Source organism: Pseudaeromonas sp. HNCC25DJ180, assembly GCF_055413345.1.
Window position 1 is genome coordinate 57,672 of record NZ_JBVAYF010000010.1, and the last position, 57,671, is coordinate 115,342.

General features: G+C 58.9%; 48 protein-coding genes and 1 riboswitch (2 of these 49 cut by a window edge). Of the genes, 23 read left to right on the forward strand and 25 right to left on the reverse strand.

The genetic code is table 11. From position 1 onward, the window contains the following. Positions 1-5,939: the end of an Ig-like domain-containing protein gene (locus tag ACZYTD_RS10565; protein WP_463891881.1), read on the forward strand. The gene continues 7,858 nt to the left of window position 1, outside the view; only the last 5,939 of its 13,797 coding nucleotides appear in the window; the start codon falls outside the window, past its left edge; the stop codon is at positions 5,937-5,939. Between the two features lie 61 nt (positions 5,940-6,000). Here the strand turns inward: ACZYTD_RS10565 and tolC are convergent, their stop codons facing one another. Further along, the gene (tolC, locus tag ACZYTD_RS10570; protein WP_463891883.1) at positions 6,001-7,317 is read right to left on the reverse strand and encodes an outer membrane channel protein TolC; all 1,317 of its coding nucleotides are present in this window, start codon (positions 7,315-7,317) and stop codon (positions 6,001-6,003) included. 257 nt (positions 7,318-7,574) lie between these two features. Between tolC and nudF the strand changes: the two genes are divergently transcribed. Genes nudF through parE form a run of 5 tightly spaced genes read left to right on the forward strand, consistent with a single transcriptional unit; the run spans position 7,575 to position 11,994 of the window. Further along, positions 7,575-8,213 (forward strand): ADP-ribose diphosphatase, encoded by a 639-nt coding sequence (gene nudF, locus ACZYTD_RS10575; protein WP_463891884.1) that lies wholly within the window; start codon positions 7,575-7,577, stop codon positions 8,211-8,213. A gap of 2 nt (positions 8,214-8,215) precedes the next feature. After that, positions 8,216-8,659, forward strand: coding sequence for a DUF1249 domain-containing protein (locus ACZYTD_RS10580; RefSeq protein WP_463892076.1), 444 nt, complete (start codon positions 8,216-8,218; stop codon positions 8,657-8,659). 21 nt (positions 8,660-8,680) lie between these two features. Next, a complete protein-coding gene (cpdA, locus tag ACZYTD_RS10585; RefSeq protein WP_463891885.1) occupies positions 8,681-9,505 on the forward strand; it encodes a 3',5'-cyclic-AMP phosphodiesterase in 825 nt (274 codons plus the stop codon). Continuing rightward, positions 9,505-10,083: a YqiA/YcfP family alpha/beta fold hydrolase gene (locus tag ACZYTD_RS10590; RefSeq protein ID WP_463891887.1), complete on the forward strand. Its 579-nt coding sequence runs from the start codon at positions 9,505-9,507 to the stop codon at positions 10,081-10,083. Before cpdA ends, ACZYTD_RS10590 begins: the two co-directional genes overlap by 1 nt. A gap of 18 nt (positions 10,084-10,101) precedes the next feature. Further along, positions 10,102-11,994, forward strand: a complete 1,893-nt coding sequence (parE, locus tag ACZYTD_RS10595) for a DNA topoisomerase IV subunit B (protein WP_463891888.1) — start codon at positions 10,102-10,104, stop codon at positions 11,992-11,994. A gap of 72 nt (positions 11,995-12,066) precedes the next feature. Here the strand turns inward: parE and ACZYTD_RS10600 are convergent, their stop codons facing one another. Both ACZYTD_RS10600 and ACZYTD_RS10605 read right to left on the reverse strand, forming a co-directional pair. Beyond that, the gene (locus tag ACZYTD_RS10600) at positions 12,067-12,696 is read right to left on the reverse strand and encodes an SGNH/GDSL hydrolase family protein (RefSeq protein WP_463891890.1); all 630 of its coding nucleotides are present in this window, start codon (positions 12,694-12,696) and stop codon (positions 12,067-12,069) included. Continuing rightward, positions 12,696-13,394, reverse strand: a complete 699-nt coding sequence (locus ACZYTD_RS10605) for a fumarylacetoacetate hydrolase family protein (protein ID WP_463891892.1) — start codon at positions 13,392-13,394, stop codon at positions 12,696-12,698. Before ACZYTD_RS10605 ends, ACZYTD_RS10600 begins: the two co-directional genes overlap by 1 nt. A 173-nt stretch (positions 13,395-13,567) precedes the next feature. Between ACZYTD_RS10605 and tpx the strand changes: the two genes are divergently transcribed. From tpx to ACZYTD_RS10635, 6 genes are all read left to right on the forward strand, one after another. Continuing rightward, positions 13,568-14,077 carry a thiol peroxidase gene (gene tpx / locus ACZYTD_RS10610; protein WP_463891894.1) on the forward strand — a complete coding sequence of 170 codons (510 nt, stop codon included), beginning with the start codon at positions 13,568-13,570 and terminating at the stop codon, positions 14,075-14,077. A 175-nt stretch (positions 14,078-14,252) separates the two neighbouring features. Further along, positions 14,253-15,473: an HD-GYP domain-containing protein gene (locus ACZYTD_RS10615; RefSeq protein WP_463891896.1), complete on the forward strand. Its 1,221-nt coding sequence runs from the start codon at positions 14,253-14,255 to the stop codon at positions 15,471-15,473. 164 nt (positions 15,474-15,637) lie between these two features. Then, positions 15,638-16,138, forward strand: coding sequence for a L,D-transpeptidase family protein (locus ACZYTD_RS10620; RefSeq protein ID WP_463891898.1), 501 nt, complete (start codon positions 15,638-15,640; stop codon positions 16,136-16,138). Positions 16,139-16,241: 103 nt separating this feature from the next. Then, positions 16,242-18,803 carry a bifunctional lysylphosphatidylglycerol flippase/synthetase MprF gene (mprF, locus tag ACZYTD_RS10625; RefSeq protein WP_463891900.1) on the forward strand — a complete coding sequence of 854 codons (2,562 nt, stop codon included), beginning with the start codon at positions 16,242-16,244 and terminating at the stop codon, positions 18,801-18,803. 40 nt (positions 18,804-18,843) lie between these two features. After that, positions 18,844-19,563: an AcvB/VirJ family lysyl-phosphatidylglycerol hydrolase gene (locus ACZYTD_RS10630; protein ID WP_463891902.1), complete on the forward strand. Its 720-nt coding sequence runs from the start codon at positions 18,844-18,846 to the stop codon at positions 19,561-19,563. A gap of 95 nt (positions 19,564-19,658) precedes the next feature. Beyond that, positions 19,659-20,204 carry an EF-hand domain-containing protein gene (locus ACZYTD_RS10635; protein WP_463891904.1) on the forward strand — a complete coding sequence of 182 codons (546 nt, stop codon included), beginning with the start codon at positions 19,659-19,661 and terminating at the stop codon, positions 20,202-20,204. Positions 20,205-20,280: 76 nt separating this feature from the next. On the opposite strand, the gene ACZYTD_RS10640 is transcribed toward ACZYTD_RS10635, so the two are convergent. The 6 genes from ACZYTD_RS10640 to ACZYTD_RS10665 form a co-directional block, all read right to left on the reverse strand. After that, entirely contained in the window at positions 20,281-20,685 is a 405-nt protein-coding gene (locus ACZYTD_RS10640) for a bacteriohemerythrin (RefSeq protein ID WP_463891905.1), read from the reverse strand. A gap of 89 nt (positions 20,686-20,774) precedes the next feature. Continuing rightward, positions 20,775-21,557, reverse strand: coding sequence for a trypsin-like serine peptidase (locus ACZYTD_RS10645; protein WP_463891907.1), 783 nt, complete (start codon positions 21,555-21,557; stop codon positions 20,775-20,777). Positions 21,558-21,676: 119 nt separating this feature from the next. Beyond that, positions 21,677-22,255, reverse strand: coding sequence for an acid resistance repetitive basic protein Asr (gene asr, locus ACZYTD_RS10650; protein ID WP_463891909.1), 579 nt, complete (start codon positions 22,253-22,255; stop codon positions 21,677-21,679). 151 nt (positions 22,256-22,406) lie between these two features. Beyond that, positions 22,407-23,690 (reverse strand): two-component system sensor histidine kinase RstB, encoded by a 1,284-nt coding sequence (rstB, locus tag ACZYTD_RS10655; RefSeq protein ID WP_463891911.1) that lies wholly within the window; start codon positions 23,688-23,690, stop codon positions 22,407-22,409. A gap of 19 nt (positions 23,691-23,709) precedes the next feature. Next, positions 23,710-24,435: a two-component system response regulator RstA gene (rstA, locus tag ACZYTD_RS10660; protein ID WP_463891913.1), complete on the reverse strand. Its 726-nt coding sequence runs from the start codon at positions 24,433-24,435 to the stop codon at positions 23,710-23,712. 150 nt (positions 24,436-24,585) lie between these two features. After that, positions 24,586-24,909: an HI1450 family dsDNA-mimic protein gene (locus tag ACZYTD_RS10665; protein ID WP_463891914.1), complete on the reverse strand. Its 324-nt coding sequence runs from the start codon at positions 24,907-24,909 to the stop codon at positions 24,586-24,588. Between the two features lie 169 nt (positions 24,910-25,078). On the opposite strand from ACZYTD_RS10665, the gene ACZYTD_RS10670 reads away from it, so the two are divergent. Beyond that, a complete protein-coding gene (locus tag ACZYTD_RS10670; RefSeq protein WP_463891916.1) occupies positions 25,079-25,486 on the forward strand; it encodes a bacteriohemerythrin in 408 nt (135 codons plus the stop codon). 18 nt (positions 25,487-25,504) lie between these two features. Here ACZYTD_RS10670 and ACZYTD_RS10675 read toward each other — a convergent pair whose 3' ends face one another. Then, a complete protein-coding gene (locus ACZYTD_RS10675) occupies positions 25,505-26,977 on the reverse strand; it encodes a protein adenylyltransferase SelO (protein WP_463891917.1) in 1,473 nt (490 codons plus the stop codon). 169 nt (positions 26,978-27,146) lie between these two features. Between ACZYTD_RS10675 and ACZYTD_RS10680 the strand changes: the two genes are divergently transcribed. The 6 genes from ACZYTD_RS10680 (at position 27,147) to ACZYTD_RS10705 (ending at position 36,905) form a co-directional block, all read left to right on the forward strand. Next, the gene (locus tag ACZYTD_RS10680) at positions 27,147-27,845 is read left to right on the forward strand and encodes a pirin family protein (RefSeq protein WP_463891918.1); all 699 of its coding nucleotides are present in this window, start codon (positions 27,147-27,149) and stop codon (positions 27,843-27,845) included. Between the two features lie 122 nt (positions 27,846-27,967). Further along, on the forward strand, positions 27,968-28,771 hold the full coding sequence (locus ACZYTD_RS10685) for a hypothetical protein (protein ID WP_463891920.1): 804 nt from the start codon (positions 27,968-27,970) through the stop codon (positions 28,769-28,771). Positions 28,772-29,025: 254 nt separating this feature from the next. Next, the gene (parC, locus tag ACZYTD_RS10690) at positions 29,026-31,293 is read left to right on the forward strand and encodes a DNA topoisomerase IV subunit A (RefSeq protein WP_463891921.1); all 2,268 of its coding nucleotides are present in this window, start codon (positions 29,026-29,028) and stop codon (positions 31,291-31,293) included. A gap of 166 nt (positions 31,294-31,459) precedes the next feature. Next, positions 31,460-33,136, forward strand: coding sequence for a DUF4139 domain-containing protein (locus ACZYTD_RS10695; protein ID WP_463891923.1), 1,677 nt, complete (start codon positions 31,460-31,462; stop codon positions 33,134-33,136). Positions 33,137-33,261: 125 nt separating this feature from the next. Continuing rightward, positions 33,262-33,759: a hypothetical protein gene (locus ACZYTD_RS10700; protein ID WP_463891925.1), complete on the forward strand. Its 498-nt coding sequence runs from the start codon at positions 33,262-33,264 to the stop codon at positions 33,757-33,759. Positions 33,760-34,223: 464 nt separating this feature from the next. Then, the gene (locus ACZYTD_RS10705) at positions 34,224-36,905 is read left to right on the forward strand and encodes an alpha amylase C-terminal domain-containing protein (RefSeq protein ID WP_463891926.1); all 2,682 of its coding nucleotides are present in this window, start codon (positions 34,224-34,226) and stop codon (positions 36,903-36,905) included. A gap of 71 nt (positions 36,906-36,976) precedes the next feature. On the opposite strand, the gene ACZYTD_RS10710 is transcribed toward ACZYTD_RS10705, so the two are convergent. From ACZYTD_RS10710 to ACZYTD_RS10750, 9 genes are all read right to left on the reverse strand, one after another. Next, complete coding sequence (locus ACZYTD_RS10710; RefSeq protein WP_463891928.1) at positions 36,977-37,930, reverse strand: TerC family protein; 954 nt, start codon at positions 37,928-37,930, stop codon at positions 36,977-36,979. 218 nt (positions 37,931-38,148) lie between these two features. After that, positions 38,149-38,565, reverse strand: coding sequence for a 4-amino-4-deoxy-L-arabinose-phosphoundecaprenol flippase subunit ArnF (arnF, locus tag ACZYTD_RS10715; protein ID WP_463891929.1), 417 nt, complete (start codon positions 38,563-38,565; stop codon positions 38,149-38,151). Continuing rightward, the gene (gene arnE / locus ACZYTD_RS10720; RefSeq protein WP_463891930.1) at positions 38,562-38,900 is read right to left on the reverse strand and encodes a 4-amino-4-deoxy-L-arabinose-phosphoundecaprenol flippase subunit ArnE; all 339 of its coding nucleotides are present in this window, start codon (positions 38,898-38,900) and stop codon (positions 38,562-38,564) included. The genes arnF and arnE overlap by 4 nt, the downstream gene beginning before the upstream one ends. Continuing rightward, a complete protein-coding gene (gene arnT, locus ACZYTD_RS10725) occupies positions 38,897-40,585 on the reverse strand; it encodes a lipid IV(A) 4-amino-4-deoxy-L-arabinosyltransferase (protein ID WP_463892078.1) in 1,689 nt (562 codons plus the stop codon). The genes arnE and arnT overlap by 4 nt, the downstream gene beginning before the upstream one ends. Further along, positions 40,578-41,534: a 4-deoxy-4-formamido-L-arabinose-phosphoundecaprenol deformylase gene (gene arnD / locus ACZYTD_RS10730; RefSeq protein ID WP_463891932.1), complete on the reverse strand. Its 957-nt coding sequence runs from the start codon at positions 41,532-41,534 to the stop codon at positions 40,578-40,580. Before arnD ends, arnT begins: the two co-directional genes overlap by 8 nt. Further along, a complete protein-coding gene (gene arnA / locus ACZYTD_RS10735) occupies positions 41,531-43,537 on the reverse strand; it encodes a bifunctional UDP-4-amino-4-deoxy-L-arabinose formyltransferase/UDP-glucuronic acid oxidase ArnA (protein WP_463891933.1) in 2,007 nt (668 codons plus the stop codon). The genes arnD and arnA overlap by 4 nt, the downstream gene beginning before the upstream one ends. 24 nt (positions 43,538-43,561) lie before the next feature. Beyond that, positions 43,562-44,566, reverse strand: a complete 1,005-nt coding sequence (gene arnC / locus ACZYTD_RS10740) for an undecaprenyl-phosphate 4-deoxy-4-formamido-L-arabinose transferase (protein WP_463891935.1) — start codon at positions 44,564-44,566, stop codon at positions 43,562-43,564. Continuing rightward, positions 44,559-45,707 (reverse strand): UDP-4-amino-4-deoxy-L-arabinose aminotransferase, encoded by a 1,149-nt coding sequence (gene arnB, locus ACZYTD_RS10745; RefSeq protein ID WP_463891937.1) that lies wholly within the window; start codon positions 45,705-45,707, stop codon positions 44,559-44,561. Before arnB ends, arnC begins: the two co-directional genes overlap by 8 nt. Before the next feature lie 356 nt (positions 45,708-46,063). Continuing rightward, entirely contained in the window at positions 46,064-46,639 is a 576-nt protein-coding gene (locus ACZYTD_RS10750; protein ID WP_463891938.1) for a TMEM165/GDT1 family protein, read from the reverse strand. 5 nt (positions 46,640-46,644) lie between these two features. Next, positions 46,645-46,820, reverse strand: a riboswitch (yybP-ykoY riboswitch). A 236-nt stretch (positions 46,821-47,056) separates the two neighbouring features. On the opposite strand from ACZYTD_RS10750, the gene ACZYTD_RS10755 reads away from it, so the two are divergent. Then, on the forward strand, positions 47,057-48,664 hold the full coding sequence (locus ACZYTD_RS10755; RefSeq protein ID WP_463891939.1) for a serine hydrolase domain-containing protein: 1,608 nt from the start codon (positions 47,057-47,059) through the stop codon (positions 48,662-48,664). A 96-nt stretch (positions 48,665-48,760) separates the two neighbouring features. Here the strand turns inward: ACZYTD_RS10755 and ACZYTD_RS10760 are convergent, their stop codons facing one another. Beyond that, positions 48,761-50,722, reverse strand: coding sequence for a putative bifunctional diguanylate cyclase/phosphodiesterase (locus ACZYTD_RS10760; RefSeq protein ID WP_463891941.1), 1,962 nt, complete (start codon positions 50,720-50,722; stop codon positions 48,761-48,763). A gap of 312 nt (positions 50,723-51,034) precedes the next feature. Here ACZYTD_RS10760 and ACZYTD_RS10765 point away from each other — a divergent pair, with 312 nt between their 5' ends. Continuing rightward, positions 51,035-52,393: a (Fe-S)-binding protein gene (locus ACZYTD_RS10765; protein WP_463891943.1), complete on the forward strand. Its 1,359-nt coding sequence runs from the start codon at positions 51,035-51,037 to the stop codon at positions 52,391-52,393. A gap of 89 nt (positions 52,394-52,482) precedes the next feature. On the opposite strand, the gene cowN is transcribed toward ACZYTD_RS10765, so the two are convergent. The 3 genes from cowN to ACZYTD_RS10780 form a co-directional block, all read right to left on the reverse strand. Further along, positions 52,483-52,818 carry a N(2)-fixation sustaining protein CowN gene (gene cowN, locus ACZYTD_RS10770; RefSeq protein ID WP_463891944.1) on the reverse strand — a complete coding sequence of 112 codons (336 nt, stop codon included), beginning with the start codon at positions 52,816-52,818 and terminating at the stop codon, positions 52,483-52,485. 441 nt (positions 52,819-53,259) lie between these two features. After that, on the reverse strand, positions 53,260-53,448 hold the full coding sequence (locus ACZYTD_RS10775) for a hypothetical protein (protein ID WP_463891945.1): 189 nt from the start codon (positions 53,446-53,448) through the stop codon (positions 53,260-53,262). 98 nt (positions 53,449-53,546) lie between these two features. Beyond that, complete coding sequence (locus ACZYTD_RS10780; RefSeq protein WP_463891947.1) at positions 53,547-54,107, reverse strand: flavin reductase family protein; 561 nt, start codon at positions 54,105-54,107, stop codon at positions 53,547-53,549. 166 nt (positions 54,108-54,273) lie between these two features. Here ACZYTD_RS10780 and ACZYTD_RS10785 point away from each other — a divergent pair, with 166 nt between their 5' ends. Further along, positions 54,274-55,377, forward strand: a complete 1,104-nt coding sequence (locus ACZYTD_RS10785) for a polysaccharide deacetylase family protein (protein WP_463891948.1) — start codon at positions 54,274-54,276, stop codon at positions 55,375-55,377. Positions 55,378-55,400: 23 nt separating this feature from the next. Here ACZYTD_RS10785 and ACZYTD_RS10790 read toward each other — a convergent pair whose 3' ends face one another. Beyond that, positions 55,401-56,216, reverse strand: coding sequence for an NAD(+)--dinitrogen-reductase ADP-D-ribosyltransferase (locus ACZYTD_RS10790; RefSeq protein WP_463891949.1), 816 nt, complete (start codon positions 56,214-56,216; stop codon positions 55,401-55,403). Next, positions 56,213-57,139 carry an ADP-ribosylglycohydrolase family protein gene (locus ACZYTD_RS10795; RefSeq protein WP_463891951.1) on the reverse strand — a complete coding sequence of 309 codons (927 nt, stop codon included), beginning with the start codon at positions 57,137-57,139 and terminating at the stop codon, positions 56,213-56,215. The genes ACZYTD_RS10790 and ACZYTD_RS10795 overlap by 4 nt, the downstream gene beginning before the upstream one ends. Before the next feature lie 234 nt (positions 57,140-57,373). On the opposite strand from ACZYTD_RS10795, the gene ACZYTD_RS10800 reads away from it, so the two are divergent. Next, on the forward strand, positions 57,374-57,671 hold the 5' end (the start) of the coding sequence (locus ACZYTD_RS10800) for an FMN-dependent NADH-azoreductase (protein ID WP_463891953.1). Its footprint extends 311 nt past the window's final position; only the first 298 of its 609 coding nucleotides appear in the window; it begins with the start codon at positions 57,374-57,376; the stop codon falls past the right edge of the window.

Here is a 57,671-nt window from a genome sequence, read left to right on the forward strand (position 1 = left end):
CTGTGGGTAGCTTCAGCTACACGGTCAACGATGGCGCGGGTCAGGCTAACAGCGTGGTGACGGGCACAGTGAGCCTCACCGTATTAGCCATCAATGATGCTCCCGTGGCCCAAAGCAAGAGCCTGACGGTCAACGAGGCGAGTCAGGGGACCGATATTGGACTAGCGGCGCCGACCGATGCCGATGGCAACCCGCTCACCATTTCCGTTTCCGGCTTGCCAACACTGGGTGTGGTGACGCTGGCCAATGGTTCGATATTGACAAATGGCCAGTCGTTGACGACCGCTCAGTTAACCGGCCTTAAATACACGGCGCCTGCGGATTACAACGGCACGGATGCGGTGGGCAGTTTCAGCTACACGGTGAATGATGGTCAGGGTCAACTGAATAGCCAAGTGACGGGCTCTGTCACCCTCACAGTGCTGGCCATCAACGACGCCCCTGTGGTGCAGAGCAAGAGCCTGACGGTGAACGAGGCGAGCACGGGCACGGCATTGGGCTTATCAGCGCCGACCGATGTGGACAGTGCGCCCTTGACCATCACAGTCGCGACTCTGCCCGTGCTGGGGGTTATCACCTTGGCCGATGGTTCAGCCGTCAGCCTGGGGCAGGCCCTGAGCAACAGCCAGCTGCAAGGGCTTAAATACAACGCCCCCGCTGATTACAACGGCAGCGACGCTGTCGGCAGCTTCAGCTACCGGGTCAACGATGGCGCTGGCCAGGCCAACAGTGTGGTGATCGGCACTGTCACGCTGAATGTGCAGCCCATCAATGATGCGCCCGTGGCCCAGAGCAAGAGTTTGACGGTGAATGAAGAGAGTGTGGGCACAAATTTGAGCCTGGCGGCGCCCACGGATGCCGATGGCAACCCGCTGACCATTACGGTTGCGGGTTTGCCCACTCTGGGGCTGGTGACGTTGGCCAATGGGTCGGCTTTGGCCAATGGCCAGACGCTGACTAGCAGTGAGCTGACCGGTCTCAAGTATAACGCGCCCAGCGATTATAACGGCACCGCGCCTGTGGGTAGCTTCAGCTATACGGTCAATGATGGCGCCGGTCAGGCCAATAGCCAGGTGACAGGCACGGTCACCCTCACTGTGCTGGCAATCAACGATGCTCCTGTGGCCCAGAGCAAGAGCCTGACGGTGAACGAGGAGAGTGTGGGCACAGGCTTGGGGTTGAATGCGCCCAGTGATGTGGACAGTGCACCCTTGACCATCACTGTCTCGACCCTGCCCGTGCTGGGAGCCATCACCTTGGCCGATGGTTCAGCCGTCAGCCAGGGGCAGATTCTGAGCAACAGCCAGCTGCAAGGGCTTAAATACAACGCCCCCACGGATTACAACGGCACCGACCCGGTGGGCAACTTCAGCTACAGGGTCGACGATGGCGCCGGTCAGGTGAATAGTGTGGTGATCGGAACCGTCACGCTGAGTGTGCTGCCCATCAATGATGCGCCAGTGGCCCAGAGCAAGAGTCTGACGGTAAACGAGGAGAGTGTAGGGACGGCGCTTGGGCTGGCGGCCCCCACGGATGCCGATGGCAACCCGCTGACCATTACGGTTGCGGGTTTGCCGACGCTGGGGCAGGTGACGCTGGCCAGTGGGGCGCTGGTCACCAATGGCCAGAGTCTGAGCAGTGGCGATCTCATCGGGCTCAAGTACAACGCGCCCAGCGATTACAACGGTACAGCCACAGTGGGTAGCTTCAGCTACACGGTCAATGATGGTCAGGGGCAGCCGAACAGCATAGTAACGGGCAGCGTCACCTTGGGGGTGACGGCGATCAACGATGCGCCTGTGGTCCAGAGCAAGAGCCTGACGGTGAATGAGGCGAGCACGGGTACGGCATTGGGCTTGTCAGCGCCGACCGATGTAGACAGCGCGCCCTTGATCATCACTGTCTCGACTCTGCCCGTGCTGGGGGTCATAACCTTGGCCGATGGTTCAGTCGTCAGCCTGGGGCAGACGCTGAGCAACAGCCAACTGCAAGGGCTTAAATACAACGCCCCCGCGGATTACAACGGCACCGACGCTGTGGGAAGTTTCAGCTACAGGGTCGACGATGGCGCCGGTCAGGTCAACAGTGTGGTGATCGGCACTGTCACTCTGAGTGTGCTGCCCATCAATGATGCCCCGGTAGCCCAGAGCAAGAGTCTGATGGTAAACGAGGAGAGTGTAGGGACGGCGCTTGGGCTGGCGGCCCCCACGGATGCCGATGGCAACCCGCTGACCATTACCGTCTCTGGCTTGCCGAGCCTGGGCGCTATAACCCTGAGCAATGGCAGCTTGCTCAGCAATGGCCAGACGCTCACCTCGGCCCAGCTCATCGGCTTGAAATACAATGCGCCGGCTGACTATAACGGCACCGATACTGTGGGTAGTTTCAGCTACACGGTGAATGATGGTCAGGGGCAGGCCAATAGTCAGGTGACCGGCACAGTCAGCCTCACTGTGCTGGCCATCAATGATGCGCCTGTGGTGGCCAGTAGCACTCTCACGGTAAATGAGGAGAGTGTGGGCAGCAGTCTGGGGCTCACCGCCCCCACGGATGTCGACGGTAACCCGCTGACCATTACCGTCTCTGGCTTGCCAAGCCTGGGCGCTATCACCCTGAGCAATGGCAGCTTACTCAGCAATGGCCAGACGCTCACCTCGGCCCAGCTCATTGGCTTGAAATACAATGCGCCGGCCGACTATAACGGCACAGATACTGTGGGCAGTTTCAGCTATTCGGTCAACGATGGTCAGGGGCAGGCCAACAGTGTGGTGACCGGCTCTGTCTCTCTGAGTGTGTTGCCCATCAACGATGCGCCTGTGGCCGCCAGCACCAGTCTGACAGTGAATGAGGAGAGTGTGGGTACCAGCTTGGGGCTCACCGCGCCAACCGATGCCGATGGCAATAGTCTGACCATTACCGTCTCTGGCTTGCCGAGCCTGGGTGCGATTACCCTGAGCAATGGCAGCTTGCTCAGCAATGGCCAGACGCTCACCTCGGCCCAGCTCACTGGTTTGAAATACAATGCGCCAGCTGACTATAACGGCACAGATGTCGTCGGCAGTTTCAGCTACACGGTCAATGATGGTCAGGGGCAGGCTAACAGTCAGGTAACAGGCAGTGTGAGCCTCACTGTGCTGCCCATAAACGATGCGCCTGTGGCCCAGAGTAAGAGCCTGACGGTCAACGAACAGAGCATAGGCACGGCCCTGGCCCTCGCGGCTCCCACGGATGCCGATGGTAATCCCCTTACCATCAAGGTGACTTCACTGCCGCTTCTGGGCTTGCTGACCCTGGCTAATGATGTGGCGGTGAGTGTGGGTCAGACCCTGACCTCAACCCAACTGACGGGGCTAAAATACAGCGCGCCAGCCGACTATAACGGTACTGACTCGGTAGGGAGTTTCACCTATACGGTGAATGACAATCAGGGGCAGGCCAACAGCCAGGTGACGGGCAGTGTCTCTCTGATAGTGCTGCCCATCAACGATGCGCCTGTGGCCCAGAGCAAGAGCCTGACGGTGGCCGAGGAGAGCGTCGGGACCAATATTGGCCTGGCGGCGCCTACGGATGTGGATGGCAATCCGCTTACCATCACAGTCTCGGGTTTGCCGAGTCTGGGTGCCGTCACGCTGGCCAATGGTACCCTGCTTACCAATGGTCAGAGCCTGAGCAGCAGTGAGCTGACCGGCCTTAAATACAATGGTCCCGCCGATTACAACGGCTCGGCGACAGTGGGTAGCTTCACTTATACGGTCAATGATGGTCAGGGCCAGGCCAACAGCCAGGTGACCGGGACCGTCTCGCTAACGGTAACCCCGATCAATGACGCGCCTGAGGCCCAGAGCAAGAGTCTGACGGTGAACGAGGAGAGCGTGGGCACCAGCATAGGGTTAGCGGCACCCACGGATGCGGATGGCAATAGCCTGACCATCACAGTCAGCAGTCTGCCGACTCTGGGGGCCATTACGCTGGCCGATGGCAGCGCCATCGCCTTGGGACAGAGCCTCACCGCGGCCCAGTTGACCGGGCTTAAATACACGGCCCCCGCCGACTATAACGGCACGGATGCGGTCGGCAATTTCGGTTACACGGTGAATGACAATCAGGGGCAGGCCAACAGTGTGGTCAGTGGTTTGGTCACCCTGGCGGTCACCCCCATCAACGATGCGCCGGTTGCCGCTAGCCGCAGCATCACGGTGGACGAAGGGAGCAGCGGAACCGCGCTTGGCCTGAGCGCCCCCTATGATGTGGATGGCAACGCCCTGACCATACGGGTCACGGCCTTGCCAACTCTGGGCAGCATCACGCTAAGCAGTGGCGCCCTGGTCAGCAATGGCCAACTGCTGACAGCCGTTGACTTGACGGGCCTAAAATATACGGCGCCTGCGGATTACAACGGCACGGATGCGGTGGGGAGCTTCACCTACTCGGTGAATGATGGTCAGGGACAGGCCAATAGTCAGGTCACTGGCAGTGTGGGCTTGACGGTTGTGGCCCTGGATACCTTGACCAGCAGCAATCAAGTGCTGGTGGCCAATGGGTTACGTGGCGAATATTACGGTTATAACGACAGCGTTCTGAGCTGGTTCCGGCACAGCGACGACAATACAGTCGGCAAGAATCATGACTACAGCAGCAGCTCTAACTACCCGACTGGTAATCTGGAGTCTCTAAATGATCTGGTGAAGATCATCAATGGCCGTGAAGGTGCCACCCTGGTGGGCACAGATTCAGCGGCCAAGGCCACCACCACGGATGCCAGCTTCAGCATCAAGGATATTGACTATCTCTTTAGCGGTAACATGAATGGGCTGGGTGAAACCTTCAGTGGCTACTTCAGCCCGGGCAGTACGGTCACCAAAGGTAACCTCTATGACTTTCTGCGCAACAGTGGCACCAATAGCGACTACCTGACCCTGAAGGCTACCACGGGCAATGGCGTGACCACGGGTGGGGTACATGGCGGTATGGGGGATACTACGGATGCCATCATCCGCGGTATCGGCAAGATCTTCATGAGTGGCGGCCTCTACGATTTTCGCATCACGGCCGATGATGGTTTCAGCCTGCGCATCGGTTCCCAGACGGTGGCGCAGTTCAGCAGCGTGCAGGACTCCACAGTGCGTACCTACAGCAATGTGCAGATCAGCGAAGGGCTGCAGGTGATGGAGCTGCTCTACTGGGATCAGGCGTTCGAGGCCGGGCTCAAGATGGAGATCAAGCTGAGTGGCCAGGCCGACGTTAGCTACAAGCCGCTGGGCTCTGGCGAATATGCGCTCTTCTCCCCCGATACCACCTTAACCTTGAGCGAATTGCAGGATGTGGTGCTGGTGGGCACAGACTGGACTGTTCGCACCGGTGAGCACTTCGTCGGCACCTCGGGTATGGAGAATATTACCGGCAGTGCCGGTCGGGATGTGATCGAGGGGATGGGGGCAAACGATACCCTGAGCGGCAGCGGCGGTTCGGATCGCCTGGATGGTGGGCTGGGCAATGATATCCTCATCGGCGGCGATGGCGATGACCTTCTGATCGGTGGGGCCGGGGAGGATAACCTGAGTGGCGGTGTGGGGGCGGATACCTTCATGTGGAAAACGGCCGACTTAGCCTCAGCGGCGCAACCAGCCCTAGACACGGTCAGCGACTTTACCCCGAAGGAGGTTGCGGTGCGCGGTGATGTGCTGGATCTGCGCGACATGCTCGATAGCGATGGCAGCCGCTCTCTGGCAACCCTGCTCAATGCCGTTAGCGTGGATGGCGCGGATCGCAATAACGTGACCCTCTTGATAGCGGATCCGGCGCACCTGGGTGATGGCGTCAGCAACCGGATTGTGTTGCAGGGGGTCAGTTATCAGGACGTGACCGGGCTCAGCAGCTCGACCGCCAACGATGTACTGCAGCTCTTGCTGACCAACCAACAACTGCTGATCGACAAATAAGTGCATGGATGACAGATAGATCAAGGGCGCCATCAGGCGCCCTTGTTGTCACTGCTGGTGTTTAAGAGCCGCTCTTGTTCAGGCCCTGGTTCACTTCAACCAGATCCTGCTCCTTCAAGGTGCCGGCGGTCAGTTTCAACTGCAGGGTCTTGAGGATGTAGTTGTAACGGGCGGCAGAGAGCTGTTGCTTGGCCGAGTAGAGTTTTTTGGTGGAGTCCAGCAGGTCGACTATGGTGCGGGTACCCACCTCATAGCCTGCGCGGGTGGCGGTCAGGGCACTCTCGGCGGAGATGACGGACTGCTGATAGGCGCGTACCGAGCCAATGGCGGCATTGACATCGTTATAGTTGCGGTAGAGGTCCGCTTGCACGCTGCGATGACTCTTCTCCAGGGCTTCGCTGGCGGCGACAAAATTGAATTGGGACTGCTTGACCTGGGAGTCTACGGCGCCACCGGTATAGAGCGGCAGGTTGAACTTGAAGCCTATGTTCCCTGAGTTCAGGGTGCCATCATCGTAGCTGGGGCCATCGTTCTTGTAGTTGGTGTAGTTGCTGCCCAGGTTGGCGCCCAGATCCAGCGTCGGTTCATTGCCGGTTTGTGCAAGGTCGATCTGCTGCTTGGCGATATCCTTGGCGATGCGCTGTTGATGCAGTTGCAGGTTGTTCTCTTCCGCCTGCTTCATCCAATTATCCGAGCTCTCGCCGATGGCGGCAGGGCTGAAGCGCTGGGTATCCAACAACTCCAACTGTTTGTGGTCGGTGCCCGTCAGTTGGCGTAGCCCTTCGTAGCTATTGGCCAAGTTGTTTTCCGCCGTGATCACATCGGCGGTGGCCAGGTCATAGGCTGCCTTGGCTTCATGCACATCCGTAATGGCGGTCATGCCCACGTTGTAGCGTTGTTGGGTCTCGTCCAACTGGCGCTTCAAGGCCTCCTGGTTGGCGTTGACATATTCAAGCGTATCTTTGGCTGACAATACGGAGAAGTAGGCGTTGGCGGTGTTCACCATCAGGTTCTGCTTCTCCAGGTTGTAGGCTACATCGCTCTGGGTGGCGGCCTTGGAGGTGATGTCACTGTTGATCCAGTTACTACGACGGTAGATGGATTGGGTCAGCCCCAGTGTGGCACCGGCTGTGCCTGCGGTTTGCTTGTCATCCTGATTGGTCTTTTGGTAGTTGGCATCGGCGCCCAAATTGATCTGTGGCAGTTGCGCGGCATCAGTCTCATTGATCTTCTCGAATGCGGCATCGCGTTGCGCCTTGGCTTCTAGCAACTGCGGATTTTTTTCTTGGGCCTGATGGTAGATGTCGAGCAGGTTTTCTGCGTGGCTCACTCCGCTGAGGCTCATCAGTATGAGGGCTGATAGTATCCGTTTGTTCATAGCTGGTTGTTCTCCATGTTCCCGTTGGGGAGGCGGCTGACGATGGGATGCGCGTCGCGAGAAGATGGGTGGACGACGCTGACTCAGATGAGTGTAAGGAAAAAAAGGTGCAAAGACATTAATATAGCGGCTTTAGTATGAAAAAAACTAGGTTACCTCTTACCATTGACGCTGGGTTAAGGTTAACCTGCCAGCCTTGCTCCATGACGCCCCCCTTTCATCTTTCTAGCCAATTTATGGCTCTGTTGGAGTCTACAATGCCTACCCAACCGTTAGCACAGCACGAGCACTTTACCGCCGCCGATGTGGAGATACTGCAGCAGGAGTCCTGCTATCGCGGCTTTTTTCGCATGAACCGCTATACCCTGCGGCACAAACTGTTTGCCGGGGGGTGGAGCGCGCCCCTGACCCGGGAGCTGTTCGAGCGGGGTCATGCCGCGGCCATGTTGCCCTATGATCCCAAGCGCGATGAGGTGGTCCTGCTGGAGCAGTTTCGTATCGGTGCCATCGAGGGTCAGCGCAACCCCTGGTTGCTGGAGATGGTGGCTGGCATGATAGAGCCGGGGGAAGAAGCCGGTGGTGTCATTGCGCGGGAGTCCATCGAAGAGGCGGGTCTGACCCTGGGTCGCAGTCACTTTGCCTTGAGCTATCTGGTGAGCCCGGGCGGCACCACGGAGCGGATCGATGTGTTTATCGGTGAAGTAGATAGCCAACTGGCGAGCGGGCTGCATGGCCTGGCTCATGAGGGGGAAGATATTCGCCTGCATGTGGTGAGTCGGGAGCAGGCCTATCGTTGGGTAGAAGAGGGGCGTATCGATAATGCGGCTACCGTCATTGCCCTGCAGTGGTTGCAGCTACACCTGGCGCAGATTAAGACGCAATGGGGTGCTGAGTGAGCATGGTTTTGCAGCGTCGGCGTCATGTGCCGGATCTGGCAAACTTTCATAGAGTTTGCGAAACCAACTACATGAGCTTGATGAAGTTGATGCCGTTGGCTGCGTTCGAACGAGAGGGTTATGCCTTCTCAGCCGCCAATGGCCTGGAGTTTCATCTGCGGGTGCTGGAGGAGAGCCGTTTTACTAGCTTGCTTGAAGTGGCTCAAAATAATGAAAGTTTACCACATTATTTAAGGGCGTATTTACAGGTGCGTCTGTATCATGATGCACGGATGGCCGAAGTGTGTGTCAGTCAGCAGATTTCCCGCCTGCGGCCCAGCTATGATTATCCTAACCCAAAAATGCATCATAGGGATGAGAAGGAGCAGTGCAATCATTTCCTGGCGGAGTGGCTGCATTTCTGTCTGACTCAAGGCTATGGTGTGTTTGAATTCATACCGGACTGATTAAGCGAGAAGCTAGCCTACTTGGATACCGTCAACCTTGCCATTAGCGCCGGCGACGAGCCGATCCGCTTGCTCCAAATCACCGACACCCACCTGTTTGCGCAGGCGGAGGGGCAGCTGCTGGGCATTCGCACCGCAGAGAGCTTCGGTGCCGTGCTGGCGGCTATCCAGGCCCAGCAGCAACCCTTTGATTTGGTGCTGGCCACCGGTGATCTCTCCCAAGACTTCACCGTTGCCTCCTACCAGCGCTTTGTGGAGATGGTGCGCCCGCTGGCGCGCCCTCTCTTCTGGTTGCCCGGCAATCACGACGACGGCCCCCTGATGCGGCGGGTGATGCCCGATTTTGGCATCAGCGACGCCCGCCAACTGTTATTGCCCAACTGGCAGATCCTCTTGCTGGATACCCAGGTCTACAGTGTGCCTCATGGCTGGTTGAAACCGGATCAGATGAGCTTCCTGGAGCGCTGTCTGAGCTCAGAGCCCGATCGCTACACTCTCATCTGTCTGCACCACAATACCTTCCCGGTCGGCAGCACCTGGCTGGATCAGCATGATCTGAAGAACGCGCCCGATCTGCTAGGGCTGCTGGCTCACTACCATAATGTCCGGGTGGTGCTCTGTGGCCATGTGCATCAGGAGACAGATGTGGAACACAACGGGGTGCGCTTCATCTCATCCCCCTCTACCTGCATTCAATTTGAACCCTTGAGCCGCGACTTTGGTCTCGATAGTAAGGGGCCGGGCTGGCGTTATCTGCAACTCCATGCCGATGGCCACATCGAAACCCAGGTTCATCGTTTGCCGCCGGGTTGCTTCATTCCCGATGGGGCCGCTGGCGGTTATTGATGCAATCCAGCCTGGTCTATCTGCATGGTTTTAACTCCTCGGCCGCCTCGGCCAAGGCCTGCCAACTGGGTGCCTATCTGGCCGTGGCGCGGCCCGACATCCAGTATCGGGTGCCCACCCTGCCGGATACACCGACGGCGGCTTGGCATATGATCTGCTCCCTGCTGGAGACGCTCACCGCTCAGGGGCCTTGTGGTCTCATCGGCAGCTCGTTGGGGGGCTTCTGGGCCACCTGTGCGGCCGAACGGTTCCACTTGCCCGCTGTGCTGGTCAACCCGGCGGTTCATCCACAACATCTGTTGCAACACTACCTGGGTGAGCAGATCAACCCCTATACCGGGGTGCGCTATCTGTTGGCGCCCCAGCATATGGCCGAACTGGCCGCGCTGGATAGTGAGGCGCCAAGCGTGCCTGAGCGGCTGTGGTTATTGCAGCAAGCGGGTGATGAAGTTCTCGATTACCGTCAGGCAGTGGACTACTATCGAGCCTGCCCCACCACCCTCGAGGCGGGAGGCTGTCACGCCTTCAACGGATTTGAGCGTTACTGTCCCGAGATTGTAAGATTCCTCCAACTCTAAGCAGCAGAATCCCTCTTCATGACTAGCAGCAACTATCAGGCAGATGCCATTGAGGTCCTGAAGGGCCTCGAACCCGTTCGTCGTCGTCCCGGCATGTATACGGATACCAGCCGGCCCAATCATTTGGGGCAGGAGGTGATCGACAACAGCGTGGACGAAGCGCTGGCGGGCCATGCCCGCTCCATCCAGGTGATACTCCATGAGGATCAATCCCTGGAGGTGATCGATGATGGCCGCGGCATGCCGGTGGACATCCACCCGGAGGAGGGGGTGCCCGCCATTGAGCTCATCTTCTGCAAATTGCACGCCGGGGGTAAATTTTCGGGCAAGAACTACCAATTCTCCGGTGGTCTGCACGGGGTGGGTATCTCTGTGGTCAATGCCCTCTCGACTCGGGTCGAGGTCACCGTCAAGCGTGATGGTCAGGTCTATGAGATGGCGTTTGCCAATGGCGATAAGGCCATCGAGCTGGCCATCACAGGCACCTGTGGCCGCCGGGTCAGTGGGACTCGTGTGCGCTTCTGGCCAGATGTCAGCTATTTCGACTCCCCCAAGTTTTCCGTCTCCCGTCTGGTGCACCTGCTCAAAGCCAAGGCGGTACTCTGCCCTGGTCTCACCATCAGCTTCGAGGATAAGCAGAGCGGTGAGCGTCACGAGTGGTGTTACCAGGATGGCTTGCGCGATTACCTGATCGATACCGTCAAAGAGTCTATCTGCCTGCCTGAGCAGCCTTTTACCGGCAGTCTCAGCACCGACCAGTCGGCCATCGACTGGGCGCTCTGCTGGTTACCCGAGGGGGGCGAGAGCCTGGCCGAGTCTTACGTCAACCTGATCCCGACCGTACAGGGCGGCACCCACGTCAATGGCTTGCGTCAGGGCTTGCTGGATGCCATGCGCGACTTCTGCGAACTGCGCAGCCTGTTGCCGCGAGGCATCAAGCTGACAGCGGAAGATATCTGGGATCGCTGCGCCTACATCTTGTCGGTCAAGATCCAGGATCCGCAGTTTGCCGGTCAGACCAAGGAGCGGCTCTCCTCCCGGCAATGCGTGGCGTTTGTCTCCGGTGTGGTTAAGGATGCCTTCAGCCTCTGGCTCAACGTCAATATCGAACTGGGTAGCCAGATCGCCGAGATGTGCATCACCAGTGCGCAAAAGCGTCTGCGCGCGGCCAAGACTGTGGTGCGCAAGAAGGTAACCCAGGGGCCGGCTCTGCCCGGCAAACTCACCGATTGTTCCTGTACGGATCCCATGCGCGGCGAGCTGTTTCTGGTGGAAGGGGACTCCGCCGGTGGCAGTGCCAAACAGGCGCGGGATCGGGAGTTCCAGGCCATCATGCCGCTGCGCGGCAAGATACTGAATACCTGGGAGGTGGATGCCTCCGAGGTACTGGCTTCAGATGAGGTACACAACATCTCCATCGCCATCGGCCTGGATCCGGACTCGGAGGATCTCTCCGAGTTGCGTTATGGCAAGGTGTGTATTCTGGCTGATGCGGATTCAGACGGTCTGCATATCGCCACCCTGCTCTGTGCCCTGTTCGTCAAACATTTCCGTACTCTGGTGCTGCAGGGGCACGTCTATGTGGCCATGCCGCCTCTGTATCGTATCGACCTGGGCAAGGAGGTCTACTACGCCCTGGATGAGAGCGAGAAGGAGGGGGTGATGGAGCGTCTCAAAGCCGAGAAGAAGCGCGGCACCCCCCAGGTGACCCGTTTCAAAGGGTTGGGTGAGATGAACCCCAAGCAGCTGCGCGAAACCACCATGGATCCCAATACCCGTCGGCTGGTGCAGCTCACGCTGGAAGAGGGGGATGACACCATGCAACTGATGGACATGCTCCTGGCCAAGAAGCGCGCCCCGGATCGCCGGGAGTGGCTGGAGGAGAAGGGCAACCTGGCCCAGGTGAGTTGATTTTTTTTATCCCTGGTTGAATAGACGCCCCCGCCATAACAGCGGGGGTTTCTTTTATGCAGGTCAGCACCTTTAGGGCCAGATCTCGCGCCTGAGGTACTCTGCCAGTACCCGGGCCAGGGTGTGGTGACTCTCGATGGAGAGGTGGACGCCATCTCTGGGGTCGGCACTCACATGTTGCCCCGCATCGAGAAAGCGACAACCCGTTGTCTCGGCCACCTGACGATAGTAGTGCGCCAGTTGCTGCCCCTTGGCCACGCCGCCCGCCAGCTTCTCGCGGGTGGCCTCGATATCCAGTATGGGGGCGGGGGCCACCAGCAGTACCTCGGGGGCGAGACCCGAGCCAAATTGGGGCTGCTGGCAGAGCTCGACCAATTTTTGCACCCCCTGGGCTATGTCGAAGGCGCTCTGATTGAAGCGCGCCTTCAGATCGTTGGTGCCCAGCATCAGGATCACGCCGGCCAAGGGTTTGTGGCTCTGCTGCACCATCTCCAGATAGCGCAGGCCATTCTTGATCTTGCCTTCTATGGGATCATCAAAGCAGGTGGTGCGGCCATTGAGCCCTTCGACCAGCAGCGAAAAGTCGGCGCCCAAGTGGTTGGCCAACTGGCTGGTCCAGCGCAGAGGGTAGGGGTAGCGCTCGCGATTTTCCGGGTTGAAGCCCCAGGTGTTGGAGTCGCCGAAGCAGAGCAGTGGGCGCATCACAGCGATCCTTCTGGTTGCTCGCGAGTGGCTTCGGCTCTGACCCGGCTGAGCAGCGGGGCATAGTCGGCCAGTTGCAGTTGCAGGGTATCGCCTGGTGCCAGAGGGCCCACCCCGGCCGGTGTGCCGGTGAGAATGAGATCACCGGGTAACAGGGTGAAGTGCTGGGAGATATAGGCGGTCAGGCTCAGCATATCCCAGATCATTTGACCGGAGTCGCCGCTCTGGCGCCGCTCGCCGTTGCGATCCAGGGTGAAGCGGATGGCTTGCAGATCGGCAAATTCGCTGATAGGCCAGAAGGGGGAGAGCGGCGCGCTGTCGTCGAAGGCTTTGGCCTTCTCCCAGGGGTGGCTCAGGCTCTTGAGTTCGTTCTGCCGATCCCGCAGGGTGAGATCCAGGGCCAGGCCTATGCCCAACAGCGCCTCTCGTGCCTCGGCTATGGTGGCTCGGCGCAGGGGGTGGCCTATCAGCAGGGCCAGCTCGGTTTCATGATGCACCACGCCACTATGGGTCGGTATGGTAAAACTTGGGCTTAAGGGGGTCAGAGCGGTATTGGGTTTGATAAAGAGCAGGGGTTCATCGGGTACCGCGTTGCCCAGTTCGTCGGCGTGCGCCACATAATTGCGGCCGACACAGACCAGCTTGCCAGGAGGCAGGGGAATCGTCTCTCCCGTGTGCCAGGAAAATGAGTTCAGCATGGTGACGCTACTCCAGAGGGGGTTCCCCCCATGCTTGCCGACTGGCGCCGGGAAGGCAAGCCCATAACCCTACAAACTCCCGGTCAATGTTTTGGCTAGTTTGGGCCTATACTGGCAACAGAGTATTAACAATTGATACTCCCCTTCCCTTTTTTCTGCTCGAGGAGTTCAAAATGAGTCAAGTTACCCTGGCTGGCAACCCTGTCGACGTCGCTGGCCTGTTCCCTGCCGTGGGCGAAATGGCCCAACCCTTTAGTCTGGTGGCCAAGGATCTGGCCGACGTGGCGCTAGAGGATTTTGCCGGGCAGCGCAAGGTGCTCAACATCTTCCCCAGCGTGGATACCGCTGTTTGCGCCACCTCGGTGCGCACCTTCAATGTTGAGGCCAGCAAGCTGGAAAATTGCGCTGTGCTCTGCATCTCGGCCGATCTGCCCTTTGCTCAGGCCCGTTTTTGTGGGGCCGAGGGGCTGGATAAGGTGGTGACCCTCTCCACCCTGCGCGGTCGCGAGTTTTTAGAAAATTACGGCGTGGCCATAGTCTCGGGTCCACTGGCCGGCTTGGCGGCTCGGGCCGTGGTGGTGCTCGATGAAAATGATCGCGTACTGCACAGCGAACTGGTCTCCGAGATCACCCATGAGCCCGACTATGCGGCCGCCCTGGCTGCCCTGGCTGCCCTGGCGTAAGGGATAATTTGCTGCGGCGATAGCGTCAGGTTATCGCCGCTGTCTCCTACTTTTTTTCCAGCCAATTTCTCTTCATTTTCCTGTGGATTTCACTTCGTTTCCCTCCGCGCGAGCCGCATTTTTGCTCAGTTCTGGCCTATAGTTGGATCATGGCGGGCTAAATAAGGGAATAGCGGTGAGCTACGCTATCGTTCTGCATGAGGTGATCCTGGCGCTGGCCTCGGCCCTGGATTATGTGGGCATAGATGATGTGAGCCATGGTAAACGGGTGGCCCGCATGGCAGCCGAGTGCGCACGGGTGGCGGGCTGGTCGCAGGCGGAGCAAGATCAACTGATCCTGCTCGGCCTGCTCCATGATTGTGGGGTCTCCAGCACTCAGGTGCATCGCCACTTGGTGGAGGAGTGGGAGTGGGCTGATTCGGAACACCACGCCCGACACGGCAGCGAGTTGCTGCAACAGACGGGGCTGTTGGCGCACTTGGCGCTGCCTATCCGCTATCACCACACCCATTGGGCTCTATTACACACTCTGGGGTTAGCCGAGAGTGTGATGAGGCAGGCCAATCTCCTGTTTCTGGTGGATAGAGTGGATGCCCTGCGCACCCAGAGCGGCGACGGCTATGAGCCTGAGCGGTGGCGGCGGGTGATCACCGACCATGCCGGTACCCAGTTTGCCCCCGAGTTGTGCCAGCTCTTCCTACAAGCCTCAGACAATGACGGTTTCTGGTTTTCCCTTGGGGCGGAGGCGCTCGATGGCTTCTTTGTCGACTGGCTGCGTCATGCCGAATCACAACCCATAGCGTATCCCGCCTTGCTGGAGCTGGCGCTGATGTTTGCCAGCATAGTGGATGGCAAGAGTCGCTTTACCTATCGTCACTCCCTGGGTGTCAAGGGCGTGGCCCAGCTATTGGCCCAGGTGGCCAGGCTGAGCCAGGCCGAGCAGGAGTGTGTGGTGCTGGCCGCCCTGCTCCATGACTTGGGCAAACTCAGGGTGGCAGATTCCATCTTGGATAAGCAGGGGCCATTCGATGAGCATGAGCGCAGGGTGATGAATCATCACAGCTTCGATACTGAGCAGATCCTCAACCGTATCGGCGGTTTTGGTGAGATAGCCCATATTGCCGCCATGCACCATGAGACCCTGGATGGTTTGGGCTATCCCAGGCGGGTGAAGGGGGAGGAGATCCCCATAGCCGCCCGGATCATAGCCGTGGCCGATGTGTTTCAGGCCCTGGTACAGAATCGGCCCTATCGGCCGCCCCTGGCCTTGGCGGCGGCCCGCGAGGTGCTGACCCAGATGGTGGCCCGAGGCAAACTGGATCCCGAGCTGGTGGGGCTCTTGTTGTTGCATGCAGATGAGGCCTATCGGCTGGCTCGACAGCATGAGCCGGCGTAATATGAGGCCGATGTAAAAAAATAACGGCGGAACCGGCATGACAGCAGTTGTGTGCTGGGCAGAAATCCATAAGATGTGACCGCCAATGCCAGAGTCCACCAGGGAGTGGTCGTCATTTTGGCTCGCGCCAAGGCGTGAATAACTGTGGTTAGATAGAGGGAATTATGAAGAGTCATGTTGCGTGGTGGGTGGCCTTATTCTTGTGTTTTGGGCTTTCCGCGGCTCACGCCTCACTGCCCAAGGCTGATTTGGTCGTGGTCAAGAAATCACAATATAGCTTGGAGCTACTCAAAGATGGCAAACCCATCAAACGCTTCTGGATTGCACTGGGGCAGAATCCCAAGGGCGCCAAGCTGCGCAAGGGCGATCTGAAAACCCCGGAAGGGCGTTATCTGCTGGATTACAAGAAAGACAGCTCGGGTTATTACAAGGCGATCCACATCTCCTACCCCAACTTGAATGATCTGCGGCGGGCTCGGGAGTACGGAGTAGAGGATCCAGGCAGCATGGTGATGATCCACGGTCAGCCCAACCGCCTGCCGGAAGATGAACCCGCGGTACAAAACTCCAACTGGACCAATGGTTGCATTGCCCTGCTGAACCACGAGATGGATGAGCTGTGGCAGATGGTAGACCCGGGAACGCCCATCGAAATACGCCCCTGATTTTTAGCCCTTTAATTCTTTGGATTGAGGGCTTGTCTGGCCCTCTCCCCTGCTTCATCATGCCTGCCGTTGCTCTTTTCTGACTGTAAACGGGAGTGTAAGGATGGGGCGGTGGCGTGTTTGGCTGGGGATCAGCATCAGCCTGTTGCTATTTGTGCTGGCGCTGGTGGTGCTATACCACATCGATCATCAATATCACTGGCATGATGTGATGGCCGAGGTGGCACAATACCCTACCTCGCGTCTGGTGTTGGCCGGCTTGTTTACCCTGGGTAGTTACCTGTTACTGACCCTCTATGACTATCTGGCGGTCAAACAGGTAGGGGCCGATCTCCCCTATGGCAAGGTGGCGCTCACCTCCTTCATTGCCTATACCTTCTCCAACACCTTGGGTTTTGCCCTGTTGACCGGCACCTCGGTTCGCTATCGCTTCTATACCGCCTTGGGACTCAGTACCGGCCAGGTCACTCGCGTGGTCTTCTTCTGTTCCGTCACCTTCTTCCTGGGGCTGTTTTTGGTGGGCGGTATCGCTCTGGGGCCCTTGCTCAAGGATCTCCCCGTGACCCTGGCGTTGCCCTTCTGGCTGCGTCCCCTGCTGCACTCTGTGGGTTACCTTGCGACGGGTCTGGCCTTGAGCTATCTGCTGCTCCCTTTGCTGCGGCAGAGCCCGCTCCATTTTCGGGGTTACAGCCTGCCCATCCCTAGGTTTCGCGATACCGTGGCTCAGATGGCGGTGGCGATTGCCGATTGGATGGCCGCAGCGGCTGTCTTCTATGTGTTGCTGCCTGCCAGCGATAGCCTGAGTTATGGCCATGTGCTGGGGGTGTTTGTGGTGGCCAATCTGCTGGGGGTGATGGCTCATGTGCCCGGTGGCATTGGGGTCTTTGAGTCCGTGGTGACCCTGTTGTTGGCTCCCCAGTTGCCCCCTTCTCAGATCCTCGGTGCCCTGATCCTCTACCGCGTATTCTACTATGTGGTGCCCTTCTTCTCGGCGCTGGGACTGTTTGCTGGCATGGAGTGTTTCCTGCATAACAAGCGATGGCAGGCGGTGCAATCCCTGTTGAGTGGCGTGCAGCAGCTCTTGCCGTCACTGATCAGTTTAGGCACCTTTGCGGCCGGAACCCTGCTGCTCTTTTCAGGTTTTACGCCGGGGATCGAAAGCCGGCTGAACTGGCTACACGAGGTGTTGCCTCTTTCGCTGTTGGAACTCTCCCACCTGATGGGCAGTATCAGTGGGGTATTGTTGCTGCTGCTGGCCCGCAGTCTCTATCGTCGGTATGACTCGGCGTTCCGGGTGACGCAGCTGCTGCTGCTGTGTGGCATTCTCTTCTCCCTGCTCAAGGGGTTGGATTGGGAAGAGGCCTCCCTGCTCAGCGTGTTGTTTGTGCTCTTCTGGCCCTGTCGCTCCCTCTTCTACCGCCGTGGTTCTCTCATCAATGCGCCCTTCTCCGTGGGGTGGTGTGTGGCCTTTCTGGCGGTCCTGTTGGGCGGCGGCTGGCTGTTACTCTTCTCCTTCCGTCAGGTGGATTACAGCCATCAATTATGGCTGGATTTTTCGCCTGAGGGCGATGTCTCCCGGGCCTTGCGGGCCTTGGGCTCGGTCATAGGGGTGACGGCTGCCGCTGGCGTGGCTTATCTGCTCAATGGCAGCCGCCAGCGCCCGGCACTACCCGATGAGGCGCAGTTAGCTCAGGCGCAGACGCTCATCCAGCAGGCTCCCGACTCCCATGGTCATTTGGCCCTGCTGGGCGATAAGTTCCTGCTGTTTCATGACAGCGGCGAGGCTTTCATCATGTATGCCATCGCCGGCCGTAGCTGGGTGGTGATGGGGGATCCGGTCGGCGAGGTTTCCCGCTTCGATGAGTTGCTGTGGCAATTCCGCGAGCTTTGCGACCTCTATGATGGTTGGCCTGTCTTCTATCAGGTGAAACCCGAGCGTTTACCCACCTATTTGGAGTTGGGGCTGACGCCGTTCCGCTTGGGGGAGGAGGCCATAGTCGATCTGGCTAGCTTTAGCCTGATGGGTAGCACGTTGCGCACCTTGCGGCAGAGCCATTCCAAAGCCGTGCGTGAAGGACTCAGCTTCAGCGTGTTGCCGGCGGATCAGGTGGTTGAGCTGTTGCCTGAGCTGCGAGAGATCTCCGATAGCTGGCTGGCGGCCAAACAGGGGCGGGAGAAGGGTTTCTCCGTCGGCTACTTCCAGGAGCGCTATCTGTGTCGGGGGCCGGTCGCTCTGGTTTGCAGTCAGGGCCAGTTAGCCGGATTTGCCAATCTCTGGAGCAGTGAGTGCCGTCAGGAGCTCTCCGTCGATCTGATGCGTTATCACCCGGCGTTAGCCAATGGCGTCGTGATGGATTTCCTCTTTACCGAGTTGATGTTGTGGGGACAGACTCAGGGCTATGCCCGCTTTAATCTGGGGATGGCGCCCATGGCGGGGTTTGCTGCTCACCCGCTGGCGCCCTTTTGGAATAAGATGGCCTCACGTCTCTATGCCAGCGGTGGGCGCTTCTACAATTTCCAGGGGTTGCACCGTTATAAAGATAAGTACCACCCTGATTGGCAACCACGCTATTTGCTCTGCCCGGGAGGTATGACTCTACCGCTGGTTCTGACCAATCTGGTCAGCCTTATCAGCCGCGGGGCGCTAGGCGTGGTCCATAAATAGAAGCGGCATGGTGAGTGCTGTGCATAAAGAGGGAGGCGTTGTGCGTTTATTCTGGATCCTGATGCTCTGCTGGCTAGTGCCAGCCTATGCGGCGGCACCGCAAGATCCCCTCTCCAGCCTGGGATTGACGCTGCTGCCCACCAAGGTGAACCAGGCGGATGCTCCCTTGGTGATCTTCCTCAGTGGCGACGGTGGGTGGGCACAGCTGGACAAAGGGGTTAGCAAACAGCTGCAACTCCGCGGCTTGCCCGTGGTGGGCTGGAACTCATTGACCTACTACTGGACGAAAAAAACACCGCAGCAGGTGACCGATGATCTGGTGCGGATCCTGGATCGCTATGGCCCGCGCTGGCAGAAGCGTCAGGTGTTGCTCATCGGTTTTTCGTTTGGCGCCGAGATTGTACCCTTTGTGCTCAATCGCTTGCCGCCAGCCTATCGGCAGCACGTTATGGGGGCGGTCATGCTCTCGCCCTCGACCTCCTCTGATTTTGAAATTCATGTGTCGGAGATGCTCAGTACCAGCCAGTTGGGGCAATATGCAACCGAGCCGGAGATCAAGAGGATCCAGGATATTCCCCTGCTCTGCTTCTATGGGCTGGAGGATGATGATCCTGATCTGCTCTGCCCTCGTCTGCAGCAACAGAATGTCACCTCCTTGGGGCTGACGGGTGGGCACCACTTCGAAGATGACTATTCGCAGCTGGCGCATCTGATCCTGCGTCACCTGCTGCCGAGCTTGGATAAGGCGCCTGGGGCGTGAGTTTGCCATGATTTGTCACAAATTAAGGGTAGGAAGACAAACTTCTGCGACAAGCCTGGACTAGGATTGGCTCATACCAAGTGAGGAGAGCAACCATGAACACCACTGTACGTAATACCCTGATCTTTACTCTGCTGGTTTCTACGGCTGGCATGGCGGCAGCGGCTGATGCCCAGGCGCCCACCCCCACCAAGGCTCCTAAGCTGTTCCAACAGGCAGATGCCAACAAAGATGGCAAGCTGGATGCCGCTGAATTTGCCAAACTGGAGCTGCTGCGTGACGAGCGCATGCAACAGCTGCAGGCCCAGCGCCCGGACTTCAAGACCCTGGATAAGGATGGCGATGGTAGCGTCAGCCAGGAAGAGATGCGGGCTGGCATGCCGCATAAGATGATGCATAACAACAAGATGCCGCGCCATGGCGATAGCTTGTATGCCAAGGCGGATGCCAACAAAGATGGCAATCTGGATAAAGCTGAGTATGCCAAGCTGCTGGAGCTGCGTAAGGAGCGTCAAGCCAAGATTGAAGCCGCTACCCCCGATTTTGCCACGCTGGACAAGAACGGTGATGGGGTGATCAGCAAAGATGAGCTGCGGGATGGCATGCGCGCCGTGCACGAGAAACTGCGTAGCGCCGAGTAAGATCCCTTCGGTTGTTAATGACGATGCCAGGCCTGTGCCTGGCATCGCTGTTTCCGCTTCCGGCCCGAGCGCGAGGTTAGAGCCGCTGCTGGAATAGGTACTGCCCCAACTCTCGATCCTCGCCTTGGAAATGATCCAGCATCCACTCGCGGATAGCCTCAGTCAGTTGCGCATTGAGAACCAGGCGCCCGAGCAATATCTCCTCGTGCAGGTTCTGGGCCCGCTCGGCGAATTCATCATGCTGGGCCTTATGGCGCTCAAGGTGAGGGTAGGAGACTTCGCTCATCAGCCGCTCTTCGGTGGCAAAGTGCTGCATGGCGACACAGCTAAATTGCTCCAGCAGATTGGAAACCCGAGTCGGATTCTCGGCCAAGATGGCGGTATGCAACTGGTTCAACAGGTCGATCATGGCCTGATGTTCACCATCGATCTCCCCATGATCGGTGGCGAGCAGACTATTCCACTCCATTAAGCTTTTCATGGGCAGATTCCATGTGGTGGCTAATTACTTTGAGTATGGACACTCAGGGGTAAAGCGCCAAGCGCCAGAGCATGATCTGGCGCTTAGTCTCAGGGATGACTCATCCAGTGGTGCAGCCGCTTGATAACTGTGGGTATGGCCAGTGCCAGGTTATCAGCCTGCTGCCGATTTTCCGCATCTGGGGCCGAGCTTTGAATTCCCGCCACCCGCCAGCCGTCAGCCGTGCGCAGCAACAGAGGTGAGCCACTATCTCCGGGCAGGGTGTCACATTGATGTTCAAGCATGCCCTGGCGATTCAGGGCCATAACCCGGCAGTCAGGGTGGCTGAGCAGGGTCTCCAGTTGATCGCTGGGGTAGCCAGCCTGCGTGATGTGATGCGCCGCGGCCATCAGACTTTGCTGTAGGGCGGCCTGGTCGCCCTCCCAGAGCGGAATTGACGGGATCTGGGTGACGGGCTGACGCAGATGCAACAGCGCCACATCGTAGCGTCCGCCTTGGGGGGTGATGATAAACGCATCGCCCGCTGGGGTCAGATGTTGCTTCAGTTCGGCGGCTAGCCACACCTTATCTATTTCCTGATCTGTTTCTGGGGCGCCAGCCAGATGGAGGTGGCGGGCTGCCTGTTGCTGGCCTCGGGGGGTAAAGAAGCAGTGGCCGGCGGTCAAAAACCACTGGGGGGCGATCAGTATGCCGGAACAGAGGGATTCATCTGCGGTCTCAACCTGACCTATGGCACTCCAGGGGCTCTGGTTGCTGGCGACTCGAATGCGATCATCATGACCAAAGAAGAGGGTTTGCTGGGTGTGTGAGGCGGCAAACAACAGAGGAGGGGAGAACAGCAGGGTGGCGAGCAGCAGGTGACGTAGCAACATGACCTCCAAAGATGAGAACCGTCTCAAGGGTAAAATACCCCAATAAAAAAAGAGGAGCTAGGCCCCTCAATATTTGCGTCTAACGCTTACGGGATGGGAAGTGCAATGAACTTAGGTGCTTAGGCCGCTGGCTTGGCCTTAACGTGCTTGGCAGCCTTCTTGTGATGCTTGGCCTTCTTGGCAGCCTGGGTCTTTTGCGCTACGGGCTTGGCAGCGGCCTTCTTGTGGTGCTTGGCCTTCTTGGCAGCCTGGGTCTTCTGCGCTACGGGCTTGGCAGCCGCTTTCTTGTGGTGCTTGGCCTTCTTGGCAGCCTGGGTCTTCTGCGCTACGGGTTTGGCAGCGGCCTTCTTGTGATGCTTGGCCTTTTTGGCAGCCTGGGTCTTCTGCGCTACGGGTTTGGTGGCTGCCTTCTTGTGGTGCTTGGCCTTCTTGGCAGCCTGGGTCTTTTGCGCTACTGGCTTGGCAGTGGCCTTCTTGTGGTGCTTGGCTTTCTTGGCTGCCTGGGTTTTCTGAGCGGCTGGCTGGTGCTTTTTGGTCTTGTGCTGGGTGGCGTTAGTGGTTGGCGCCTTGACCACTTGGGCGGCTGGGGCGGTTTTGGCCGCAGGGGCTGCCGCCGCTGTGGTTTGGGTGGTGGCCATGCTCATGGCGGAGGACAAACCAAACACGGTGGCGATGGCCAGGGTGAGTAACTTTTTCATGTAGAGATCTCCAGATGGAAGTTGACACTGCGAGGGCAGCGGAATCTGCTCCAGCGCCTTGATAGCAAGAGTAGTGATTCCCTGCTTCGGTGTCCGTGGGTCTCTGGTGTCCGTTTGTAACCGAATGTACTAATCCGTGGTGCGCAGGAGTTCAGGCATGTCGCGGCCAGCAGAGGCGAAAACGGGCACCTCCCCATGGGCTCTCAGTTATGGTGATCTCCCCCTGATGGGCCAGCACTATGCTCTGCACTATGGCCAGCCCCAGGCCATAACCGCCGGTTTGCCGATCACGGCTGTTATCCAGGCGGACAAAGGGTTCAAAGACCAGTTGGCGCTCGGCGGGGCTGATGCCGGGGCCATCATCATCGACTGTGATACTCCACTCTTGCTGGGTGACGTGCAGGCTGAGTTCGACCTGACTCGTGGCATGACGCAGGGCATTGCCGATCAAGTTGTCGATGGCCCGTAGCATCAAGGTGTGATCACACTGCCAGAGTACGGGCATGTCGGGCAGACGCACGCTGAGTTGCTTGTCGCCAGCTAGGGGGCGCCAATCCTCAAGCCGCTTATGTAGCAGGCTAGCGGCTTCCTCTTCCACCCACTGCAGCTGGGGTTCGGGGCGTTCCAGGCGCGCGTAGATCAGCATCTCATCGATCAGCGACTCCAGGGCGCTGATATCTCGGCCTATCCCGGCCTGGGTTGCATCATCCAGGTTCTCGACTAAGGCCAGGCGATAGCGCAAGCGTACGAGCGGGGTCCGCAGCTCATGGGCTATGCCATCGGCCAGGCGTTGTTTGGCGGAAATCAGGGTTTGCAGGTTGCTGGCCATCTTGTCGAAGGCGGCGCCCAGGCGGTGCAGGCTGGAGTCTGAGGCTAGCTGACTGCGCGCAGAAAGGTCGCCCTGCCCCAGCTGTTCGGCCGCCTGCTCCAGTCGTAACAGATCCCGCCAGTGCGGGCGCATCCAGAGGAACACGGGCAGGGCCAGGGAGAGCCCCAGCAGCGCCAACAGCAGGTAATCCAGCAGATGGATCTCCCGCATAAAGGAGAGGTAGGGGATAGGGCCCACCACCATGACATAGTCACTCTCCGGCACCCGCTGCAGGAAGCGATCCTGTTCATCCAGCATTATGATGTCACCCTCCAGCAGCGCCGGACGGGCCTTGGGTTCGACACTGGCACTGGCTTCTTCCAGGGACTGGATCGCCACATCGAAGGAGAGGGGGGTATCGCTCTGGGCCAGCGTCTGTTGCCACTGTGCGGGTGGCGTGTGCCTGAGTTCGGTACGCAGCATGGAGAGGGCGCCCTGCATCAGATCGTCTAGCGATTTTTCCATGGCGCGTTCGGCGGTCAGGCTATAGAGACCGCCCACCAGCAGAGCCATCACCAAAAAGCAGGCCATCAGCAGTAAGTAGAACTGGATGAAGAGTTTACGCATGATTGCCTCGTGGTGGTGGCTAGTCCCAGGTGTGGGGAATGAAGAGGTAGCCCTTCTGGCGCACCGTCTTGATACGCAGTGGCTCGTTGGGATGATCGCCCAACTTGCGGCGCAGGCGTGAGATGGCCACATCCACACTGCGATCCAGTCCATCGTACTCGACCCCGCGCAGCAACTTGAATAGGTGTTCGCGACTCATGATCTGGCCCGCATGGCAGGCTAATTCCCACAACAGATCGAAGTCGGCGGTGGATAGGGCGATGGGCTCCCCGTCCAAACGGACATCCCGGCTCTGGGGATCGATGAGGAGTTTGCCAAATTGCAATTCCCGCTGACTGCGCTGCTGCGGTTTGCCGAGCATCGAAACGTCCACCGGCTTTTGCTTCTGCGATTGTCGCAATTGGGCGCGCAGGCGTGCCAGCAGTACCGAAGGGGGGGTGGTTTTCAGTATGTAGTCATTGGCCCCGAGCTCCAGCCCCAGTATCTGGTTCATGTCACTATCCAGAGCCGTCAGCATTATGATGGGGCCGGTAAAGTGGGGTCGCAGTTCCCGGCAGAGGCTAAGGCCATCCAGCCCCGGCAACATGATATCCAGCAGCACCAGATCCGGTTGCCGCGCGGCAATGCAGGCTTGGGCGGTATCGCCTCGCGGCTCGATATGAAGCTGCATGTCGTGGCGGGCGAGAAAGTCGGCGATCAGCTGAGCGAGCTCGGGGTCATCTTCAACAAATACAACTTGGTACATGGTGCCGTCCTATCAGTCACTCTCGCGTTCAGCATACTCGGCGGTCGGGTGAGCGCAAGTCGAGAGCCGTGGACTGTGGTCGTAGATGAGGTAATTCGGGGGAATTACCCGTGCCTTAGCGTAGGCACGGGGAGGGTAGTTGGGTTGCTATTAACGCTCTTGCCACTGGATCTGGCACTGACGCTCGTCTGGATCACGGCAGAGCAGCATGCGGGCGAATAGGCGGTCAAACTCCTCCTCGTCATTGAGCAGGCCGACGCAGATCTCCACATGCCGCGCAGGATCCACCTCGAAGTCGACATACTCCTGCCAATCCTCTTCCGGGCTGGTATCGCCCAGGGCGCCACGTTCCTCAAACTCATGGTTGAAGCACTCTATCTGTTCGGCGCTCAGGTTGTCTGCGGCCAATTCCAGAAAGATCTCATAGGCGTGATCCAGTAGTTCGTCGACGCTCAGCAGTTGGTTCTGTTCCATAGTGTTCTCTGTGCCAGGGGAATGGGGTTATTAAAACATGGATTGATGACGGGATCATGCAATGTGGCATGTCAGAAGAGTGATGGATTCGAAAGAACCTAACTTGTTTTTCGGTTAAAATCAGTCGATAGCATTAGCGGTTTATTATTGATTTTAGTAAGGATCATGCATGAGTCTCATTGAATGGAGCGAGCAGTTTTTAACCGGTCATCCTGTCATCGATCATCAACATCAAGCCCTATTTGAGCAGATCAACGAACTGGAACAAGCCGCCATCATGGGGTGCAGTGAGGTGGAACTGTTTCGCCTGGCGGAACAGGTGCGGTTGTCGACGCAAGAACACTTTCGTTGCGAAGAGCAGCTGATGATGGAGCAGGGCTTCCCTGGGCTGGAGGCTCATCGCAAGGAGCATCAGGAGATCTTGCGCAATGGTGAGGCCTTGATGGAGCAGTGCCAGAGCAGCAATGTCCGTTTGAGTGAGACCATTCCCAGCTCCCTGCGCAGTTGGGCGTTGCAGCATATTCTGGATGAAGATCTGCAACTGGCCGAGTTTATGCGTCAACGAGCGCGGCACTAAGCCCAGAGTCAGCCCCTGCTAGCTGGAACACGATATCGCCAACTGCTTTCCCCATTCGGGTGGCAGGGTGGCGAGATCGTCATACTCGGGCTGTTCGGCAAAGGGGTGTTGCAGGCAGGCATGCAGGCGGGCCAGGAGTGAGGTGTCATTCTGTTCGGCTGCCGCTATGGCTAGTTGGGCCAGGTAATTGCGCAGCACATACTTGGGATTGACCCCATCCATGGCCTGCTTCCGCTCCTCGTCCGTGCGCCCCTCTTGTGCCAGCCGCTGCCGGTAGCGGCCGAGCCACTCATCCAGCGCTGCTCGATGAACCACCTCATCTCTGAGCCTAGCCTCCGGCGTGCTCTGGCGGATGTCAGCCAAGAGCCGGAAGGTGCGGGTGAAGTCCAGCCCCTCGTTGGCCATCAGGGTCAACAGATCTTGCAGCAAGCGATCATCGCCGCTATCGGCCGATGCTAATCCGAGTTTGGCGCGCATCAGGCGGGAATAGCTGACCATCAGGGTGGGTTCAAAATGGGCCAGGGCCGAGGCAAGCGCCTCATGCTGGAGCAAGGGGGTCAGGGCCTGGGCGAGGCGGTTGAGGTTCCACAGGGCCACGGCCGGTTGATTGGTAAAGCGGTAACGTCCCTGATGGTCAGAGTGGTTGCAGACATAGTCCGGGTCATAGCTCTCCATGAAGCCGTAGGGACCGTAGTCGAAGGTGAGACCCAGCAGGCTCATGTTGTCGGTGTTCATCACCCCATGGGCAAAGCCCAGGCTCTGCCACTGGGCCATGAGCCGGGCGGTGCGCTGGACTATATCCGTCAGCCAAGCCTGATAGCGCTTGGCGTCATTAGGCATATTCAGCAACTCGGGCCAGTGGTGGCGGATGGCGAAGTCGGCTAACGCCTTGAGCTGGTCGGGTTGTCCGCTGGCAAAGAAGTGCTCGAAGTGGCCAAAGCGCAGGTGGCTTGGGGCGACTCGTAGCAGCATGGCGCCCGGCTCCACCTCTTCTCGGTAGATGGGCTCTTGGCTGGTGACCAGGGTCAGGGCGCGGGTGGTGGGCACCCCCAGATAGTGCAGCGCCTCGCTGGCGAGGAATTCCCGAATCGAAGATCGCAGTACGGCACGACCATCCCCCATTCGTGAGTAGGGGGTGATTCCGGCCCCTTTCAAGTGCCACTCCACGCTCTGGCCATTGCTCAGTCGTTGCTCACCCAGCAGCAGGCCGCGACCGTCGCCCAGTTGTCCGGCCCAGATGCCAAACTGATGACCGCTGTAGACCTGAGCCAGAGGCCGCATGCCTGGCAGCAGCTGCTGACCACTCCATAGGGGGTCGGCTAGGGGTGAGCAAAACAGTGCCTCATCCAGATCCAGCTCGGCAGCCAAGGGCCGATTCCAGTAGAGCAGGCGCGCCTGTTTCAGCGGTGAGGGGGCAAGCTGAGTGTAGGTGCCCGGCAATTCAGTCGCCCAGCGTTGGGTGAAACGTGGCAAGTCAGGGTTGGCAGACAAGGGCGCACTCCTTAGCTATGAGCTAACAGATACGCCGTGACGCTGTCGTTAGATCACTGCGCTTGCGGAAATCTTTTGTTCGAATTAATAGAATGGTCTGCACCACTTTTTGCGATATTAATTCGATTTAATCCGTTTATGCTAACCATATTGCCTATGAGGAGGTGTTATGCGCCATTTTCGTCCTGCCGCCGAGCGCGGTCACGCCAATCACGGTTGGCTCGACTCTTTCCACAGCTTTTCCTTTGCCGATTACTATGACCCTAACTACATGGGTTTCTCCGCTCTGCGAGTCATTAACGAGGATCGCATTGCCGGTGGCGCCGGTTTCCCGACGCACCCCCATAAGGAGATGGAGATCCTTACCTATGTGCTCGCCGGGGCCGTGGCGCACCAGGACAGCATGGGCAATGTGACCACGGTTCCTGCCGGCGAGTTCCAGATCATGAGTGCCGGCACCGGCATCACCCACTCCGAGTTCAACCCGAACCCGGATGTGGAGCTGCACCTCTATCAGATCTGGATCCTACCGAACCGACCCAAGGTGACGCCGCGTTATGCCCAGCAGCGCTTTGCCGAGGTCGAGGGGCGCCAGCTCATCCTCTCGCCCGATGCCGCCGAGGGTTCGCTCCAGATCTATCAGGATATGCGGCTGTGGCGTTGGCAACGGGCGCCGGGTTCGGCTTCGCAAACCATAGCGCTGCCCGAAGGGCGCCGGGTCTGGCTGCAAGGGGTTCGCGGTGTGGTGTCGGTGGATGGTCAGCCTCTGGCGGCCGGTGACGGTTTGGCGCTTTGGAACGAGTCGGAGCTGACCCTGGATGTGCCAGGGGATGAGCCCGCCGAACTGCTGTGGTTTGATTTGTCCTGAGGTGTGATGGCCTAGCCCCTATCTGGTTTGCCATCAAGACCCATCCGTTTCATAATCCCTTTCCCGCTCTGGCTAATGGCGGCGCGGGAACACGGGATTAATAACGATTGGTAGGGAAACTCATGTCTGCTCACAACTCCATCCTGGCCCTGACGGCCCTGTTATCTGCTGCTCCTCTGGGCGCTCAAGCCACCCCTGCCGATGCGTTATTGACGCGTAATGGCCAGGAGTTGGGTCTCACGCTCTCCCACTACAAGTATGAAGAGCCTGATTTCATGCAGTTGGAGGCGCTGAAGTTGGGGTTGGATTACGCCACCACTCTGATGATAGATGCCGAGCAGACTTGGTCTATGCGGGTTGAACTCCGTTATGCCAATGGTCAAGCGGACTACTCCAGTAATGGCACCGGAGAGGCAGATAACCAGCCAGATTGGTATGTGGATGCGCGTGCCCTGTTTGGCAAGGATTTTGACTATAAAAGCTATGTGCTGAAGCCCTATCTGGGGCTGGGTTATCGCTATCTGTTTAGTGATCTGCGAGGCGAGAGCAGCACAGGGGCTCAGGGTTACCGGCGGACCAGCCACTACACCTATCTGCCGTTGGGTGTAGTGCATAGGGTGGGCCTCGCCAATGGCTCACGTTTCGAAAACACCCTGGAGTTTGACTACCTGCTGTTGGGGCAGCAGAAGAGCTATATGTCCGACTATTTGGAAGCCATTGGTTACCCAGAAAACTCAGCGGATGTCACTAATCAGCAGCATGATGGCTACGGAATACGCCTCGCCAGCATGTATCAGTTCTCTGCCTGGTCGGTGGGCCCGTTCCTGAGTTACTGGAATATCAAGGATTCTGAGGTCATCCAGGGGCTGGTGGAGCCCAAGAATAACACCCTCGAATATGGTCTCAAGGGGGCTTATAAGTTCTAAACCTTCGATTTGATTGCTTCCGGCTGCTTCGAGGCCGGAAGCCTATCACTTTTGCTACGCCCCCTCCGATGGCTTATGGGGGCGAGCCTCGCCCATAAACGACTATCGCCCCCTGGCATTATCATTCAGGCAAATGTCGCGGCAAGGGGCGCTACCCTCACGTTTTTGTTCATCCAGTGGTAGTCTAAGCCCCTGCCATGTCATTATTGCCCCCTTGCCCGACGACGCGGGTAGTTAACCGGATCTGAACCATCATGAGTGATGCCGAACTGAGCCTCGAAGGGGTGGAGCGTCTGCCGTTGCGCACCTTCACCGAACAGGCCTACCTCAACTATTCCATGTACGTGATCATGGATCGCGCCCTGCCCCATATCAGCGATGGCTTGAAGCCAGTGCAGCGGCGCATCATCTACGCCATGAGCGAGCTGGGGCTCTCGGCCCTGGCCAAGCACAAGAAGTCGGCCCGTACCGTGGGGGACGTGTTGGGTAAGTACCATCCCCACGGCGACTCGGCCTGTTACGAGGCCATGGTGCTGATGGCGCAGCCCTTCTCCTATCGCTATCCGCTGGTGGATGGCCAGGGCAACTGGGGGGCGCCGGATGATCCCAAGTCCTTCGCCGCCATGCGTTACACCGAGGCCCGGCTCTCCAAATTCTCCGAGGTGCTGCTCTCCGAGCTGGAGCAGGGCACAGTGGAGTGGACCCCTAACTTCGATGGCACCCTGAAGGAGCCGGCTTTTCTGCCGGCCCGTCTGCCCCATATTCTGCTCAACGGCGTCACCGGTATCGCCGTGGGGATGGCCACCGATATTCCGCCCCACAACGCCCGGGAAGTGGCCCACGCCTGCGTGACTCTGCTGGACAATCCCGCGGCCACCCTGAGCGAGTTGATGGAGCATGTGCAGGGGCCGGATTACCCTACCTCGGCCGAGATCATTACGCCGCGCGCCGATATTCGCAAAATCTACGAAACCGGCAAGGGCTCCATCCGTATGCGCGCCGTCTATCGGGTCGAGGATGGCGAGATCGTCATCATGGCGCTGCCGCACCAAGCCTCGGGGGCCCGCATCCTGGAGCAGATCGCCGCCCAGATGCAGGCCAAGAAGTTGCCCATGGTGACCGACTTGCGCGATGAGGCGGATCACGAGAACCCGACCCGCATCGTCATAGTGCCGCGCTCCAACCGGGTGGATGTGGAGCAGCTGATGCAGCACCTCTTCGCCAGTACCGATCTGGAGAAGAGCTACCGGGTGAACCTCAACATTCTGGGGCTCAACAACCTGCCCCAGGTCAAGGATCTGCGTGGCCTGTTGGTGGAGTGGCTCACCTTCCGTCGGGAGACGGTGCGTCGTCGTCTGCAGCACAGACTGGATAAGGTGGAGCGTCGCCTGCACCTGTTGGAAGGTTTGTTGGTGGCCTACCTCAACCTGGATGAGGTGATCCACATCATCCGCACCGAGGAGGATCCCAAGGCGGTGCTGATGGCCCGCTTTGGTCTCAGCGAAGAGCAGACTGACTATATCCTCGACACCAAGCTGCGCCAGTTGGCGCGGCTGGAAGAGATGAAGATCCGCGGCGAGCAGGATGAGCTGGCCAAGGAGCGGGATCAGTTGCAGCAACTGCTGGGCTCGGAGCGGCGCATGAACAGCCTGCTGAAGAGAGAGCTGCTGGCCGATGCCGAAAAATATGGCGACGATCGCCGTTCACCGCTGGTGGAGCGCGAAGAGGCCAAGGCCCTGACCGAGAAGGAGTTGACCCCCAGCGAACCGGTCACCGTCATCCTCTCCGAGATGGGCTGGGTACGTGCGGGCAAGGGGCACGAGGTGGATGTGACCGGGCTCGCCTACAAGGCGGGCGATCAGTTCCTGGCCTCAGCCATAGGTCGCAGCAATCAGCAGGCAGTTTTCCTCACTAATCAGGGCCGCACCTATGCCCTGGAGGCTCACACCCTGCCCTCGGCTCGTTCCCAGGGCGAGCCGCTGACCGGGCGTTGCACGCTCAACCCGGGTGAGCAGGCGCGCTTCGCCCTCCTGGGCAACGAGGAGGAGAAGTTCCTGATCTGCTCCGATGCGGGATATGGCTTCATATGTAGCTATGGGGATCTCATCTCCAAGAACAAGAGTGGCAAGGCTCTGCTCACGGTTCCGGCTGGGGGTGAGGTGCTGGCGCCGCAACGGTTACCGGGGGGAGAGAACAATCTCTGCCTGGTCATCAGCAACGAGGGGCGCATGTTGCTCTTCCCGCTGGCGGAGCTGCCCGAGCTGGCCAAGGGCAAGGGCAACAAGTTGATTGGCATTCCTGGAGCGCGGGTGGCAAGCCGCGAGGAGTTTGTCACCCAGGTGGCGATCGTCGGTGCCAACCAGCCTGTGACCCTGCATGCGGGCAAGCGTAAGCTGACGCTGAAACCCTCGGATCTGGAGCTCTATCGCGGTGAGCGCGGGCGGCGTGGCAACAAGCTGCCCCGAGGCTTGCAGCGGGTAGACAGAATCGAACTGGAAGGGAGTGAGGCGGCCGCCGAGTAGGTCGCCGAGCCTCCGCTCCGGTTGCGCGCGAGTTGTTGTCGAAGGGGCCTTATTGGCCCCATTTTTTTCAGGGGTGCGTTTGGATTTCCTCTCGCCTTGTGCATCGACTCCTCGATCTGTGGTCCAAAAGCGACTAGCGTAAGAGTTCTCGTCTCTGGAGGCTCTTATGACCCTATCTGCGCACCCTGTTCGCCCCGCCTGCTTGCGCCAGGTTCCGACTCTCACAGTTCTGGCGCTGGCTCTGATCGCCAGCTCCCCGGCCTTGGCGGCCACCTTTACGCCAACCAGCACCATACGGGCCGTGACAGTGCACCCTGGCCTGGCGACCATCACCCGGGAGCTGCAGCAGAGTCTGCCGGCCGGGGCGCATACTCTGCTGCTGAGTGATCTGCCCAGTGGCCTGGATGAGGCGTCGCTGCAGGTGAGCGGGCAGGGGGCCGGGCTCAAGATCGGCGCCCTGGAGGTGCGGCATGTGCAGGCCGGGGAGCTGGTGCAACCCGAGGCGAAGGCGCTGGAGCAGCAGTTGCAGCAGGTGCGTGATCTACTGGCGCAGTTGCAGGCCGAGGCGGCGGCATTGACGACTCAGGAGCAGTTTCTGCAGGCGCTGGCGGCCTCTCCGGCCCAAGGCGGCAAGGAGGGCAAGCTGCTGCCCCCCGGCGACTGGGGCGCGGCCAGCCAGGCCTTGGGGCAGGGGATGCGCGAGGTGGGGCTGGCTCGGGTCAAGTTGACGCAAGCGCAGCGGCAGCAGGAGGCCGAGGCGAGTCGTCTGGAGCGGGAGCTGCAGCGACTGCAGAGTGCGGTGCGCGAGAGCCGAACCGTGGCCATAGCCCTGGAAAGCCGTGGCGGGGAAGCCAAGTTGACCCTGCAGTACCAGATAGCGGGGGCCAGTTGGCAGCCTATCTACGAGGCGGCACTGGATACCCGCACCAAGCAACTCTCTCTGACCCGGGCGGCGCTGGTGCAGCAGGCCACGGGTGAGAACTGGCCGCAGGTGGCGTTGACCCTGGCGACCAGCCGTCCACACCAGGCTTCCCAAGCCCCTGAGCCCCAGAGTTGGTGGATTGACCTGCACGATGATAGCCAAGAGCTGCAAAAAGCGGCATTAGCCGGCGGCGCTAATATGGCTCGTAAGGAGATGGCCATGTTGGCCGCTCCGGCACCGGCTCCAGAAGCGCAAGCCGATGCCGCCGAGCCCGAGCAGGCGCTGCTGGTGAGTGGCGACTTTGTTGCCGAATACCAGATACCCGGGGCGGTATCGGTCAACAGTAACCAGGATAAACAAAGAGTGGTGCTGGCCCTGCAGCAACTGCCGGCGACACTCAGGCTACAGAGCACCCCGCGGCTTGACCCCCATGCCTATCTCTATGCCGATGTGAAAAATAGCCTGCCGGCTCCCTGGCTTGCCGGTGAGTGGCGCCTGAGCCGGGATGGCGCCTTTATCGCCACGCGCTACGAGCCCCAACTGGCCGCTGGCGACCAGCTCGCTCTGGCTTTTGGCGTGGATGACGGGGTCAAGGTGACCGTGTCGCAGCTCACTGACGAGGCGGGGGAGAGCGGCGTGATCAACAAACAGCAAACCCTGACCCGGCGTTGGAGCTACCGCTTGCAGAGCAGTCATGATCAGGCTCTGCCGCTGACTCTGCTCGATAGCTGGCCCGTGTCGCGTAACGAGCAGATCAAGGTACAGGCGTTGGATGATAGCCCCAAACCAACACGACATCAGTATGAGGATAGGCCTGGGGTGTTAGCCTGGGATCTCACCTTGCCCGCTAAAGGGGAGTTGCTGCTCAAGCCAGGCTATCGCATCGAATTTCCCTATCAGCGGCGGTTGGAGGGATTATGAGTTCCTCTGCGCGGACGCAGGTGCTCTGGCACTGTGGCGAGAGCGGAGTAGAATAGTGGCCGGAAGGGGGTGAATGCCCCCAAGCCTCTCCTATTCTGGCGGATTATGGTTTACAAGGAATTTGCATGAAAAAGTTTGCTGCATTGGGTTTACTCCCCTTGCTGATGACAGCCTGCTCCAGCGACAACGGCCTGTCAGAGCAGTATCGTTACACTCCACCTACCGCTGTAGCCAATAACAGCATGGCCGAGTTCGACAAGCCGTTCGATCTGGTTTGGGCGCGTGCCCAGCGCTGGTTTGCCGACAACCATCTGGCGTTGCAGAGTCAGGATCGGGGCTCAGGCCTGCTGGCGGCGCAGCAGGTCAACTATACCGATGGTCTGAACTTTCTCGATTGTGGCAGTGGTGGCTCCAAAGTGGCTATCGAGAACCCGACCATGAAGCTCAGCCTGATCCTCACCGAGAGCAATGGCAAAACTGTGGCCGCGTTGAGTGTCAAAGGCACCACGACCGTCGCCTATCTGGAGTCGGACGGCAGCCATGTGCCCGCCCCCTCCGTGGTGCCAGTGTGTGTATCAAAAGGCACCATGGAAAAAGATCTGCTGGCCGCCCTGGCCGACTAAGTCACACGGCATCCTCTCTCTTCAAAGACCCGGCATCAGCCGGGTTTTTTGCCTATTTTGCCCTCTTGCCGAGCCGAGGTTACCCCTAGTTAACTTCGGTCATCTGGCGCTCATTCTCTGGGTTTTCTCATGCTTTCCCGGCAGTTATACGACTTTAGTCTGTGGTCTCGCGAGTGGGACACCTGGCTTTATGGGTAACGACTGAGGCCGCTCACCAGGTGTTGACGCTATAGGCAATTAAAGCGTGATTAACCTCACTCAGAATGAGGTAATTGGCGGGTGAATTGTGAGCAAGGTGACGAATGACTCCAATTAAGAGAAAAGCGAGACCCGGCGAAATTGACTAAGAGCAATAATCTTTGGGCGCCACAGAGCGGTTCCATGGAGCCTTAGGTCTGCCAACCATCACTCGGGTCGCGCAAGGGATGAAATTGAAGCGTTTGTCAGTCAGGAGAGCAGCAAAGATGCGATTTAAACAGAGGATGTTACCCTTGAGTCTGGCTATGGGCGTGGCGTTAGCCTGCCCCCTGAGCCAGGCCGAGGTGATGGTTAACCTGTTCCAGTGGAACTATCTGGATGCGGCCAAGGAGTGTGAAACCGTGCTGGCACCCAAAGGTGTGGGTGCTATCCACTTGCTTTCGCCGGTGGAGCACGCCGCCGGGGGTGAGTGGTGGCGTGCCTTTATGCCGGTCAATCTGGATAACTTCACCACGCCGGCGGGCAATGAGGCTGAGTTCAAGAGCATGCTCAGCCGCTGTAACGCCGTCGGGGTCAAAGTCTTTGTGAACGCCCCGCTCAATCATATGGCGTTAGGCAAGGGCGTCGGAACTGGCGGAAGCACGTACGATGCCACGGCCTATCAGTTCCCGCAGTTCTCGTCTGAGGATTTCCACCATCTTGGCCCCATCCGGGATTATATGGATCGCAAACAGGTTCAGCAGAGTGATCTTGCGGGTTTGCCTGATCTGGATACGGGCTCACCCAAGGTGCAGGAGCTGTTGGCCAAGCACCTCAAGCAGCTACGTGAGTGGGGGGTATCCGGGTTTCGTATTGATGCCGGTAAACATATTGCGGCCAGTGAGTTAGCCGAGATCTTGCGCCTGGCTGGCAACCCAGAGGTTTATTCCGAGGTGATCGGAGTTCCTGGTGAACCTATCCAGCCAGCTGAATATACAGGATTGGGTCGGGTTGAAGAGTATCAGTATCCTCACAAGCTCCATACGTACCTTACTGGTCGTCTCGCTGATCTGAATGAGTTGGAGAGCGATGCAACCCTGTTGCCGGGCGCTCAGGCTAAGGTCTTTGTCACCCAATGGGATTTGGAACGTGGTTCGGGTAGTAGTTCTCTCACCTACAGGAGTGGCAGCCAGTACCGTCTGGCCAATGTGCTTATGCTGGCCTGGCCCTACGGTTCGCCCGTTATTTACTCCAGCTATCAGTTTAACGGCTATGAGGTTGGCGCCCCACAGAGCCCAGTGTGTAGTGCCGATTGGAACTGCGAACAGCGGGATCCCATGATCGCCAACATGGTGCTCTTCAACAATCTGGTTGGCCAGAATCCAGTGACCAACTGGTGGGATGATGGTGATAACCAGATCGCCTTCGGTCGTGGCGATAAGGGCTTTGTGGTCGTCAACAATAGCCAGGCGATTCTGGATCAGACGCTGCAAACCAATCTACCTGCCGGCGAGTATTGCAACATTTTGGCAGGTAACGATTACTGTAGTGGCGACTACATCCAGGTGGCGGCCGACGGCAAGGCACACGTCAAAGTCGCCCCCGGTCAGGCGGCGGCCCTGCTGGCAGGTTACCTCAGAAATGGCGAAGTGGCGTTCCCCAGCCTCAACCTGCGTGGCAGCTTCAACAACTGGGAAAATATTCCCCTGAGTCGCGATGCCAATACCGGCCTCTGGTCGGCCGATGTGTTGTTCAATGGCGAGGGTGACCTGGTGGCAGCCCAGCACTTCCGCTTCGATGTCTATGGGAATGGCGAGCTGATCTATGGCGATAACGAAGGGGATGGCATAGCCGATCAGGGTAGTCGCCACGACATCTTCTTCAATGGCATTGGCAAGTATCACGTCACTTTCAATGAGAGCGACCAGCGCTACACCCTGACCGAAATTTCCGGTGGTCTGCTGCCCCCGGTTGCCGTGGTGGATCCTCAGCAATTGACCCTGACTGCCGGGGCCAGTGTAATGTTCGATGGCCGTAAATCTACCGATGCTGATGGTAAAATCGTCAGCTACCACTGGACCATGAGTGAAAACAGCAAGTGCTCGGGTATCAAATGCGGCGAGCCCTATCCGATCCCGCAAGGGGAAGGTTCCGACACGGCCATGGTGAAGTTTGAGCAGCCTGGATTGTACGAAGTGGCGCTGACCGTGGTGGATGACTCCGGGCTGAGCTCGATCACTCGCGCTTGGATCACGGTGATCCCCCCGGAGTGGCATGACAGCATTGCAAGCAAGTTCATTTACCGTGGTACCAGCAATAGCTGGGGGGAGCAACCTCTGACCCTGGTGGCCGATAACACCTGGCAGACTGAGGTGACCTTCACCGATCGCAAGAACCAACGCTTCAAGCTGGATGCCACCCTGGTGACGGCCAACGGTGAGGAGCGGGTGTTCAGCTATGGAGACAAGGATAATAACCGTGTGCTGGACAGTAAGAGCACGGTGCAAGTGGCACCCTTCTCCGGGCGTTATAAGCTGACGGTGAACGATCTGAGCATGCGTTATACCTTGAAGCGCCTGGATAAGCCCTTCAAACAGAGCTATCCGGCTCTCTACCTCACAGGGAGCAACAACAACTGGGGCAAAAGCGCCATGCAGTTGGTGGCCGATAATACCTGGTACATCAAGACCCAGTTTGGTGGTAAAACGCCGCGTCAGTTCCGCTTGCTGGCCGACACCGGGATCCGCACAGTGGACTGCCAGTCATCAGTGACGGCCGATAAACTGGCCGCAGATTGTGGCTGTGCCAAGTCCAATCCCAAGTGCCCGCAACCCGTTATCCTGTATGGGGACAATAAGCATGATGGGATTGCCGATAAAAACGGTAAGGTCATCCCTGTCCCCACCAAGGGTGAGGTGTTGATCAAGTTTAACGAGAAGACACGTCGTTACAGCATAGAGTTGCCGTGAAACTGATGTGAGATCAGTGTGATGAAATGAGCCCCCGTTTGGGGGCTCATTGCTTGGTGCGTGTGGGGGGGTTAGGCGCGCGGCTTGGCGCTGTAGCGCAGGCTGAGCACCATGCTGCCGATGAGGATTAGCGCCACGATACCCAGCGAGATGGCGATGGGAATGTGGAACAGATCGATCAACATCATCTTGGCTCCGATAAAGAGCAGGATCAGTGCCAGGCCGTACTTGAGCAGCACAAAGCGGTCGGCAAAGTCCGCTAGCAGGAAGTACATGGCGCGCAGCCCCATGATGGCGAAGATGTTGGAGGTGAGCACGATAAACGGATCCGTGGTGATGGCGAAGATGGCCGGTATGCTGTCCACCGCGAAGATGAGATCGCTGATCTCCACCAGTATCAGGACTAAAAAGAGCGGAGTCGCGTAGCGGACGCCCTGCTTGACCACGAAGAAGCGCTCGGCATGCAGCTCGTCGCTGATCTTCATATGGCCTCTGAGCCAGCGCAGCAGCGGGTTGTTGGCCATGTCCGGCTCTTTATCCGCCATCCAGAGCATCTTGGCGCCGGTAAAGAGCAGGAAGGCGCCGAAGAGGTAGAGGATCCAGTGGAACTGGCTGATAAGCCAGCTGCCACCGAAGATCATGCCGGTACGCATGACGATGGCACCCAGTACCCCGTAGAGCAGGACCCGGCGTTGCAGCTCGATGGGTATGGCAAAGTAGCCAAACAACATCAACCAGACGAAGACGTTATCCACCGCCAGCGCCTTCTCGATGAGGTAGCCGGTGAAAAACTCCATGGCCTTCTGGTTGGCCAGCTCCCGGCCTGCATTCATATCCAGATACCACCAGATGGCGCCGTTGAAGGCCAGCGCCACGGCGATCCAGATGAGGGTCCAGATCGCCGCTTCCTTGAGGCCCACTTTATGTTGCTTACCGCCGCCGACCAGCAGCAGATCCACCAGCAGCAGGGCGAGGACTATGGCGGCAAAGCCGCTCCACATCCACCAGGTTCCTAATAGTTCCATACTTACTCCCAATAACAAAAAAGCCTGTGTCATGACGGCACAGGCTTGATGTCTGGGGTTCAGATACACCTTGCCTGTCCGGCAAGGTCTCACTCACGGTTATGCACCGCTCATTGGCCGGGTGCAAGCACCGTGATGACGACCAATGACGTAGAAGTTACTCCCCTTGTAAACGCAATGTTAATTCAACTCTGACCATCGGGCAAGTGACCCAACCATCAGTCGATGGGCTTTTTGTTTACCGGTTGGCTTAGATAGACGCCGAGTATGATGAACAGCACGCCTGCGCCCTTAAGCAGGCTGAATGATTCATGGAGCCAGGGCAGGGTGATGGCGCAGAGGTAGACCAGACCGTAGCTCAGTGCCAACAGGGGATAGGCCCGGTGCAGAGGGAGGTAGCGCAGTGCACCCAGCCAGCAGAGCAGGGAGCCCAGGTAGGCCACAATCCCGCACAACAGTAGTAACAGCTTGGGGAGTAGGTCGGGAGTGGAGAGCAGTGAATCCAGGGCTGGGAAGGTGAACAGGATAGGAGGTAACCCTATGACCCCACTTTTTAGCAGCAGTTGAGCCAGGGTGACCAGCAGTACGCTGGATAGGGCCAGAGCGTAGCCGCGTTTGCTCTCTTCAACCGTCACCTTGCCACCCCCAGCATAGAGATACCCAGCAAGATAGCCAGTGTGCCCAACCAGTGGCGGGGCGTCAGGGGCTCCTTGAACCAGTAATGGGCAGCCAGATTGACCCAGATAAAGTTGAGACTGAGCATGGGGTAGGCCAAACCGAGGGGCAGTTGTTGTAACAGCCAGATCCACAACAGCAACCCCAACCCCATGGCGGTGAGCCCGGCCACTAGCCAGGGGTTTCGCCACAGGGGGGAATGGCTCCGGGCTTGGTACTGGACCATGGCCTGCTTCTGGCAGAGCTGGCCTGCCGAGGTGAGCAGGCTGACCAAAAGTAGTAGCAGCCAGATCATGGCTGTGGCCGATAAATCAGCAGCAAGAGGCGCTGGCTGCTCAGGGTGAGATCGGCCTTAGGCCACTCTCTTGAGGCATCTGCCGCTTTATCCTGTTTGACTAACAGTGCCACCTGGCCCAGTTTGCGCGCTTGGGCCAGCCAGGACGCAAAAGCCTCGGTCTGAATATGTCGGCCTTCTCCTTCCGCTTTTTTTAGTCCATAGGTCAGCTCGCCATCGGCACCGACCAGCACTATATCGCTACGCTTGAATTGCCAGCCGAGTGTGACGGCTAAGCCCACATCATTGGAGAGCAGATAGCGGCTGGTGCCCAGTTCGTCTTGATGTGTCGTCAAGAAGCTCTCCGGCAGTTTGGAGTTGACTACGGCCAGCGGCAGGGCGGCTGGGTAGAGCAGGACAAAGAGCAGAGGGCAAAAGGCGGCGCAGCTCCACACCTTTTGACCCTGGCGCAGGCTGAACCAGGCGCACCCAGCCCAGAACAGGAAGCAGATAAGACCCAGCACCAGGCGCGGCGTCTCGTCCGGGCCGTATAGCGGTGCCTTTCCCACCACTCCCCAGCCGACCAGCCCAAGCGTCAGAGCGGTGAGCAGACCGAAGGCCAGATTGAGATAGCCATTGAGTCTGAGCACGGCGTTGCCACTGCTCTTCTCCTCAGAACCCTTTGCATGGAGCAGGGTAAATAACCGGTCGGTTAGCAGCAAAGCCCAGGGGGCGAAGCAGGGCAGGATATAGGTGACCAGTTTGCCCTGAGCCAAGCTGAAGAAGATCAGCGGCATGAGTGCCCAAGCCAATAGATAGAGGGTGCTGGCCTGCTGCGGGGTGAGCAGTTGCCTACGCTGCTGCCAGAGTCCACGAAGTGTAGTGGGCAGCAGACCCAACCAGGGGATGAGGCCGAAGATCAGGCCGGGCAGGTAATACCAGAAGGGGGAGGCGTGTTGAGCATCGGCCCCGGCAAAGCGCTGCACATGTTCAATCCAGAAGAAGTAGTGCCAGTAATCGGGGGCGCGCAGATGAACCAATATGGCCCAGGGGGCGGAGATCAGTGCGGCACTCAGCAGCGCTAGTGGGCCATATTTTATCAGCTCTAAAAAGCGTTTTTGCAACAGCATAAAGGGGGCGATGGCGACCACGGGTACCGCCAGGGCTATGAAGCCCTTGGTGAGAAACCCCAGGCCACAGCAGAGCCCCAGCAGCAGGTAATAGCCGATCCGTTCACGGTTGCTTGCGGCACGAAACGCCAGATAGAAGGCCACCATGGCGCCATTGAGCCAGAGGGTCACTAGCGGGTCGAGCAGGCTATAACTGCCGATGCCGTAGACCAGCAGGCTGGAGAGGTAGATGAGGGCGGCGGCGGTCGCCTTGCGCCGGCTTGGCCACAGCTGCCGGGCAAAATGGTAGAGCAAGAGGCCCGAGAGGGCGGTGGCCACCACGCAGGCGAAGCGTACCGCCAGATTGGTCTCCCCCAGCAGCAACTGACTCAGGCTATTGGCCCAGTAACCGGCGATAGGCTTCTCGAAGTAGTCGAGCCCCAGCAGGTGAGGTACCACCCAGTCGCCGCTTTGGATCATCTCGCGGCTGATCTCGGCGTAGCGCGTCTCATCTGGGGTCCAGAGCGGGCGCTCCGGCAGGGGCAGCAGATAGGCGATGACAAACCATAGGGGAAGTAGCCAGCGCACCTTAAGCATCATGGGTTGTATCCTCATGGAGTGGGCGATTCTGAGCCAGCTGTACGCCTAACCACCCTTCACGGCCGGGGAAGGGGGCGCGCACCAAACGCCCGGTGGGCAGGGTGGTCAGATCATCGGGCAGCAGTTCGCATAGGGGGCAGAAGTGGATGCCTAACTGACGCGCTTGCAGCAGCAGTTGACGGAACGCAGCAGCCTGGCTCATCCCTTCCACTTCGGCGTGAATAGTATAGACGGGGAGCGCCTTAGGCTCTTCCAGGGCGGTTGTCAGTTGTGCCAACAGGTAGTCATTGAAGGCGGCCGACGCTAGGGAAGGGCCCACCACCTCATCAAAGGTGGGCAGGGTGACCGGGATCTGCGGTGTTCCCGGTCGGCCATTGGCCAGCAGGGGACGAAAGGGGCCCGTGCCACGGCAATCGCTATGGTAGCGCAGGGCCAGGGGCTCTTTGGCGGCGATAGTGGTGTCATCGGCGCGCCAACCTGCCACCGCCGAACAGCTGACCACCTTGCCCACTATCTGCTCCAGCTCCCGCAGGCCGCGCTCCTGCTCCTGACGCTGCCGCGCTTCACTCCAGTGACCAGCATGGGCTTGCCACCCCTGATGATCCCAGGCGTGCAGGCCAATTTCGTGGCCGGCGTCCCGCGCCGCTCGCATGATCGCCTGGCCGTTCTGGCCTATCCGTCGCCCAGGCCAGGCGGTACCGGCTAACAAGATCTGCCAGCCATAGAGAGAGGCAGCGCCGGAGCGCAGCATCTTCCACAGGAACGCAGGTTTTAACAGGCGCCACAAGTGGCGGCCCATGTTGTCTGGCCCGACGCTGAAGAAGAAGCTGGCCTCGATGCCAGCTTCGGCCAGATCCTGCAGCAGCGAGGGCACCCCGAGCTGGGTGCCGCGCAGGGTATCTACATCGATGCGCAGGCCGACTCGGCGGCCCTTGCCTTCACTCATAAGTTGGCGTCCCGGCTGTTGGCTTCCTGAGTGGCAGCTGCGCCTTGCAGGAAGAAGTCCAGGGTCTTGGCGATCGTGCTCTCCATGTCTATGGTGGGGGTCCAGGTCAGTAGGCGCTGGGCGTTGCGGATGCTGGGCTTGCGGTGTGACACATCCTGATAGCCCTGGCCGTAGTAGCTGCGGCTCTCCACCTCGTTGAAGCCGGCGAAGGTCGGGAAGTGGTGACGCAGGGGGTGGGCCTCGAAATGCGCCAGCAGGCTCTCGGCCAGTTCGCGGATGCTGGCTTCATTGACCGGGTTACCGATATTGATGATCTGGCCGTCACACAGCCCGCCCTGGTTCTCTATGATACGGAACAGAGCTTCGATGCCATCGTCTATGTCGGTAAAGCAGCGCTTCTGGGCGCCACCGTCCACCAGCTTGATGGGGGTGCCCTCCACCAGGTTGAGGATGAGTTGGGTGATGGCCCGGGAACTGCCGATACGGGCTGAGTTGAGGGTATCCAGGCGTGGTCCCATCCAGTTGAAGGGGCGGAACAGGGTAAACTTCAACCCCTCTTTCTGGCCATAGGCCCAGATCACGCGATCCAGCAGTTGCTTGGAGACGGAGTAGATCCAGCGCTGCTTGTTGATGGGGCCAACAATGAGGCGGGAGTTATCTTCGTCGAACTCCTGGTCATCGCACATGCCATACACTTCGGAGGTAGAGGGGAAGATGATGCGCTTACCGTATTTCACACAGTAGCGCACTATCTTCAGATTCTCTTCGAAGTCCAATTCGAAGACGCGCAACGGGTTGCGGGTATATTCGATGGGGGTGGCGATGGCGACCAGCGGCAGTATCACATCGCACTTCTTGATGTGGTACTCGAGCCACTCGGTATGAATGCTGATATCCCCCTCCACGAAGTGGAAGTGCGGGTGATCGGCAAAGCGGGCTATGGCATCGTTGCCGATATCCAGGCCGTAAACCTCATACTTGCCATCGGCCAGCAGCCGTTCGCTCAGGTGATTACCGATAAAGCCGTTGACCCCCAGGATCAGCACCTTGGTGCGGCGAGCCTGGTGCAGGGTATCGCTGACCTTGGGGCCGAGACGCATGCCGACACTCAAGCCCAACTCCCGAGCCAGTTGGCTGCCGCGGACGAAGAGACCGGCTTCGCTCTGGCCTGCCGCTATCTCTAACACGTCCTCGCCACAGGCGATGCGCAATGGCTCCAGATTGAGTATGGTCCCTGGTGTTTCGGAGGTTGTTTCATGGATCACGCGCGCTTGCCAGAGGATAAGTTTGCGATCCCCAGCATAGGTGAAGGCGCCCGGGTAGGGGCGGGTAACGGCGCGGATGAGGCAGTCCAGCTCATGGGCCGGACGCTGCCAGAAGAGTTCGCCATCGGCGGCGGTGCGGCGGCCAAAGTAGCTGGCCTGGTTTTCATCTTGCGGTGTCAGCGGGATCTGCTTGGCGCGGAAGGCAGGCAGTATGCCCTCCAGCAGTTGGGCGGCAGCGTGATCAAGCTTGCCATGCAGGGTGAAGGCGGTCTCATCGGCGGCAATGATCACCTTCTGTTGTGCCACTATGGCGCCCGCATCGGGGCGGCGAGTCATCTGGTGCAGGGTGACGCCGGTTTCCTTCTCGCCCTTGACCAGCACCCAGTTGGCCGGGGCGCGGCCGCGATAGCGCGGTAGCAAAGAGCCATGCAGGTTATAGGCGCCCAGAGTCGGGATATCCAGCAACTCCTGGCTCAACATGTCGCGGTAGTAGAAGGAGAAGATCAGGTCCGGTTGCAGGGCGCGAATACGCTCGATCCAGAGGGGATGATTGACCTCCTCTGGGGCAAAGACCGGCAGATCCTGCTCGGCACACCACTCGGCGACCGAACTGAAGAAACGCTGCTCACCCGGATCATCCTTATGGGTGAAGACGGCGGCGATATCAAAACCGGCGGCCTGCAGGGCGCGCAAACCGGTACAGCCAATGTTGTGATAGGCAAAGACAACCACTTTCATGGAGTTTTCCTCAAAAAGTTTTAGTTATTCCGGTTTGCGGCTAAATTGTGCGGCGCTCTCGGGCACCACCTGTTGAATGAAGTAACGGGGTCTGGCCCGGACATCGTTGTAGATGCGGCCTATGTACTCGCCCAGCAGCCCCAGACCGATAAACTGGGCACCGATAAAGATAAAGAGGATGGCAAACAGGGTGAATACCCCCTCGCCGGCCCAGGTTGAACCCAGCAAGAGGCGCATCAGCAACAGCAGCAGGGCCAGTAAGAAGCCGCCACCGGCTATGGCTGTGCCCAGCAGACTGAGCAGACGCAGGGGGGAGGTGGTCATACAGGTGACCAGATCAAACATCAGGTTGATGAGTTTGAGCAGATCGTATTTGGACTCCCCATGCTCGCGCTCGGCATGGGCAACCGGCAGCTCTATGGTGTTACGGGCAAAGCTGTTGGCCAGTATGGGGATGAAGGTACTGCGTTCATGGCAGCAGAGCATGGCATCTATGATGTGGCGACGATAGGCGCGCAGCATGCAGCCGTAGTCGCTCATCTCCATGCCGGTGGAGTGCTTGATCAGCCGATTGATAAGGCTAGAGGCCAATTTGCGAAACCGGCTATCCTGCCGTTGCTGCCGTATTGTGCCCACTACGTCATAGCCCTGTTCGGCGGCGGCCACCAGCTTGGGGATCTCTTCGGGCGGATTTTGCAGATCGGCATCCAGGGTGATGATGAGATCGCCTCTAGCCTGTTCGAACCCGGCCATGATGGCCGAGTGCTGACCATAGTTGCGGTTGAGGATCACCGCCACCACCTGGCTATCTGGTTCCTCGGCGGCGGCTTGCATCAACTGAGCCGAGCTATCCCGGCTGCCATCGTCGATCAGTATAATTTCACAGGCTTGAGTGAGTTGGGCACAGGCGGCGCGCGTGCGGCGCAATAGCTCTGGCAAACTCTCCTCTTCGTTGTAAACCGGGATCACCACAGAGACCAGGGTGATGGGGGTGTGTGAGGTAGAGGCTGAGGTTTGATATCTAGACACTGGGGTTCTCCAGAATGGCCTTGATGGCGGTCACGACACGGTTGAAATCCTCTGAGGTCATGTCGGGGAAGAGCGGCAGAGTACAGAGGCGGGCCGAGTTCCATTCGCTGTTGGGCAGGCTCAGCTCGGGATAGCGCTCACGGTAATATTTCTGGGTATGGGCAGCCCGAAAGTGTAGACCGGAGCCAATGCCGCGACTCTGCAGGGCTTGCATGAAATCATCACGGCTTATGCCGCAGGCCGCCTCATCGACACGCACCATGAAGAGGTGCCAGGCATGCAGGTGCGGATAGTCCGGCAGCGCCAGTGGCTCCAGGGGCAGCCCTTGCAGGGCCTCCCGGTACTGGTTGGCCAGTTCCAGGCGGCGGGCGTTGAGCTCGGGCAGACGCTTGAGCTGCACCAGGGCGATGGCGGCTTGCAGATCGGTGAGATTGTATTTGAGCCCGGGCTCCAGCACCTCGGCTTGAGGCTTGCGCCCCTGGGTCAAACGATCGAAGGCATCGACCCCCAGGCCGTGGAATTTCAGGGTGCGGATGCGTTGGGCCAGCTTTTCATCATCTGTGACTACCATGCCCCCTTCGGCGCAGGTGAGATTCTTGATGGCATGAAAGGAGAAGATGGCGGTGCCCTGGGCGCCAATCCAGCGCTCCTGGTAGCGCGTGCCCACCGCATGGGCGGCATCTTCTACGACGGCGATGTGATGCTTGTTTGCCAGCTCATAGATGGGATCCAGATCCAGGGGCGCGCCGGCATAGTGCACTGGGATGATCGCCTTGGTGCGTGGGGTGATGGCCGCTTCGATACGGGAGGCGTTCGTCATCAAGGTGTCCCTGTCCACATCGACAAAGACGGGCTCGGCCCCTAGCAGGCAGATGAGGTTGATGGTGGAGACCCAGGTCTGGGAGGGGGTGATCACCTCATCGCCTGGCCCTATGCCCAGGGCCATCAGGGTCACATGCATGCCGCCTGTGGCAGAGCTGACGGCGATGGCGTGCTGACAGCCGAAAGTGGCACAAAAGGCCTGTTCCAGCTCCTGATTCTTGGGCCCCGTGGTGATCCAGCCTGAGCGCAGAACGGCGCAGGCGGCATTAATCTCATCATCACCCATGGCCGGGCGAGAGAAGGGTAAGAAGTCGGACATAGAAGTTCTCGTCATGGTCATAAACAGGCAGTGATGCGGGAAAGGCGCCCGGATCTCCCGCAACTTTGTTGAGACGAATACCCTAGCAGTTCAATGCATGAAATTTTGTGACAGTGATGCAAGTGATTTTGTGACAGTAAGGATGTCGATTTATATTATGGCTCAATTGAGGCTTTATTGCGTGATTTTCATCGAGCACTCATAGGTATACCGAGGCGCAGACCAGTGTGCCATGGCGCTGTGGTTACTCTTTGTACGATCAGGTGACGTTGTGTACTAGCGCGAGGCTTGGCTGGCTGAGATGTGGTGGCGAACCGGAGCGTGGCATATCCGGTTCGCCACCATATAGGGGGGGGTTAAGGCAGCAGATCACCGACATTGAACAAAGTCAGCAGGCCCAGCACCACGAAGAGTGCCGAGGCTATGCCGTGCACCAGCTTGAGGGGCACTTTGGTCGCCACTTTGTCTCCGAGCAAGACGGCAGGAACGTTGGCGATCAACATGCCGACCGTGGTGCCCGCGACCACGCTATAGAAGGCCGAGTAGTGGGCGGCCAGTGCCACTGTGGCAACCTGGGTTTTATCGCCCATCTCGGCCAGGAAGAAGGCAATGAGGGTGGTGCCAAAGATGCCGAAGCGAGTGGCCACCTTGGCATCCTCTTCATCAATCTTGTCAGGGATGAGGATCCAGCCCGCCATTAGCAGGAAGGAGAGGCCCAGGATCCAGCGAAGCCAATCGCCGCCTATGAGTTGCGTGACCCAGCTACCAAGGGCACCGGCTCCGGCGTGGTTGAGTAGGGTGGCGACGAGAATGCCTAGAATGATAGGCAGAGGTTTGCGAAAGCGGGCGGCCAGTACCAGCGCCAGTAGTTGGGTCTTATCACCCATTTCAGCTAGGGCGACTATGCCGCTGGAGACGAGAAAAGCTTCCATCTATTACTCCTGGCCGGCAATTTCCAATGACCACACGGCCACGCCGGCCTTGGGTAGCTGAGTGGTCAAAGGTCTTGCCAAACCAGAGGTCGTTTGCGCCATGGTCTGTGGACCAAGTGTGTTGACGCAAGCCCCGGGCCTATGGCCGCGGGAGGCTACTCCCCAATGACGTGCGCAGTGTACGGATATTCATGGCCGCTGTCCAGGTGAGGGCTGGCCGCGAAATTCTCGACATAAAATCAGGGTGGGGTGTCCCTTGGTGCGCAGCATGAAACCCTTGCCAACCGGCTTCAGATATGAAAATGGAAAGGGGATCCGCTTTTTTTTCATTCTGCTTGCCTAGATAGGGGGATCTGGCTTGGCGTGGCCAGCTGGCTTTGCCACAATACGGCCCCTCGTTGTTCTGGGTCTCTTCATATGTCACTGTTTTCTGCTTTTCCTCGTCTCGGCCTGCGCCGTTTGCTGCCGTTGGCGCTGTTTTGCTCAGCTCCACTCTTCTCCGGCTCTATCGCGGCCCAACCGCTCTCATCTGTGCTGCCGCAGTTTGATCGGGATGTGGAGCGGATCTTTGGTGCTTACCATATTCCCGGTGCCGCCGTGGCCGTGGTGCAAAATGGCAAGGTGGTCTATGTAAAGACGCTGGGGGTAGGCAGCACCTCGGCACGCAACCCGGTCAATGAACACACTGTCTTTCGCCTGGCGTCCGTCTCTAAGACCTTTGCCGCCGTGTTAGCGGGTCAAGCCGCCTATGCTGGCGAGCTAAACTACAACGCTCCGCTCAGTCGCTACCTGCCGGGTTTTCGCTTGAAGTATGACAGTGCCAATCAACTGACTCTGCGTAACGTGCTCTCCCACACCAGCGGTTTGCCTCACAACGCCAATGACAACTTGCTGGAGGCGGGTGAGTCTTACCCCTCTTTGCTCAATAAGACAGAGCGGCTTGGTGCGGCGTGTCCCATAGGCCGCTGTTTTGGCTACCAAAATATTCTCTACTCCACCATAGGCGATGTCCTCTCGCGCCAGTTGGGGCACCCATACCCGGATCTGTTGCGCAACCGTATCTTTGGCCCTCTGGGCATGCAGGATGCCAGCGCCACTCGTGCTGGCATGCTGAGTAATCGCAACATAGCCGTGCCGCATGCCAAGGGTGGCGGCGGTTGGGTGGCGCTACCTATCCGCCAGCCTTATTACAATGTGATCCCGGCGGCCGGGGTCAATGCTTCCATCTCCGATATGGGTAAATACTTGGCCGCCGTCATGGGCCACAGACCGGATGTGATCCCCCCAGCCGTGATGCAGGAGCTGACCAAACCGCTGATCCGTTCTCCCAAGGAGGGGATCACCTCCAAGTGGCGGCAGACTCGTATCAAGAACCCCATGTATGGCATGGGCTGGCGGATATTCCAGTACAACGGCAACCACAAGATGATCTTCCATGCAGGTGGACTCAAGGGAGTGCGTTCGCGGTTAGGCTTCTTGCCGGAGAAGGATATCGGCCTGGTGATGATCTGGAACGCCAATGAGTCGCACCCCGAGGTGCTGATGCCCATGCTGTTTGACAGTCTGCTGGACTTGCCTAAGGTGGACTATTTAGATGGTGCTGCCAGCCAAAGCGACTTCTATGCCCGTCAGGGTAAAGAGGGGGTGACCAAAGTGGCAGCCTCCTTGCTCTCCGAGCGCAGTGCGCTGCAAGCTAAGGCCGCTCATCCCGCGACGGCCCATCCAGTACGAGTTGTGACCTCGGCCAAACCCACCCGCTCTGCCGATGGGATTACCAGCCTGACGGCTCAGCGACTGGGGCGCTCCACGGCGGTCGCATCCCATGCCACAACCAGTAAGCCTGCCGGCCATGCCCGCCATGCCAAGGCTACGCGCCAGCCAACTAAAGCTAAGAGCGCTAAGAGCAAGAAGAGTAAGGCCGTTGCCAGCAAGAAGAAGCCAAGCAAGGTGAAGGCTAAACCTAAGGCTAAACCCAAGGCTAAAGTGAAGAGCAAGGCCAAGACGAAGAAGGTAACGCATCATTAAGCCGTGGGTGACACAACTGCGATTGACAACACAGCAGGTAAAAAAAGGGAGGCTGATATTCAGCCTCCCTTTTTACGTTTTTACTTTGCTGTTTATTTAAAGCCCGGCGGGGATCATCTGGCGAGGTGGTACGCCAAACTGCTCTGACGGTAGGCGTTCGGCAATCTGCAACCACGCGGCCACCGGTAGCGGGCGACCAGAGTAGTACCCCTGAATGTAGTCACAGCCCAGTTCGCGCAACAGGCTCAACTGCTCGGAGGTTTCCACCCCCTCGGCCACGACGCGCATCTCCAGCTTGTGGATCATCAATAACATGGACTCCACTAGGTTGCGATCCTGTTTGTCGCTGATCACCTCGCGGATGAAGCCCCTGTCGATCTTCACGCGATTGGGCGAGAAGCGTTGCAAGGAGATGAGGCTGGAGTAACCCGTTCCGAAGTCATCGACGGCCAATTGGACACCTTCGGCCTGCAATTGGCGGGCTATGCCGCCTGCTTGCTCCGGATCCGAGATAAAGGCGCTCTCGGTTACCTCCAGCTCCAGGGCATTGCCCGGCAAACCGAGGGTAGAGAGCATCTTCTTGGCGGTGGTGAGCAGCCGCTCATCTTGCATACTCAGGCCGGAGATGTTGACCGAGAGGCGGAATTCAGGCCAACGTTCACGCCAGCTCTTGAGCTGTTTACCGGTTTCCCATATCAACCAGTCGGTGAGGCGAATAATGAGGCCGCTCTCTTCCAGATGAGGGATAAAATGTTGCGGTGAGACCCACTCACCCGGGCGGCGCTGCCAGCGTAGCAGAGCCTCGGCACCACTCAAGCGGCCCGTGGTCAGCTCGTAGATGGGTTGATAATAAATCTCGAAGCCACCGTCGTTGACTGTCGAGAGTAGATCTTGATGCAGTTGCAACTGCCGCAAAATGGCCTGATCCATCTCGGCGGTATAAGCCTGGTAGCGATTGCGACCCGCTTGCTTGGCCCCATGCATGGCCATGTCGGCTTGGCGCAGCAGGGTTTCGGCGTTGGCGCCATCTTTGGGGTAGCAGGACCAGCCCAGGCTCAGGGTGATATGGCTGGACTTCTCGTTCAGCATGAAGGGGCTACGGATGGCCGTGACTATGCGCTCGGCTAGGGAGTTCACCGAGACACCAGGGCAGAGCAGGGCGAACTCGTCACCGCTCATACGCGCCAGGAAAGCATCGGGTGGAATGCAGGTGCAGAGTCGGGTCGCCACTTCACGCAACAGGACATCCCCCGAGGCATGGCCGGAGATATCGTTAATGCGTTTGAAGTGATCCAGATCCAGCATGAACAGGCTGAAGCCATGTTGTGGCGGGCTCTGCAACCAGCAGTTGAGTTGCTCCAGGAAGAGCCTGTGGTTCGGGAGCTGAGTCAGGGGATCATGGTTGGCGGCAAAGCTCAGTTGCTCCTCCTGTTGGCGTATGCTGGTAATGTCATCCGCCAGTACCACCAGGCGAGTGATGACACCCGCGCCATCCTGTTGGGGGTAGAAGCGCATCTGCACCCATTTGGTGGAGCGAGCCGTCAGCCGCAACGGGAATTCGACGCGATAGGGATCTGTGGTATGGCGATGGACAGCCAACTGGCGCAGCAGACGCCAGCGTTCGGCGCTGGTTAAGGCAGCGATCCAATCTCTGGGATTGGTGAGCAGCAGAGCCGGATCCCGTTGCCAGAGGGTGGTGTAGCCGGGGGAGACATAGACGAATCGAGATGCCGTGACATCGAAGACCATGAGGGCGGCATCAATGGTGTGAGCCACCTGCTGCAGATGCAGTGTCTCTGGACTGGCCATAAGTTCTGGCAGCTGGGTGTGCAGGTGTGCTCGTGTCTTCAACAACAAGACAGCGGTAGTGAGCAACAGGAATAGGCCATTGAGCCAGAGCAGTGTGGTTGTTCCGAGTAAGCTGCTCTGCTGCAGCGTGGTAGTGAGGACTAACCAGAAGAGTAAAACTAGCCCATAGCCTATGGCTTGGGGGGCTAAAGACCGGGAACCTTGAGGCTTATGAGGCGTATCCATGCCGGGTTGATGTCCAGTGGTCATGTGACGAATAACTCCCTACCTGAGAACCTGTTAATTAGACACAATCAGCTCTCAAAATCCAGCAAAAATGGCGGGAAATGTTCCCCGCCACTTAAAAATACGAAGTGCGCCTCTCCGGTTACTTTTGCCGGAGCGGATGCACTTGGCTGCTTGAACTGTGGCAACTCCCACTCTCTGTCTGTTTTGTTGGACTATTTGTTGGCTTAGACCGAGGCGGTCTTTTATAACAGACTGTTTTATAAAAGTTAATTTTTAGGCACTGATTTTGTATAACTCTGGGACTGCAGTTGGATTTCACCATGGAATAGGCAAATGCGCACTCAGTTGGATTGGTCAGATTATCGAGATCGGGGCATGGGTGATGCCTACGCTGATATCCCTAAACAGGGTGGGGATTTTGCCAAGGCGGTGGCAGTCTGTATTCGCAGCGGGGTGTGTGAACAACCCGGCAATGGCGTCATGTGCCCGAGCTTCAAGGTGTCGGCGGATCCCTCCCTGTCGCCAGGGGGGCGGGTGCGGGCGTTAAAGCAGGCACTCAATCATCCGGAACCGGGTTATTGGCTGGACGATCCGCAAGTGGCGGCGACCCTGGAGTTGTGCGTCTCCTGCAAAGGGTGTCAGCGCGAGTGTGACAACAACCTGGATATGGCCAGTATCAAGGTGGAGTACCTGGCGCAGCAACGGTTGCGTGGTCGGGCCCGCTTGCGGCAACGCTTATTTGCCCGCTTCCCTCTCTGGTTGCATCGCGCCCCCTGGTTGGGGCAGCTGATCCGCTGGCGTAATCGTCACCCCTGGCTTGCCGCCTTGGGCGAACAGTTATTCGGCCTGGCGGCACGGGTTCCCCTGCCGGAACCCGCCGCTCACCCCTTTGCTCCGCGCCAGAGCTGGTTTGAGCCCCTGACGCCCAAGGCCGAGGGGCGAGAGGTGGTCTTGTGGGTCGATAGCTTTACCAGTCAGTTTGCTCCCGAGCAGGCGGAGCAGGCGTTGCGCTTGTTGCGTCTGGCGGGTTATCGGGTGCGAGTGGTGCATCCCGGCTCGGTGGCCGGAGTGATGCTCGATAGCGGCCGCACGTTACTGGCCCAGGGGTGGGTAGCGGAGGCCAGAGAGCAGGCCCGTTGTCTGCTGGCGGCCCTGGAGCCGCAACTGCAGCGAGGCTTGCCGATCATAGGCCTGGAGCCTGCGGCCTTGCTGATGCTGCGGGATGAGTACCGTCAACTGCAGTTGGGCCCCCTGGCCGAGCTGGCACGCAAGCGGGCGTTGCTGCTGGAGGAGTTTCTGGCCCACGAGCAGCAGGCGGGGCGTTTGGCCTTGCGTTTTGCCCCTCAGGCACGGCGTCTGCTGGTCCATGGTCATTGCCATCAGAAGGCCAGTGGTGCCATGAAGTCCCTGCGCCGGTTACTGAAACTTATCCCGGATCTGGATTTTCAGTTTATCGAGGCCTCCTGCTGTGGCATGGCCGGTACCTTTGGTCTGGAGGCCGAGCATGTGGCGCTTTCCCACCAGATGGCGGCCCAGGCTCTGTTGCCTGCCTTGGCGTTGGAGCCTGAGGCCGAACTCCTGTGCAATGGTATGGCTTGTCGCCATCAGATCCAGGTGTTGACCGGGCGTCAGCCCCGCCACCTGGTCTCGCTGCTGTTGGCGGCACTGGAGCCTGATGCCGTGCCGATATAGGTGCTCGTTTGCTGGCGAAGCTGGGATGGCATCGCCAGGGGGATACACCATTCTTGCTAGGTGAAGGCCTCGTCTCTCTACTTGGGTTCTCAGCAGCACTCGATCTCCAGTCGATCCAGCAGTTGCAGCGCCTCGTCATCCTCCCAGGTCTCGAACAGTTCGCGGATCTGGTTCAGGTTAGAGTGGATGAGAAACAGATCATCGGGTTTGGGGCCGCTGCCGCCTGCGGCCTTCTTCTTGAAATATTCCCAGAAGGCGTTGCTGCGCGCGGGATCGTCTATGTGTTTGCGGATCAGCGCCATCATGATGCGGGCGTTACCGTCACAGTCGATGTCGCTGAAGCTGACATAGCGATCCGCACCTGGCTCGGAGTGGGGGCTGGGGGTTGGTTTGTTGGCATTCTTCTGGCAGGCACATTTTCCCATCTGGCGTGGTTCCTTCTGCAGGCGCTGATTGATGTGATGGCCCTGGTGGGGCCCGATGGCGGACATGCAGCGTCAGCCCGCTCACGCTAGGGCGAGCAAGATTTGGGCCCAGTTGCGGGATGGGCGGCTAAGGCGCCAGTATGGGGTAATGCAGGATAGCGCCGCTCGCGTTGTCGTGGTGTTTGCCACAGCGGCCTACCAATTTGGTGGTAGGTTTGCGACAGGCCTGGGCTCGGTGCTGTTCCCGTTATGTGTTGGTGCTCGTGCGGTATCGGGACGACCTTACGCCGACACGCCGTTAATCCCTCCCTGGAGGCTCGAAGGCCTCGTCCCTGAGGCCTTCAGTCGGCTTAAAGGTTATCCCGTTACCGCATTCATGAGTCATTAAACCCCAATCTTGATGACCAACACGATTAGGGAACAGCGCTCTGGGCTCGGCTCTTATTTTTCAGCCTGACTGCCCAGTTCCTCCCGGCAGTGTAGTAGCAGGAACTCCTCATCCAAGGGGGAGAGATCGAAGCGTAGTGCCGCCTCTTCAATAGCCTGTCGATCATGGCGATGCTGATCATTGAGCCAGCGAACTGCACTCACCAGATCCGTGCCCTTGGGTAAGAGCCAGCTGTCACTCATGGCCGTGCTCCCATCATCTCTGCCTTTGTTAAGTATAGGCAGTGGCTCTTGCCCTCGAGCGAATTACGGCCCCGTTCCGGTTGCCGTTCAGACGCGATTTATGGCTCTTTGGCCTCCACCTCATCCCCTATCTGCAGGAAGTGACCACCGGCCACGTGGTGCAGGGTGCGCTGGGCGTTTTCGCCGAAGTGCCAGCGCCCCTCGCGGAAGACCAGGTTATTGGCGCTGGCGGCCACCACCTCGGCCAGGAAGAGATCATGATCCTGTTGTAGCTGGGGCTGGGGGATCAGGCGGCACTCCAGCCAGGCGATACAATCGCTCAGCAGGGGCGGCGTGACTTTCTCGGCGGCCATGGTCTTGAGCCCTAGCTCGTTGAATTTATCCAGATCCCGGCCCGAGATCGAGCCCACCGCCAGGGTTTGATCGACCATGCTGCGCGGCGGAATATTGATCACCAGTTCGCCGGAGGCCTCCAGTAGGCTGCGGCTGTAGGTGAGTTTGTCGATCACCAGCGCCACCTTGGGGGGCGAAAAGTCCAGGGGCATGATCCAGGCGGCGGCCATCACATTACGATGTCCCTCGGCGGCCGTGGTGATGAGCACAGTGGGGCCATGGTTGAGCAGGCGATAGGCTTTATCGAGGGGGACTCTCAGGCGCATAGGGACTCCAGATGATGAGTGACTCGCTAAGCTTGGCTGCATGTGGCGGGAATGGCAATTTGCCTGACGATTTCTGCCTATGGTGGCTGAGGTGTTAACCACGCTATCATGTGCTCTTTCCCCTATGGCTTCAGACGACATCGTAGGCTGATTGCAAGGATATTGGATGCGCTCCTATTTGCTGTTGCTCACTCTGTGGTTCTGGGCCAGTTGGCCGGTGGCAACGACACTACCGCCAGCCGTGATGGATCGAGCTACCTGGCCGGAACGGCTGACCAGTCATCCTGGATTCAATGCTGCCTCGCGCCTGGAGATCCTCACCTTTGGCAATGAACTGCTCTCCAGTGAGCTTATCTCCGCCGATGAGTGGCCTGCACGGCTGGGATTGGCCCAGGTCGACATGCTCGCCCTGGATCGTTATCGGCAGCAGACCTGGTTGCGGGTGTTGCAAAACTATCAGATGGCGGCCCGAGACTGCCCCACTTGCCCCCACCCTCAGAATGTCAGCCAGCTGCGACAACTGTTATTGCACCCGCCAGCCATTCCCCCGCGTCTGCAGCCCTGGCAGCGGGCGGCACGCCAGTTTCATGCCGCCTACCTGCTGGAGCAGTTGCGTCTGGCGGCGCAATTTTCCCGCGTCAGCAGCGAGATCGATACCCTCTCACCCGCCGAGATGACGGGTAATGAGCTGATGGATGGCGAGTTTTTGCTGACCTTCGACGATGGCCCATCCGAGATCCAGGGAAGCACTCGCCGTACCGTCAAGGTGCTGGCGCAAGGGGGGCAGAATGGTGTCTTCTTCCTACTGGGTGAGCGGTTGCAGAGCCGGCTCAGTGGTTCGCCTCAGCTACTGGCCGCCGATTATGGCGAAAACTGCATCGCCTCCCATGGCATGCGACATACCCCCTATCCCAAACTGGCCGATTGGCAGGAGTCACTGCAGCAGAGTCGCACCCTGCTGCAGGCGGTGCCTGGTGTCATGCGCCTCTCCTGGTTCCGCCCCCCCTATGGCCAGCGCACTCCCGAGATGGCCGGACGCGTATTCCGTCATCTGGTGCTGTGGAATATTGACAGCCAGGACTGGCGACCTCATCTGAGCGCCCGCCAGGTGCGGGATAGAGTGCTGACCCTGATGCTGCTCTGGCGCAAGGGGATTATCCTGTTTCATGATGTTCACCCTCTGGCGGCCGAGGCGTTGCCGAGTCTGTTCAGTGCCACCCTCACCAGCCCGGTACGCTGGGTGGATTGCCACAGCTTCGCTGCCGAGTGAGGCTTGTTTGCTCTGCGGCCTAGTCACCAGATGCGTTTAACCGGATAGTAGCCTCCCAACACCATAAACTCCTGTTCACCATCCAGGGGGCCGGGGAGCAGGGCGTGGTAGCAGACCACCTTGCACAGCGGCACCTGGATCTCGAACACCTTGGGACCGAATCGGTAGGCCTCGTCCACCTCCAGGGTGAAGGAGCTCAAGTTGTTGAACAGCATAATGTTCTCTCCCTGCTCACTCTGGCTGGGCAGCTCACTGCCGCCCCGATAGAGGGTGAGATGGCGGCCCGTATGGCTGTGGCTTAGCTGGTATTGGCAGAAGCTGTAGAGCAGATCCAGTTGGCTGGCCAGATCATTGGTGTTGTAGGTGGCCCGCACGCAGGCCTGCATATAGCGGAAGTAGGCGCCCGATTCGGGGGCCGAGATCAGCTCTTTATGATAGCGGGTGACCAAGCCGAAGCGGGACTCCACCCATAGCCGCCAGGCCGCCCCAGCATCGGAGTCGGAGTCAAACATCCAGCCCAGCAGCAGCCGGCGATAATTGCTTTGGGGGCGAGGCGTGGGTTCGGCTTCTGGCCAAGGGGGCAGGGCGTGTCCTGGCAGACGGAAATGGACCGCCATGTAGTTGATAAAGCAGTCGCGGCGGGCGCTTTCGTCCGAAATCTCATCCAGACGGCGAAAGAGATCCGCATGGTGGGTCATCACCCCATCCAGCTCTATGGGCTGGGGATGGCGCTGAAATGCCAGGCTGGCGATGAGGCCGCCGGGCAGGTTACAGCGGTTGATGGGCAGGGCGATCTGGCTCTGGGGCTCGACTGTGTCGAGGAGCGTGACGGGTTTCATTCCGCCTCACTCGACTGGGCCAGACGCAGGCTCAGCTCCCGGAGCCTGTCGGCCAGTGCCACCATCTCCTGATGACGATGCAGATGTTGGCACCACTCGCTGCGGATCTGGGAGTAGCCATAACAGGCGCCTGCCAGCTGACCCGCCACCGCCGCCGTGGTATCGGCATCCTGGCCCAAGTTGGCGGCGGCCAATACGCAGTCGGCATAGTTGTCAGTTTGCTCAAAACACCAGAGGGCGGCCTCCAGGCTCTCGATCACATAGCCGGTGCCGCTGAGCGCTTCATACTCCTTGCGACGCCACCCGCCGTTTACCAGGGCCGCCACCTCGGGGGTCTGTGCCTGATAGCTGGCCTGCCACAGCTCCTGTTTGCTCTGCCCCTGCAGCAGCCTGACTAGCAGGGTGGCCAGATAGCGGCAGCTATCCAGACAGAGGGGAGAGCCATGGGTGGTGCGCGAACTCTCGGCGGCCAGTCGCATGGCCAGCTCGGCATCATGGGCATAGGCTATGGGCAGCGGGGCCAGCCGCATGATGGAGCCATTACCCGAACTCCAGGTCGACCGGGCACCGGCGAACGGCTCTCCTGTCTTCTGAAAGCGGCGCAGGGCCGATGAGACTGTGACCCCCACATCGAAGCAGGTGCCTATGCTGCTCATGTAGCCGTTATCCAGCCAGTCACAATAGCGGCGCATCTGATCATGGGCATCGAACCCCTCGCACTCCACCAGGCTGTGGCCCAGGCAGAGGGCCATGGAGGTGTCATCGGTCCAGTAGCCCTTCTTCAGGCAGAAATGGCCGCCACCGACCATATCGGTCAGGGGTTTGAAGCTGCCCCTGGGTTTAAATTCCAGCGTGGTGCCGATGGCATCGCCAATGGCGAGACCCAGTAGGCAGCCCCGGCTGCGATCCTGTTGCCTGTCCATCTCTTCTCCTCTGCTCTCTCATCTGGGAATGGCTTGTCGGCTTTGGCCCCACTTGTCTGCTTTGCTTCACCCCGGGTCGAGATGCGTCTCTGGGGGAGGGCTAGGCATGCGCTGGCGTTATCGTTCTATTTAATCGAACATATAGGCCGTATTTTTGCGATATAAGTTCGATTGTCTTCTGGGTAAAGTCTCATCACTGCATATTCGCACCTATTTTTAGACTTCGAGGTCACTATGGCAAAGCTATTGGTTATCAAATCCAGCATCCTGGGCGACTACTCCAGCTCAGGGTTACTCATCAATGAATTACTCTTGGCAGCCAAGAAGCAAGATCCGGCCCAACAAGTGACGGAGCGCGATCTGGGTGCCGAGCCGCTGGCACAACTGGATGGGGAAATCCTGGGTGGCTTTGCCAACAGCGAAGGTCGCACCGCCCGGCAACAGACAGCGGTTGAGCTGTCGGACCAACTGATTGCCGAGATAGAGGCGGCGGATCGCCTGGTGATCGGTGTGCCCATGTATAACTTTGGCG

Excerpts from the sequence above, each read along its gene's own strand:
- tolC (WP_463891883.1), bottom strand. The coding sequence starts at position 7,317 with ATGAACAAACGGATACTATCAGCCCTCATACTGATGAGCCTCAGCGGA.
- nudF (WP_463891884.1), top strand. The coding sequence starts at position 7,575 with ATGCCTACCCAACCGTTAGCACAGCACGAGCACTTTACCGCCGCCGAT.
- ACZYTD_RS10580 (WP_463892076.1), top strand. The coding sequence starts at position 8,216 with ATGGTTTTGCAGCGTCGGCGTCATGTGCCGGATCTGGCAAACTTTCAT.
- ACZYTD_RS10590 (WP_463891887.1), top strand. The coding sequence starts at position 9,505 with ATGCAATCCAGCCTGGTCTATCTGCATGGTTTTAACTCCTCGGCCGCC.
- parE (WP_463891888.1), top strand. The coding sequence starts at position 10,102 with ATGACTAGCAGCAACTATCAGGCAGATGCCATTGAGGTCCTGAAGGGC.
- ACZYTD_RS10600 (WP_463891890.1), bottom strand. The coding sequence starts at position 12,696 with ATGCGCCCACTGCTCTGCTTCGGCGACTCCAACACCTGGGGCTTCAAC.
- ACZYTD_RS10605 (WP_463891892.1), bottom strand. The coding sequence starts at position 13,394 with ATGCTGAACTCATTTTCCTGGCACACGGGAGAGACGATTCCCCTGCCT.
- tpx (WP_463891894.1), top strand. The coding sequence starts at position 13,568 with ATGAGTCAAGTTACCCTGGCTGGCAACCCTGTCGACGTCGCTGGCCTG.
- ACZYTD_RS10620 (WP_463891898.1), top strand. The coding sequence starts at position 15,638 with ATGAAGAGTCATGTTGCGTGGTGGGTGGCCTTATTCTTGTGTTTTGGG.
- mprF (WP_463891900.1), top strand. The coding sequence starts at position 16,242 with ATGGGGCGGTGGCGTGTTTGGCTGGGGATCAGCATCAGCCTGTTGCTA.
- ACZYTD_RS10635 (WP_463891904.1), top strand. The coding sequence starts at position 19,659 with ATGAACACCACTGTACGTAATACCCTGATCTTTACTCTGCTGGTTTCT.
- ACZYTD_RS10640 (WP_463891905.1), bottom strand. The coding sequence starts at position 20,685 with ATGAAAAGCTTAATGGAGTGGAATAGTCTGCTCGCCACCGATCATGGG.
- ACZYTD_RS10645 (WP_463891907.1), bottom strand. The coding sequence starts at position 21,557 with ATGTTGCTACGTCACCTGCTGCTCGCCACCCTGCTGTTCTCCCCTCCT.
- asr (WP_463891909.1), bottom strand. The coding sequence starts at position 22,255 with ATGAAAAAGTTACTCACCCTGGCCATCGCCACCGTGTTTGGTTTGTCC.
- rstB (WP_463891911.1), bottom strand. The coding sequence starts at position 23,690 with ATGCGTAAACTCTTCATCCAGTTCTACTTACTGCTGATGGCCTGCTTT.
- rstA (WP_463891913.1), bottom strand. The coding sequence starts at position 24,435 with ATGTACCAAGTTGTATTTGTTGAAGATGACCCCGAGCTCGCTCAGCTG.
- ACZYTD_RS10665 (WP_463891914.1), bottom strand. The coding sequence starts at position 24,909 with ATGGAACAGAACCAACTGCTGAGCGTCGACGAACTACTGGATCACGCC.
- ACZYTD_RS10670 (WP_463891916.1), top strand. The coding sequence starts at position 25,079 with ATGAGTCTCATTGAATGGAGCGAGCAGTTTTTAACCGGTCATCCTGTC.
- ACZYTD_RS10680 (WP_463891918.1), top strand. The coding sequence starts at position 27,147 with ATGCGCCATTTTCGTCCTGCCGCCGAGCGCGGTCACGCCAATCACGGT.
- ACZYTD_RS10685 (WP_463891920.1), top strand. The coding sequence starts at position 27,968 with ATGTCTGCTCACAACTCCATCCTGGCCCTGACGGCCCTGTTATCTGCT.
- parC (WP_463891921.1), top strand. The coding sequence starts at position 29,026 with ATGAGTGATGCCGAACTGAGCCTCGAAGGGGTGGAGCGTCTGCCGTTG.
- ACZYTD_RS10695 (WP_463891923.1), top strand. The coding sequence starts at position 31,460 with ATGACCCTATCTGCGCACCCTGTTCGCCCCGCCTGCTTGCGCCAGGTT.
- ACZYTD_RS10700 (WP_463891925.1), top strand. The coding sequence starts at position 33,262 with ATGAAAAAGTTTGCTGCATTGGGTTTACTCCCCTTGCTGATGACAGCC.
- ACZYTD_RS10705 (WP_463891926.1), top strand. The coding sequence starts at position 34,224 with ATGCGATTTAAACAGAGGATGTTACCCTTGAGTCTGGCTATGGGCGTG.
- ACZYTD_RS10710 (WP_463891928.1), bottom strand. The coding sequence starts at position 37,930 with ATGGAACTATTAGGAACCTGGTGGATGTGGAGCGGCTTTGCCGCCATA.
- arnE (WP_463891930.1), bottom strand. The coding sequence starts at position 38,900 with ATGATCTGGCTGCTACTACTTTTGGTCAGCCTGCTCACCTCGGCAGGC.
- arnT (WP_463892078.1), bottom strand. The coding sequence starts at position 40,585 with ATGCTTAAGGTGCGCTGGCTACTTCCCCTATGGTTTGTCATCGCCTAT.
- arnD (WP_463891932.1), bottom strand. The coding sequence starts at position 41,534 with ATGAGTGAAGGCAAGGGCCGCCGAGTCGGCCTGCGCATCGATGTAGAT.
- arnA (WP_463891933.1), bottom strand. The coding sequence starts at position 43,537 with ATGAAAGTGGTTGTCTTTGCCTATCACAACATTGGCTGTACCGGTTTG.
- arnB (WP_463891937.1), bottom strand. The coding sequence starts at position 45,707 with ATGTCCGACTTCTTACCCTTCTCTCGCCCGGCCATGGGTGATGATGAG.
- ACZYTD_RS10750 (WP_463891938.1), bottom strand. The coding sequence starts at position 46,639 with ATGGAAGCTTTTCTCGTCTCCAGCGGCATAGTCGCCCTAGCTGAAATG.
- ACZYTD_RS10755 (WP_463891939.1), top strand. The coding sequence starts at position 47,057 with ATGTCACTGTTTTCTGCTTTTCCTCGTCTCGGCCTGCGCCGTTTGCTG.
- ACZYTD_RS10760 (WP_463891941.1), bottom strand. The coding sequence starts at position 50,722 with ATGACCACTGGACATCAACCCGGCATGGATACGCCTCATAAGCCTCAA.
- ACZYTD_RS10765 (WP_463891943.1), top strand. The coding sequence starts at position 51,035 with ATGCGCACTCAGTTGGATTGGTCAGATTATCGAGATCGGGGCATGGGT.
- cowN (WP_463891944.1), bottom strand. The coding sequence starts at position 52,818 with ATGGGAAAATGTGCCTGCCAGAAGAATGCCAACAAACCAACCCCCAGC.
- ACZYTD_RS10775 (WP_463891945.1), bottom strand. The coding sequence starts at position 53,448 with ATGAGTGACAGCTGGCTCTTACCCAAGGGCACGGATCTGGTGAGTGCA.
- ACZYTD_RS10780 (WP_463891947.1), bottom strand. The coding sequence starts at position 54,107 with ATGCGCCTGAGAGTCCCCCTCGATAAAGCCTATCGCCTGCTCAACCAT.
- ACZYTD_RS10785 (WP_463891948.1), top strand. The coding sequence starts at position 54,274 with ATGCGCTCCTATTTGCTGTTGCTCACTCTGTGGTTCTGGGCCAGTTGG.
- ACZYTD_RS10790 (WP_463891949.1), bottom strand. The coding sequence starts at position 56,216 with ATGAAACCCGTCACGCTCCTCGACACAGTCGAGCCCCAGAGCCAGATC.
- ACZYTD_RS10795 (WP_463891951.1), bottom strand. The coding sequence starts at position 57,139 with ATGGACAGGCAACAGGATCGCAGCCGGGGCTGCCTACTGGGTCTCGCC.